Genomic DNA, 48,420 nt, shown 5'->3' on the forward strand with positions numbered 1-48,420 from the left:
CCTTTTTGTGTCTCTGCTGACCATCGCCCTCGTCGGGACGTCCTGATCTTTTTAGACAGCAGGATTGGACCGGCGGGCGCGAGGTCTTGTGAGCTTAGGGGCGCATGCCGGGCTGCTGCACCCCATAAGCCGCTCCCATCCGCCGTTTGTCTTCGCGATCGCGAGTCGGGCAGCAACGGGCTGAATTCAGAAAAATTAATTGCGCGGGTCACAACCTACAGCAACACTGTCCCAATCCGACCCGATCGGCTGTCCTTCGCTGGAGACGAAAAGCCACGAGCGGACGCTACAGGCCCAACTTCTCCCGGAGTGCATCAATGCGTTTAGAAGCTTCCGCCTTGCTGAGGCCATCAGCATAGGCGTCAGGGTCGTCGGCCTGTTCGGCAAGAGTTTTCAAATAGGAGGCTTGTGCGGGAGTCATTGGGTCATCTCCGCTGACCCAATCTTCCGGGTCCTTTTCGATATTTGCCGATGCCTCGATTTTTGGGTTGTGCCGGTCGCCCATGATCAATCTCCCTTGATGATCACCAAAATGAGAAATGATCGTGATTTGTTCCGCCAATTTGGTAGGTGGGGTATTCGGCTTGCGCCCCTTCTTCAACGGTGATGCAAGAAGGTGCTGCGCTTCGAGCTGATGATAAAACGTGGTCTGTCCAAACAGCCACAAGCATCAGGAAGGAAGCGCAGCATGACCAAGGGCTGTTTTCGACGAGGCCCATCCTTTATTCGCGCGACCGGCGTCGCGGCCGTGAATGTCTGAGCACAAGTTGGCCGGCTGGATTGGCCTTCAACTTCCAACCGATCGAAGACGCGGCCCAGCAGCGCCAGGCCGGAGGGACGAAAGACGTCAGCTTGCTCTGCTTTGGGACCAACTGGCATGACACCCTTGATGCAGGACCAGCCGACAGAATCGAAACTAATTGGGCGCTATTACAGGGTTCAAGCTGGAGACAGCCGATGGCCTTAGAGTCTCGTGCTCATGCCGGTTCGATATCCGTTTGGGAGAAGTCTTTGCCGATGAAAAGCAGCGGTTCGTCTGCACGCTTTGCCAAAGCATAGGAGAGGCAATCGGCAAAATTCAGCGCCGCCGGGTGATGGCCCTTGCCGTAGGTCAGCCAACCCTGGGTCGCAAGATCAACCAATTCGGAGTCGACAGGAATGATGTCGGCCTCGACTTTGCGCAGCCAAAGATCGATCTCGGCCAACGCGTGTTCGCCGCGCCTGCTGACCAGCACCATGCGTGCCTCGAGCACGCAGGTTGCCGGGATCAGACGGATTGGGTCGGAGACCAGCGCTCGTTCCAGCCTTGCTGCCTCAGGCTCGCTCCGAAGGATCGCTACAACAGCTGAGGTATCGATCACCATCAGTTAGGGATTCCATGCTCGTCATACCCGATGATCTCCTCGTCGCTGCGACTATCCAGTTCAGGCAATCGTGCCACTCTTTCTCGGATGGCGCGCAATTCTGCCAGCAAACGCTCCTGAGCGGTCTCTCCAAAGCCCAAGCGGTGCAAGCGCTCGCTAAGGGCCTGATGAATGGCTGCTGTCTTACTGATACCCTGGCGGCGTGCGAGTTCATCGGCGAGAGCAACGGTGGCTGGATTTTTGATGTTCAGGGACACGACAAACTCCAAAAATCTACCTTTCTGGCAATTTCTACCACAGTTCTCTAGGCTCTTCAACATACCTGCCAGCCTCGCCTACACCCGCGCCGGATTGACCACGACAATCGCCAGGCCGACGCCTGCCAAGCGGCGACCGCCAGTCTCCCGAAGCTGCCTGTCGACTCCAATCCGACAACGGCCGGCGAGGAACTCTACCGGGCCGCAGTAAAGGGCGTTCCGGCAGCGGTCCATGGAGGGTGAAAGCAGTCCCTTCATCCTGTCAGACGCACCTAACGAGCCGCTGATCCTCCGTCGCGATGCCACCCCTTGAATATAGCCGCCTGCTGGAGCGGCGATGGCCAGTCAGGCACCGGGTTGCTGAGCTATCGCGGTCGCGGCACCGCATTTCGCAAGTCTCTGCACGTCATGCCACGATCGCCGGTTTTGCTTGTTGCAAGGCCGGCGCTCCTGCCTTTTCTAATTGTCCCCGACCGCGGCACGAACCAATTCGCGGTAAGAAACGGGGACCATCGTGGCGATCAACCATAATGGCAGCAAGAGAGCGGTATCGCGCGGCGCGCGTATGCTGCGCACCGCTCTCGGCCCGGCCATCGCAGGCTTTCTTGACGATCCGGCCATCGTCGAGGTGATGCTGAATCCTGATGGTCGCCTGTGGGTTGATCGTCTTAGCGAAGGACTAGTCGCAAGCAATGAAACCCTGATCGCGGCCGACGGCGAGCGGATCGTCAGGCTGGTCGCGCACCATGTCGGCGCGGAGGTGCATTCGGACTCGCCGCGTGTTTCGGCCGAACTGCCCGACACCGGCGAACGGTTCGAGGGTCTGTTGCCGCCTGTCGTTACGGCGCCAACCTTCGCCATCCGCAAGCCGGCAGTCGCGGTGTTTACGCTTCAAGACTATGTCGCTGCCGGCATCATGACCGAAGGCCAGGCTGACGTCCTGCAGCTTGCCGTGGGGACACGCAAGAACGTGCTGGTGGCCGGCGGCACGTCGACCGGCAAGACGACGCTGGTCAACGCGTTGCTGGCGGAGGTGGCCAGGACCGCCGAGCGCGTCGTGCTGATCGAGGATACGCGCGAGCTGCAGTGTGCAGCGCCCAATCTTGTGGCGCTGCGCACAAAGGATGGTGTCGCCTCGCTTTCCGATCTGGTGAAGTCGGCGTTGCGGCTTCGGCCCGACCGCATCCCCATCGGTGAGGTCCGTGGCGCAGAAGCGCTCGATCTGTTGAAGGCTTGGGGCACCGGCCATCCCGGCGGCATCGGCACGATTCACGCCAGTTCGGCCATTGGCGCACTGCGGCGGCTGGAGCAGCTCGTGCAGGAGGCCGTCGTTGCGGTTCCGCGCACGCTGATTGCCGAAACCATCGACCTGATTGCGGTCCTCGCTGGCCGCGGCTCTGCGCGCCGGCTTGTCGAGATCGCCTTGGTCGACGGGCTCGATCCGGCCACCGGCGACTACCGCACCCTCGAAGAATCTCGAGACCACATCGACCGCGAATTTCCACTCTCCCATGGAGCTTCAGAATGACCCCGATCCGCTTCACCTCATCGGCAATCCATAAACTTGCCGTGGAGCTGCCGTTGGCTGCGGCAGCTGCTACGATCATAACGATCACGCCTGCTCATGCTGCCGGCTCTTCCATGCCCTGGGAGGAGCCGCTTCAGCAAATCCTCGAATCGATCGAGGGGCCAGTCGCCAAGATCGTGGCGGTGATCATCATCATCGTCACCGGCCTTTCGCTCGCCTTCGGCGACACGTCGGGCGGATTTCGCCGGCTGATTCAGATCGTGTTCGGGCTGTCGATCGCTTTCGCGGCAAGTTCGTTCTTCCTGTCCTTCTTCTCCTTCGGCGGCGGAGCGCTGATCTGATGGAGGAGGAAGTCCGTGGCTTTTTCGCGCCGGTGCATCGCGCGCTCACCGAACCGATCCTGCTCGGCGGCGCGCCGCGTGCGGTCGCCATCGCCAACGGCACGCTGGCCGGCGCGGTCGGATTGGGACTTCGTTTGTGGATCGCTGGTCTCGTTATCTGGGCGATCGGACATATCGCAGCCGTCTGGGCGGCAAAGCGCGATGCACAGTTCGTCGACGTGGTTCGCCGGCACCTGCGCTATCCCGTGCATTTCGGCTGCTGAGGTTTTTCGCCATGATGAACCTCGCGGAATATCGAAAGAAGAGCGCCAGCCTCGTCGACTATCTGCCTTGGGCCGCCCTGGTGGCGCCGGGCGTGGTGCTCAACAAGGACGGCAGTTTTCAAAGAACGGCGCGTTTTCGCGGGCCGGACCTGGACTCCGCCACGCCGGCGGAGCTGGTCGGAACAACCGCACGGCTCAACGGCGCGCTGCGCCGGCTCGGCTCCGGCTGGGCAATTTTTGTCGAAGCGCAGCGCAATTCCGCCAGCGGCTACCCCGACAGCCGGTTCCCGGATTGCGCATCGGCGCTTCTCGAAATCGAGCGTCGCGAACAGTTCGAAGAGTCCGGCGTGCTGTTTGAAAGCAGCTACTTTCTTACCTTCGTGTGGCTGCCTCCGGCCGAGGAAGTGTCGCGAATGGAGAGCTGGCTCTACGAAGGCCGGGAAAAGACCGGTGTCGATCCGTGGGAGCTCCTGAAGAGTTTTGTCGATCGCACCGACCGCGTGCTCAACCTCATCGAAGGTTTCGTTCCCGAAGCTGACTGGCTCGATGATGGCGAGACGCTGAGTTACCTGCACTCCACCATTTCGACCAAGCGGCATCGCGTTCGTGTCCCAGAAACGCCGATACATCTCGATGGGCTATTGGTCGATCAGCCGTTGGCCGGCGGGTTAGAGCCGAGGCTTGGCGAAGCGCATCTGCGCACGCTCACCATCACCGGGTTCCCGACCATGACCTTCCCGGGGATTCTCGACGACCTCAATCGGCTTGCTTTCCCCTATCGCTGGTCGACGCGGGCGATCATGCTCGACAAGACCGACGCGACGAAGCTGGTGACGAAGATCCGTCGCCAGTGGTTCGCCAAACGCAAATCGATCGCCGCAATCTTGAAGGAGGTGATGACCAACGAGGCGTCAGTCCTCGTTGATACCGACGCGGCCAATAAGGCGGCCGATGCGGACGCGGCCCTGCAGGATCTCGGTTCAGATCAGATCGGCGAGGCTTACATCACCGCCACCACAACGGTTTGGGATGCCGATCCGTCAATCGCCGACGAAAAGCTGCGTCTGGTCGAAAAGGTCATTCTGGGCAGGGACTTCACTTGCATCGCCGAAGGCGTCAACGCCGTCGAGGCTTGGCTCGGCAGCATCCCTGGCCACGTCTACGCCAATGTCCGCCAGCCGCCGATCTCGACTCTGAACCTCGCCCACATGATTCCACTTTCGGCGGTCTGGGCTGGACCGACTGAGGACGAGCATTTTGGCGCACCGCCGCTTTTCTTCGCCAGAACGGAAGGCGCCACACCGTTCCGGTTCAGCCTTCACGTGGGCGATGTCGGCCACACCCTCGTCATCGGCCCGACCGGTGCCGGCAAGTCGGTCCTGTTGGCGATGATCGCCCTTCAGTTCCGGCGTTACGAGCACAGCCAGCTTTTTGCCTTCGACTTCGGCGGCTCAATCCGCGCGGCCATGCTCGCCATGGATGGCGATTGGCATGATCTCGGAAGCAATGCCGGAAGTGGGCAGGGGCCCGACGATCCGTTGCCCTTGCTCACTTTGGCCGATCTGTCGGGCGACGCTCACACCGTTTCGCTACAGCCGCTCGCCCGCATCCATCATACGCCAGAGCGAGCCTGGGCGGCCGACTGGCTTGTCGACATTCTTCTGCGCGAAGGCGTGCCCATCACACCGCTGGTCAAGGATCATCTGTGGTCGGCGCTGACGTCGCTGGCCTCTGCACCCGTCCAGGAGCGGACGCTGACTGGCCTGGCCGTGCTGCTGCAGTCGTCGCCGTTGAAACAGGCGCTCCGTCCTTATTGCATCGGTGGCCCCTATGGCGGGCTGCTCGATGCCGAGCACGAGCGGCTGGGCGAAGCTTCGGTCCAGGCGTTCGAAACCGAAGGCCTGATCGGCACCGGTGCTGCGCCCGCCGTGCTTGCCTATCTGTTCCACCGCATCGAGCAGAGGATGGACGGCCGGCCAACACTGCTGCTCATCGACGAGGGCTGGCTGGCGCTCGACGATGGCGGTTTCGCTGACCAGCTGCGCGAATGGTTGAAGACGCTTAGGAAGAAGAACGCCAGCGTCATCTTCGCCACCCAGTCGCTTTCGGACATCAACGGATCGCCAATCGCACCCGCCATCGTCGAAAGCTGCCCGACGCGGCTGTTCTTGCCGAACGAGCGCGCCATCGAGCTGCAGATCACCGAAATTTACCGACGCTTTGGTCTTAACGATCGCCAGATCGAGATCGTCGCCCGAGCGACACCGAAGCGCGACTATTACTGTCAGAGCCGCCGCGGCAACCGCCTGTTCGAGCTTGGCCTCGGTCCGATCGCGCTCGCGCTCTGCGCCGCGTCATCCAAGTCAGACCAGGCCGCGATCGACCGGATAGTCGCCGAGGCCGGCCGAGACCATTTCCTCGAGGCCTGGCTTACGAACCGCGGTCTCTCCTGGGCGGCAGACCTCATTCCCAATCTCACTGACGTGATCGACCAATCCACAAAGGAGCTTTCCTCATGAATTCCGTTCTTGCAGGTCGCCGTATCCGTCGCATGGCGGCAGCCGGCGCAATCGTCGTCGCGACGGCGCTGTCATCGGCACCAGCATCGGCACTGATCGTGTTCGACCCAAAGAACTACGCCGAGAACCTGCTTTCGGCATCGCGTGCCCTGGAGCAGATCCACAACCAGATCACCTCGCTTCAGAACGAAGCGCAGATGCTGATCAACCAGGCGAAGAATCTCACTTCGCTGCCGACCTCGCTGCTTGGCCAGATTGACGCCAATTTTTCCGAGATGAAGAGCCTGCTCGGCGAGACCGACAAGCTGGCCTACAGCGTCCAGGACATCGAGAGCCAGTTTACCTCCGCTTACGAAAATTTCGGTTCGGATCTGTCGAGCCAGCAGCTTGTCGACGGCGCGCGTCAACGCTGGCAGACCTCGGTGTCGGCCTTCGAGCATTCGCTGAAAACCGGCGCCGTCGCGGTCGACAACATCGCGGGGACACAAGAGCAGACGAGTGCGCTGGTCGGTGCCAGCCAGTCCGCTGTCGGCGTGCTTCAGGCAACGCAGGCCGGCAACCAGCTCCTCGCCGTGCAAGCCAAGCAAGTTGCCGATCTCACTGCGATGCTGGCCGCACAAGGACGAGCCGAAGCCCTTGAGCAGGCGAGGCGGGCGGCCGCGCAGGAGCAGGCACGCGAACAGTTCAGCCGTTTCATGACGGGCAGCAGCTACAGCCCGTCATCCGTAAAAATGTTCCACGACTGAGGCGAGAGTCGCATGGATCTCAAGATCGCCGCCCGGATAACAGCCGTTCTTGCCCTTGGCGCCGCCATGACCGCCGCCTCCATGGCGCTGCGCGGCGACGGCTCGCAGGACGCGTCCTCCCCGCGCTCCGCACATCCGGGCGGCGAGCCGGCTGGGGTCGAGCTTGCGCGATGCCGGGCCATCGGCATGGCGGCCGTTGATGACAAAGCCTGCAGGAAAGCCTGGGCGCAAAGCCGCCGACGCTTCCTGCAACCATCCCGCCCCATCGCGCCAAACGCGGCTCCGTGGATCGAGAAGGACCAGAGCCGAATGCTGCCGCTCCAACCGCCAACTCCGCCTCGCGCGGAAGACCGGCCCCATCCCGAAGCGGTGGCGCCATGAACGACACCGGCGTGATCGATCGCTTCCTGGAGACCTTTACCCGCTATATCGACTCTGGCTTCGGGCTCCTCGGCGGCGAGGTGGCATTCCTCACCTCCACTCTGATCGTCATCGACATCACGATTGCCGGCCTGTTCTGGGCTTGGGGTGCGGATGAGGACGTCCTGCACCGACTGGTGAAAAAGACGCTCTATATCGGCTTCTTTGCCTTCATCATCGGCAACTTCAATCGTCTGGCCGGGGTCGTCTTCGAGAGCTTTTCCGGGCTCGGTCTGAAGGCGGGAGGTTCGGCACTTTCGGGCGCCGCACTGCTGCAGCCGGGCCGCGTCGCGCAGGTCGGCGTCGATGCCGGTAATCCAATCCTCGAAGCCGCCAGCCAGTTGATGGGCTACGTCTCGTTCTTCGAGAATTTTGTTCAGATTGCGGTCCTGATGATCGCCTGGGCGATCGTGCTGATTGCGTTCTTTGTTCTCGCCGTGCAGATCTTCGTCACGCTGGTCGAATTCAAGCTGACGACGCTTGCCGGCTTCGTGCTGATCCCTTTTGCGCTGTTCAACCGGACCGCCTTCCTCGCTGAAAAAGTGCTCGGCAACATCGTTGCCTCCGGCGTGAAAATCCTGGTGCTCGCCGTCATCGTCGGCATCGGCTCGGGCCTCTTCGGCGAGTTCACTCAAGGCTTTGGTGCCGAACAACCGACGATCACCGATGCGCTGTCGCTTGTCCTGGGCGCTCTCTCGCTAATGGGGCTGTCGATCTTCGGTCCCGGCATCGCGACGGGGCTGATTTCTGGTGCTCCGCAACTGGGCGCAGGTGCCGCCGTTGGCACGAGCCTCGCCGTTGGTGGCCTTGGCGTAGCCGGCGCGGTGGGCGCCCGCGCGGCAATAGGCGGCGCAGCAGGCGGGCTCAGTGCAGGCGGGCGCATGTCGGCAGCCGCCGCACGGGGTGGCGCGCATCTGGCCGGCAGCACTTCGGCCGCCTGGGAACTTGCCGCAGCCACATCTGGAAGAGGTGGCGCAGGCTCAATCGCCGCCGGCATGGCGGGTGTCGCAAGGGCTGGTGCCAGCGCTGCCGTTCAACCCGTCAAACAGGCAATGTCGCGCGCCGCGTCAGCCCTGTCCGATAGCTACGAGGCCGGCCGCTTGGCAGCTTGGGCTGCGACGAGTGGAGAGCGCTCGTCGGGAACGGCTTCCTCCGGTGACTGGCCGACCACCGAAACCAGTGCCGACTCCCCGCCCGCATGGGCAAAACGCATGAAGCGCGGCCAGGCTATGAGCCATGGCGCCAGCGTCGCCGCGCACTCGGTCCACTCCAGCGACGATGGCGGCGGCTCAATGAATGTTTCCCTCGACCAGGACGACCGCCAATGACCCCCTTTAGACGCCCTTTCGTTCGTTACGGAAAAACGCTTCACCCCGAGACGCCATATCAGCGTGCAGCCCAGATTTGGGACGAGCGCATCGGCTCGGCTCGCGTCCAGGCGAAAAACTGGCGGCTGATGGCCTTCGGCTCGCTCGTCTTGGCCGGCGGTTTTGCATCCGCATTGGTCTGGCAGTCGACGCGCGGCTCAGTGGTTCCCTGGGTGGTGGAGGTCGACAAGTTCGGCGAAGCGCAGGTTGTCGCTCCGGCCGTTGCCGACTATCGGCCGACCGATCCGCAGATCGCCTGGCATCTGGCCCGCTTCATCGAACAGGTCAGAAGCATTCCGGCCGACCCGGTCATCGTCCGCCAAAACTGGCTGCGCGCCTACGACTACACCACAGATCGCGGCGCCATTTCCCTCAATGATTACGCTCGCTTGAACGACCCTTTTGCCAAAGTGGGCAAACTCCAGATCGCCATTGAGGTTTCCAGCGTCATCCGTGCTTCGCCGGATTCCTTCCGCGTCGCCTGGGTCGAGCGCCGCTACGAGAATGGCAGCCTGGCCGGAACCGAGCGCTGGACCGCAATCCTCACAATCGTGATCCAGCCACCCCGCGACGCCGACCGGCTGAAAGCCAATCCCCTCGGCGTCTATGTCAACGCCATCAACTGGTCGAAGGAGCTTTCATGATGCGTGCGGCACGAACAAGAACATCGGCGAGACCGGCCATGCGCATTTCGCCCAAGGCGCGTATGCTTGCCCTGGCAATGCTGTCAGCAACGGCGCTCGCCGGCTGTGCGTCGAAGAAATACATTCCGCCGGAGATCAATTATGACGATGCGGCGCCTGCCGTGCGGAAGGTCGACCCGGCTGGTCCGGTGAGGGTGGTGGAAGTGCCGAAACTGCTTCCACTGCCTGGTCAGTTGAAACCGGTCGAGGCCACGAAGGTGAAGCCGGAGCCAGCCGATCCGACGCAGCGGATCAGCCAGGCCAATGAGGCCGCACGCATGCAGCCGGTTCGCGACGGTTTCGTCAATGCCATCCAGCTCTATCCCTGGAGTGAGGGCGCGCTCTACCAGATCTACGCCGCACCCGGCCAGGTCACCGACATCGCCTTGCAGCCCGGCGAGCAGCTTGTCGGCTCCGGGCCAGTCGCCGCCGGTGACACAGTGCGCTGGATCATCGGCGATACGCAAAGTGGGACAGGGGAGCGCCAGCAGGTCCACATTCTTGTGAAGCCGACACGGCCAGACCTCCAGACCAACCTCGTCATCAACAGCGACCGCCGCACCTATCATCTCGAGCTCCGCTCGACCGAAAAGACCTACATGGCCTCCGTCTCCTGGCAGTATCCGCAGGACCAGCTGATTGCGCTGCGGCGCCAGAATGCGCAGGCTTCCGCCGCAAAGCCGGTCGCGACCGGCGTCGACCTCCAGAAACTGAATTTCCGCTACCGCATCGAAGGCGATGCCGCCCCCTGGCGGCCGCTTCACGCCTTCGACGACGGTGCAAAGGTCTACATCGAGTTCCCATCGGGCATAGGGCAGGGGGAAATGCCGCCGCTGTTCGTGATCGGCCCTTCGGGTGGTTCGGAACTGGTCAACTACCGCGCTCGCCAGAATTATTACATCGTTGACCGGCTGTTCGCTGCCGCGGAATTGAGGCTCGGCGACAAGACAAGCGAAAAGCGTGTCCGCATCGTGCGGACGGACGCGAAACGACGCCAGCCTGGCGCGGGGCTGTTCCGATGACCGAACCTGCAAATGCACCCAACCAGGACATTCGAGCCGAACTGCGCCTGCGGCCCGAACCGGCTAGGGTCACGCGGTTGTCGCGCAAGGTGCTGATAGGCGTTGGTGGCGTTGCCGGCGCTGCGATCCTCGGCACGTTGATTTGGGCGCTCGACACTAGACGGCGCGGCACCGAACAACCGCCCGAGCTCTTCACCACTGAAAACCGCTCCACCGCCGACGGGCTGCAGACCCTGCCGAAGGATTATGCCGGGATTCCGCAGCTCGGCCCCGCGCTGCCTGGCGACCTCGGCCGGCCGATCTTGCGTGCGCAGGAGCGCGGCCAGCCGACCGGGGCGCCGAACATCAGTGGACCGCGCGCCGATCCGGAAGAACAGCGCCGCCTGGCCGAGATCGAGGCTGCCCGCGTGGCAAAACTGTTCACCAATACCAACGCGCGGTCGCATCCGGTAAGACAGGATGCAAACACGGTCGCGAACACACTGTCCAGCCCGACACCGCCGATCGGGGAGCCACCGATCGATCCAGGCCCCGCTCAAAACATGCAGGACCGCAAGCTCGCTTTCATCAATGCCGGACCGGATCGCCGCACCGTCAGCCCCGATCGGCTCGCCGAGAAGGCCTCGCCCTATGTCGTGCAGGCTGGTAGCGTCATACCGGCAGCCCTCATCACCGGCATCCGTTCCGACCTGCCCGGCGAGATCACCGCTCAAGTCACCGAGAACGTCTACGACAGCCCGACGGGATCATACCTCTTGATCCCGCAGGGCGCGCGGCTGATCGGCCAGTATGACAGCCAGGTGGCCTTCGGTCAGTCGCGCCTGCTGCTGGTCTGGAACCGGCTGATCATGCCCAACGGCACCTCGATCGTGCTGGAGCGGCAGCAGGGCGCGGGCGCTGAAGGCTTTTCCGGGCTGGAGGACGAGGTCGACCATCATTGGGGCCAGATGTTCCGGGCCGCGGCGCTGTCGACGGTGCTCGGCATTGGAGCATCGCTTGGGTCCAACGGCGATGAGAGCGACATTGCCAAAGCCGTCCGCGAAAGCGCGCAGGATTCAGCCTCCAATATCGGCCAGCAGATCGTGCGCAATCAGCTCAACGTGCAGCCGACGCTCACGGTGCGGCCCGGTTTTCCGGTTCGCGTGATCGTCAATCGCGACCTTGTTCTTGTGCCGTACGGTGCTCAGAAGGATCCGTCATGACCAAGCTGAAACTCTCCGCCATTCCCGATGACCGTCCGGTCAAGATCACCGTCGAACTGCCCGGCGCCGTTCATCGCGATCTCGTTGCCTATGCTGAATTGCTCGGCCGTGAGAGCGGCCAGACGATCGCCGATCCAGCAAAGCTGATCGCACCAATGCTGGCACGATTCATGGCTACCGACCGGGCATTCAGCCGAATGCGTTTCGATACGAAGTCAGGGTAATCACAAAGGCAGCGAACCGGCGCGATCAAGGCAGCCTGTGTTAAACCCCGGTCGCCAGTAGCTGGGTAGGCACGCCGAGCACGGGGCCAGCTTCGGCGAGCCGACGGTCGAGCGTATGCACTGTGGCACCGTGTTCCGACGCGGTGGCGAGATGAAGTGCGTCGCCCGCGCGCAGCCCTAGAGCGTACTGATCGACGAACTTAGCCGCTGCCCGGAAATGCCCGCCCGTCACCGACAACACCGTGAAACTCTCCGCGACAAGCTTATTGAACATCGCCAGCGCCTTGGCACGTTGCGCCACCGTGATCTGGCCAGTCCGCAGCTTGATTGCCATGGCGGAGGACAATTCGGTGACGGTCCAGTCGCTTATCAGCAGCTGCGCCGGATCCTGCTCTGACAGCCAGGCCTGAGCTCGCGGGCTCGCGGCCTCGTTCGAAAGCGCCGCGACAATTATCGACGTATCGAGATAAACCATCAGTAACGATCGCCGTCCCGCATCGTCCGCACCAGATCGGCAGCGTCCTGTACCTGGGGCGTCATAGCTGTGCTCAGCGCCTGAAGCATTGCCCTATCGATCGGCTTTCGTGGTTTAGCCACGGTTGTAAGCCGTGCGACCAACTTGCCGCGTCGGGTGATGTCGACTGAATCGCCAGCTTCGACCCGGTCTATGAGTTCACTGAGATGTGCCTTGGCGTCAGCCAGATTGATCGCGTTCATGCCACGCCCCCGATCATGTAAGTCACGCTCCTGACCATGTAGATGGTCATATAGCGCATCGACTTTGGCAAATCCAGCCATCTTTATTCAGCATCTCGAAGGGCGCGAGCCGCGTGGAAGGCCGGCGACATGGTCGTGGTGCGCTCGACGATCTAGGAAACTCAGACAGGTGGATTCCCTTCCAAGAACCCGCCGTTCAAGATAATGGCCATCGACATCCACCAGTTCAGGGACGGCAAGATCGCCAAGACTTGGCATATTGAGGATTGGCTAGGAGTGTCTTTTTCCAAATGGGCGCATTTGACCGTCCGGCCCTCCTTCGCAAGAAGGACAATGACGAAGACAGGTTCCAGCAGGATCTCTGGCCGGCCATTGATATCGATCGTTTCTTCGGACGCGTTGTGAAACGGCGACACTGGGCCGGGTCTCCAGGACTGGTGTCTGCCCCACCGATCCGAGGCTAGGGGCGAGTATTGCGCGTGACTGTTGAGCAAAGTGACGGAGCGAGCTGGCCGCGCCTTGGGGTACATGCGAACAGCACTACCAAGATTTGGCGAGTGACAGCCAGGATCAGTCGTACGCATCATCGTCCAACTCAAAGGGTGAGGAGATGATGCGGTGGTAAAAAGGAACACGCCGAGATCCGGCCACCAGACACACTCGAGCAAGATCAACGACGAGAATGTCGCGGTGCCTCTGTCCGTAGGAGTCGGTCGGGCGCACGCCCATCACGGGGAATTCCTCCAGGGCGTTTTTGAAGGGGAAAATGGACGGCTTTGTCGCGGCCTCGTCACGCTTCCGCTCACGGCGCAAGAGTCGTTAGCGACCTTCTGGCCACATGAACAAGAGGGCATTCGGCCGCGACCTGCAAACCGGACCAAAGCAGCGCGCGCCGCGGCCCTCACGCTCGAGCATATCGGAATAGCTGGGGGAGGGGGAGAATTGACGATCGAAAGCACTATACCGATAGGGCACGGCTACGGTTCCTCGACGGCAGACGTCATTGCGTCGATCCGCGCGGTCGCGGCTGCTGCGGGCCTCGTGCTGCGCCAGTCAACGGTTGCGCGACTGGCGGTTGCCGCGGAAAGCGCGAGCGATGCCATCGCGTACTGTGATCAAGCTCTGCTCTTCGCTCACCGGGAAGGCCGTACAATCGAATACTTCGGGGGCGAGTTCCCGCCCTTTGTGGTGGTGGGTTTCAGGGATGGCAGTGCCCCGCCCATCGATACGCTGGGCATGCAACGGGCACGCTACGATAGTGAGGAAATCGGGGTCTTCCGTGTTCTGCGCGGATTGGCGTACCGCTCAATCCAGCAACAAGATCCCCGTCTGCTGGGACGTGTCGCAACCATCAGCGCCAGTATAAGTCAGAGGCATCTGCCGAAGGCAGCTTTCAACACTGTTCTGGACATAGCCAGGGAGCATGACGCATGCGGCGTGCAAGTGGCCCACAGCGGCACATTGATCGGCATCCTCCTGGATGCTGCCGCACCGCGACCAGCCATGCGCGCCGTCGAACTCGCAAGGCAGTTGAGGGGCGCGGGCTTCAAAGATGTTCATACATTTGCCCTTAACGCCGAAACGAGAGTAATCCAGTGAGCGCAGGTGAAGACTACTTACGCGCCTATGAAACACCGCGATTTGCCCAGCTCGCGCCTAACCTCAACGCCGCCTGCTTTCCCCTCATGAAGCTGATGCCCGCCCGGTTCATGGTCGACCGTGCACAAGCATCAGGACGCCTTAAGCGCGGTGGGCACATCATTGAAACGACGTCGGGCACATTCGGCCTGGCCATCGCCATGCTAGCTGCCGCCCGTGGCTATGGGCTTACGCTCGTCACGGCCTCCAGCCTCATCGACCTGAAACTCAAGAGGCGGCTGGAACACCTCGGTGCCAAAGTGATGGCCATCGATGATCCTCAGGGAGACGGCAATCAGCGTGGTCGCCTTGAGTACCTTCAGAAGACCTTGCAAGATAGCCCGGACACGTATTGGCCACGACAGTACGACAGTCCGCAAAACCGCCTTGCCTACGCGCGCCTGGCGGATCTCGTTGTTCGCTCATTCGGCCGCGTCGATTGCCTCGTCGGCTGCGTCGGCACAGGGGGATCGTTGTGTGGAACCGGAGGTTTCCTTCGTGAGCTCTTTCCAGATCTCAGGATGATTGCTGTCGATACCCACAGAAGCATGCTCTTCGGCCAGCCTGTCGGAAGGCGCATGCTGCGCGGGCTCGGCAACAGTGTTTTGCCGGACAATGTTCGACATGAGATGATCGACGATATTCACTGGGTGGGCGCCTTACCGGCTTACGCCATGGCGCATGGGCTCTTTCGCGATCACGGGCTTTTCATGGGCCCGACCAGCGGCGCCGCTGCCCTGGTCGGCGCATGGTTCGCCAAGCAAAATCCCGAAGCCTCCACCGTCGTGATAATGCCAGATGAAGGGCATCGGCATTCGGATACAGTCTACAACCCGGATTGGCTCGCCGGCTTGAAGGACTGGCCAATTTCAATTCCCCTTGAGCCAACAGTTCTCAAGCAAATTCGCCCGGCCGAGGAAACGGCATGGACGAGGTTTCCTTGGGACCGTAGAACTCTAAACGCCGTTCTCGCACAGTTTGACGGCTCGTCCCCGGCGGAACGACAGGTCTAATTCAGAATTTTGACGCGACAAGGCAGCACCGGCCAAGAGTCAGACGGGGTACATCACCCGGTGAAGAAAATCCTTTGTGCGTTCGTGCTTCGGGTGTCGAAGGAGCTCCTTGGCCGGACCTTGCTCGACGATCCGGCCGCCGTCGAGAAAGAGGACACTATCGGAAACCTCCCGGGCGAACTGAATTTCATGCGTAACGACGAGCATGGTCATGTTCTCGTCTGCGAGCGCGCGCATTACCTGCAGGACCTCGCCGACCATTTCCGGATCAAGTGCGGAGGTCGGCTCGTCGAAAAGGATGGCCTGTGGGCGCATCGCCAGGGCGCGGGCGATGGCCACGCGCTGCTGCTGGCCGCCTGACAAGGACGCGGGATAGGCATTCGTCTTGTCGGCCAAGCCGACGCGGTTGAGCAGTGCCATTGCCCGCTCGCGGACCTGTTTCCTATTTTCCTTCAGCACGTATAGGGGCCCTTCCATGACATTTTCCAGGGCGGTGCGGTGCGGAAACAGGTTGAAGCGTTGGAAGACCATTGAGACGCGGGTGCAGATGGTATGAACCTGGGGCGAGGCGGCATCCACCACGGTGCCATCGATACTGATGCGACCGCGCTGATAGTTTTCAAGCCCGTTCACACAACGCAGAAGCGTCGATTTGCCGGAACCCGACGGCCCAATCAAACACACGACCTGTCCCTTGACGATCTCGGCGTTGATCCCCTTGAGAACCTCGTGGACCCCGAAGGACTTGTGCACGTCGTCGAAGATGATCATCCTGCCGCCCCAAGATAGATTTCCACTTTACGCATAAGCAGATTCAGCGGAACCGTCAGGCACAGATAGAGCAGTGCCACCAGGGTAAATACTGTCATGTTGTCGAATGTGGAGGACGCAAGCATCTTGCCCTGCATGGTCAGCTCTTGAACCGAAATCACCGACACAAGCGAGGAGTCCTTTAGCAGCATGACCATATTGTTGGCGTAAGGTGGCAGGATAATCTTGAATGCCTGCGGCAGCACAACGCGACGCATCATCAACGGGCGCTTCATCCCGATCGATTTTGCCGCTTCGATCTGACCCTTATCGACCGCCTCGATGCCAGCCCGGAAAGTTTCCCCGAGATAGCAGGAGTGAGCCAGCCCCAGCCCGATCGTGCCAGCCTGAAGGGCAGTCAGGTTGATGCCGATATCGGGCGCGACAAAGTAAATATAGAAGAGAACGACGAGGAGCGGTATGCCGCGCACGAAGTCGACAAGGAGCCGTGTCGGCACTGCGAGAGAGCGAATCCCAGACGTTCTGAACAACGCCCAGACAAGACCGAGCGCGGTCGCAAGGCACAGCGCAAAAAGGGTTATCATGACGGTCAGCCAAACGCCGTTAAGAAGAAGCGGCAGATATTCCGTTGCGTGCGCGATGAATTTGGTCATGGCCGGCTGTTATTCCTCTTGGCACGTACCCTGGCCGACAAAGCCGGTCATTCCGACGCGATCCTATGGTCCTGCCAGCCGGCGCGCGTTTCGCGGTCCATGCGCGATGGCCTTCAGAGACCATATTTGGCAAATATTCTCCTGAGTTCGCCACTTTCTTTCAACTTCGCGATGGAAGCGTTCACCTTTTCGAGAAGCAGTGGGTTTTCCTTGGCAACCGCCAACGCGACCTCGCCTTTTTTCATCGGCTGATAGCCGTCGACGAGGCGAACACCCAGTTCGGGATTCTTTGACAGCTGGTACGCGACGATTGGGGCGTCACCAAAGCCGGCCTTGATGCGACCCAGGACCACATCACGCATCATATCAGCGATCGAGTCGTAGAGTTTGACTTGGCCGAATACGCCAAGACCTTCCAGAGCGTCAGCGTAGGTTGAGCCGATCTGCGCGCCGACAGTTTCACCCCTGAGCTCTTCGAGTGTGTAGTTTTTGCTGTCACCGGCAGCAACAAACATTGCCTCGCCGTAGGCGTAAACCGGCGTGCTGAAATCAATGACCTGCTTGCGCTTGTCCGTTATGAACATACTGGCGGAGATCAGATTGATTTTGTCGGTCGTCAATGCCGGGATAAGGGCGGGAAAGGCGTTTATTTGAAAATCGGCGGTCGTACCAAGGCTCGCGGCAATCGCACTTGCCAGATCGACCATCGCGCCTGTCGGCTTTTGGGTTGCGGTGTCGACAAACGTGAACGGCACCCCGGTTGGAGTAACGCCGACTCTGAGCGTTTCCTCGGCCATTGTCTGCGTTGCCATTCCGATACCGATAGCTGCAAGCCAGCCGATGAGCGTTTTGTGAAGCATGAACATTCCCCTTACATCATGTTTGAATCGAGGTTCCGCTCGCTAAGCGGGTTGAATTTTTTTGCCTCTCCTGGATAGCTTTTAGGAAGTCGCAATACCGTCCAATGGTGGACGAGATCATCAATCGATCAGAAATCGCATCCGTTCATGATCGTCTCTATCTTCTCTTCAGGACATCTTGGTCGCGCGTCTTTCATGAGAGGGCGTGAAATAGTCACGGCCCTCGGCAAGGTATTCCCACGCTTCGGCAACTGACTGAAATGATGGTTGTGCTTTGTCCGGACCGGTCGAACGGTCCAAGTCCTTGAGGCCACTCGCTGTCACGATGGCGACGACGCTGTCCGACCGCGCGATGGTGCCTTCTCGTCTCAAGGATTCGATAGCTGCAAATGGCGTCACGGAGGCAAGCTCGGCAAAAACGCCCTCGGTGGCCGCAAGCTGCTGCTGCATCGCTACCAGGCCGAAATTGCCGACCGGCATTGCCATGCCGCCAGATTCACGCAGGGCGTTGAGCGCCTGAAACGTGCTTCGTGTGGTGCCGATCGAGATGGCAAGCGTGTCGAAGCTTGCGGGAACTTCGGCAACCAGATCTCCCTTGCCGGCAAGCGCTCTGGCCAAAGATCCATGCACTTCCGCCGCCACGAGTCTCGGCAACCGATCGATCTTGCCTTGGCTAAGAAGATCCTTAAATCCAGCCCACAGCCCGGCAAGCGCGTCCCCATAGCAAACAGGCAAGGCGCACCAGTCCGGCACGGCACCGTGCATCTGGTCGACGATTTCGTAAGCCAGGGTCTTGTAGCCCTCGATCCCGACAGGATGACTGCCGACCACGGGGCTGTGAAACGGCGACGTTGCAAACCATCCGAGGCGCTCGGTACCAGCGGCAAGCAATGGCCAACGATGCGACTTGTCGGCCAGAGGCACGACCTTCGCGCCGTATTTGCGGATTTGTGCCAGCATGGCGCCGGCAGTGCCGGAGAATGTGACAACGACGCATTTCAAGCCCGCCCGTGCAGCGTAAGCGGCAAGTGAGGCCCCGGCGTTCCCGGACGAGGCCGTCGCCACGACATGTGCGCCGCTCAAACGTGCCATCGACACCGCTACGGTCGAGAAGCGGTCCTTGTGGGACCACGTAGGATTTCCGCCCTCATCCTTGATAAGAAGGTTGGGGACGCCGAGTTGCTTTCCCAGCGTCTCGGCACTTAACAGCGGCGTCAGCCCCTCGCCCAAAGAGATTGCATCGCTGAGCGCACAAGGAAGCATGTCGGCATAGCGCCAGAGCGAGGGCAGCGCGGCACCCGTTGCGGAAGAGGCCGATGTATCTCCTGATGGATCATAGACAACCTTAAGATTGGCGGGCGCCTCCGCACTACATTTCGGGCAGCCGCGTGAGTCGATCTTCATATCGATCCGGAACAAGGCGCCGCATCGAATGCAGGAAAGTCCAACCGCGCTCATGACGGCACCCGGGTGATTGGGCCTTGCGTCTCCGTCAGCCGCTCCACTCCGTCATGGCGAACAACCACCATGTCCTCCACTTGGAGTCCCCAGCGGCCGATTTCGTAGTAGGGCGTCTCCACGCACAGCACCATTCCTTCTTCAAGGACGTCTGTACTGCGCGGCGAGAGCGTTGGCGCGTCATAACCGTCAAGGCCGATGCCATGACCGACGTGATCGCGCTTGTAGTGAGCAATTCCTTCGCGCTGAACGACACCCACCACCGCCTCGAAGAGCTGTGCCGCTGCCATGCCCGGCCGGATAATGTCGCAGGCATGCTGAACTCCGCGCAGTAGCGCTTGCTGAAGCCGATGCGCCTGCGGCGGCGGATCGCCCAGCGTGGCGATGCGGGCAATGTCGGCGCGGTAGTGCCGAAACCGGCCCCCGACGTCGAAGCGGATGATTTCTCCAGCACGCAACTTGCGGTCAGAAGGCTGGACGTTCATGAGCGCGCTACGCTCGCCAAAGCCGATGCATCCCAATACGGGCAGGGCGCCTTCCTCAACCGTTTTGACATGAAAAGCGCGCGCCACGTCTGCTTCGGTAGCACCTTCTTGAGCAACCGCGAGCGCTGCTTCAATGGAGCGTTCGGCAATTTTGGCAACTTGGCCAAGCCGTTCGATTTCATCTGTCGTCTTTACTGCACGAACCTCGCGAAGCAACGCCGTGGCTGGTACCCACGACGCATTGGGAAAATGGGCTTTGAGAGCTTCGTGATATCCTGGCGCGAGTCCCGCCTCGTCAATGCCGATCCGCCCACGGGCGAGCTGGGCTTCGTCCAATGCGGCAACCAAAGCCGCGATTGCATCGCTATGTCTCGGCAGCGCCCGAAGCTGGAGGTGTTGTCTATTCGCGCGATCCGCGGCGGTCGTCGGACCGACATCGGCATAAAAGTCGCCATAGCGCCGCACCTTGCTTACCCAGAGTTCCTGATCAGCAACGAGGTCGAGGGTACTAGTGTTGGCGATGATTTCAGGCGTGCCTTTGTCAGGAGCCGGCCACACCACATAGGCCTGCGGACCACGACGGATCCATTGCGGCAGAGCCCAGAAGCCGCTCATATAGGTCACGTTTTCCGGCGCCGTCGCTATAACTGCATCAAGCCCGGCTGCCGTCATGCATCGTTTCAGGCGCGCTTCGTTAAGCAGCATGATGGGAATCCCGAGCCTGTTTTGCTTCCACAAAGCCGAGGCCGGCGGAAATGCGCGCCGCAGCCGCCATTACTGCCTCTCCAATCTCAGCGATCTCCACATGCGGTCCCACTGACCGGGGGTAGGCCACACTTATCGCGGCGATGATTGTGCCTGATGCATCGCGAAGCGGTGCGCCGACCGCAATCAGCCCGGTAAAGTTCTCGTCCAGGGATGTTGTGTAACCGATGGGCTCGGATGCTCTGATTTGAGCAACGAGCTTGTGCGGATCCGTGACGGTGCGTACGGCAACCTGCTCCAGTGGACCTCGTCCAAGAATCCCAATGACCGCCTCGCCGCTCAGCTCCATCAGGAGTGCCTTGCCCAACGCGGTGGAGTGCAAGGGGAAGGTCTCGCCAGGTGAAGAACGAATGACGACCGGACTCTTGCTTTGCACTGTCAGGAGATAAATTCCGCAGCTGCCCCGCCTGATACCGAGGAATGCGTTGAAGCAACCTTCGGCAGCCAGCGCCTGCAGTTCTATTTCAGCCAAACCAACCAGGCGGTCTCTACCCAAGACCTTCCGCGCGAGCGCCAGAACAGAGTGTCCAAGGCGGTAGCGCCGCGAGTCTGGCGACTGCTCGACATAGCCCTGCTCTGCCAGAGTGTTCAGAATTCGCTGCACGGCGGGAGCACTTTGCTCAAGCCTGCGCGCGAGTTCGCGCACCCCGACCGCCTCGTCCGCTTCCTTGAGGAGATTGAGAACCGCAAGGCCACGTTCCAATGAAAGATTTCCTGTCACCGGCGTTCCTTATTTCGGAATGGTGTTCCTTAATATGATCAGAAAAGCAGCAATGGCCGTGCCTGTCAACAACGAATGTGCACTATAGTGTGTCGTCCTAAAGTGTGCCCAGCGACGACCATGCCGTCATGGACCTACGGGTGGTTGTCGGCCTCAACGTACAGAGGATTCGGCGCGCACAGGCCCTCTCTCAAGAGGAACTGTCGTTCCGTTCAGGATTCACGCGCGCCTATCTGAGTGGTCTCGAGGCCGGCCGTCGCAATCCCACACTCCTGTCGCTCGCAAAGCTTGCCACCGCATTGAGCGTCGACATCGAGGAGCTGACGAAACGGCCCGGCAAAAACGCCCGAGCCCCAGCTGGAGATTGTACTGTGGCGCCGCGTGGGCGGCGCAAGGGAAAATCCTGATACTCTCGGCGGCCTGCTAGCCGGTGCATTATGGCGAGTTTCGACGGATGAGCTGCTCCACGTCAACTTGCAATGCCAACGCCAGTACCTCCAGCGTATCGACGGTCGGTGAGTTTTCCTCCCGCTCGAGCTTGCCGACATAGTTGCGATCAAGGCCGGCAAGGTCCGCGAGCTGCTCCTGCGACAGGCCGGTGCCCTGGCGAAGCAACCTCAGATTGCGAGCAAAAACTGACCTCAGCCTCATGCGGCGAGGCAGTCAGAACGCGCCCTTTAGTGCCACCTACTATAGTAGTCAAACGTCATGCCGCAGGTTGCGGTCGAACCTAAGTTATTTATTGTTTTCTTTGTCTCAGTACATTGAAAGGACGTACAATGGCGGCGGTTCACGGGAGCGTCTTACAGGATCAGCTAATACAAATCTTTGAAGCAACCGCGCAGATTGACCGTGCAACCAGCGCCGCCGAGATCATTCGGCAACTGCGCAAGAGCATCGAACGTCACGGCTACGCAGCCTGTCTCGTCACCGAATTGCCACGCCAGGACACCGGATCGCTGGATGGACACATCCTTGTCAACGGTTGGCCGCAGGAATGGTACGACCGCTACATGGCTGCCGGACACTATCGCCATGATCCTTGCGTTGCTTTGTGCCGAGGTGGGATCGGGCCGTTTCTTTGGAGGGATGCCCATCACGGCTTGACGAACAGCAATGCCAGGAAGGTGATGGGTGAGGCGAGAGAGTTTGGGCTTTGCGACGGGATCTGCATCCCAATCCAGGATGCGTTTGGCGATCCCGCCTGTGTAACGGTTGCTGGAAGCGAAATTGATTTGGCGCCGGCGGTGCGCTGCACCATCCATGCCCTTGCGCGCCATGCCTACTCAGCTGCCGAACGACTCGTTGGCAGCTCGCGCAGGCGGCCGAGACAAAAGCTTTCCCAACGAGAACGTGAAATCCTGCAGTGGGTCGCGGGAGGAAAGACCGCGTGGGAGGTTTCGCGAATACTTGGCACTCGGAAAACACCGTGACTACCCACCTGCGCAACATCAAGCAGAAGCTCAGCAGCGCCAACGTCGTGCACGCGATCGTCGAGGCTTTCCGCAGGCACGAAATCGAGTTTTGATCCATCCTCAGATCTGGGTATTTCACGGGCAATCGTCGCGTGGTCGGATGGGGTTCCATCGCGAGGAACCGCAATGATTCAGGTCCATGTCGTCGACGCGTCAAACAGCTTTGCCTATCAAGAGGAGCTCGACAGTTATTTTCGCCTGCGACATGAAATCTATGTCGATGAACGTGGGTGGCACGAACTGAGGCGCCCCGACCGGCGCGAGATCGACTCGTTTGACACTTCGGACGCGGTTCATTTGCTCGGCATCCAGCCAGGGAGAGGTGTCGTTGCCGGATCGCGTTTGGTGCCGAGCCTCCGCCCACATCTGATGAGCGAAATCTTTCCGCAACTCGCCGATGATGGCGTTCCGCGGCGACCGAATGTCTTTGAATGGACCAGGTTCTTCGTGGCGCGTGATCTTCGTGAGCCGGGCCGACCTTGCCACGCAGCCGGCGTGATCTACTGCGGAATTTTGGAATTCTGTATTCAGCGACATATCAGCAATCTGACAATCGTGTGTGAGGACTACTGGTTCGACCGCCTCGCATCGATTGGCTGGAGTCCAAAGCAGCTTGGGCCTTCGCTCAAACGCGATGATATGACAATGATTGGCCTGATGGTTGATGTCGGCCCCTCAGCCTTGATGGCGACGCGACAATTCTACCGGATAACGGAGCCAGTGCTTTGGACCGAAAGTGCAATCAAGCAGCTGGCCTCGCCGGACACCATCCGCGGGGGCGCAGCCATCTCTATCGGCCAAAACTTTGATCAAGGTTCCACAGCGCCACTCGCGACCGGCTGAAATCATGCTCTCCCAGAACGTGCGGCGACCATGGAATTGTAGTGAATGACCTGCGCACGCGCAAACGTCATGGTTCGACCGGCAGCCGGTTCGATCGCTTGATCTGCGCAAGCGCGAAGCTGGATTCGATGGAGGCTACGCCGTCCAGCCGGGTCAGCTTTTCCTTCAGGAAGCGCTCATAGGCGTGCAGGTCGCGCACTACCACACGCAGCAGATAGTCGCGCTGGCCAGTCATCAGATAGCAATCGACCACCTCCGGCCAGCGCGCGATTGCCGCGTTGAACCGCTTCAGCTCGTTCTCGCGCTGGCGCTCCAGCTTGATTGAGGCAAACACCGAGATCGGCAAATCGACCATGTCCTGATCGATCAGGGCGGCATAGCCGGTGATCACGCCCATATCCTCCATCAGGCGGACCCGGCGGGCGCAGGGCGAGGCCGAAAGGCCGACTTGCTCGGCAAGCTGCTGCGCCGTCATCCTGCCGTCGGCCTGCAGCGCAGCAATGATCTTTCGGTCGATATCGTCCAGTCGGCTTTTTGGCACGAAACGTCACTCCTGTCGTCGATGTTGGCGAAAGCAGCTAATGTAGCTGCCAAGTTCATGCAAGTTTAGCGACAATCAGCTTTTGGTCAGCTCTATGATTGCGGCGATCGAAATCGGGAGTCTTGCGGCATGGACAAACAAGAGCTGGAGGCACTTTCGACGCTGGAGAAAAAGGTGCTCTGGCTGTCGGCATGGATGATCCACAACGCCAATCATCTGCGCGAAAGCACCGACGGCCTGAAGGTCGGCGGGCACCAGGCATCCTCGGCCTCGCTGGTGACGATCATGACCGCGCTCTATTTCTCGGTGCTGAGGCCACACGACCGCGTTGCGGTGAAGCCGCATGCCTCGCCGGTATTCCACGCCATCCAGTATCTCCTTGGGAACCAGACGAGGGAGAAGCTCGAACAGTTTCGCGCCCTCGGTGGCGCGCAAAGCTATCCGTCGCGGACCAAGGACGTCGACGACGTCGATTTCTCGACCGGCTCCGTAGGGCTCGGCGTCGCGCAGACGCTGTTTGCCTCGCTTGTGCAGGATTATCTCAGCGCCCGCGACGAAAGCATGCCCGAGGGCCGGATGGTGGCGCTGATCGGCGACGCCGAGATGGACGAAGGCAACATCTTCGAGGCGCTTTTGGAAGGGTGGAAACACGGCCTGCGCAACTGCTGGTGGATCGTCGACTACAACCGACAGAGCCTCGATGCCGTGGTTCGCGAAGGCCTTTGGGAACGCTTCGAAAACATTTTCCGGAATTTCGGCTGGGACGTCGTGATCCTGAAATACGGCTCGCTGCTCGAAGCCTCCTTCACCGAACCGGGCGGCGAGGCGCTAAAGGCCTGGATCGACGCCTGCCCGAACCAGCTCTATTCGGCGCTGACCTATCAGGGCGCCTCCGCTTGGCGCAAGCGCCTGATCGCCGACATCGGTGACAAGCCGGGCCTGCAATCGCTTCTCGACCGGCGCTCCGATGCCGAGCTCGCCGCGCTGATGACCAATCTCGGCGGCCACGACCTACCATGCCTGATCGAGAGCTTCGAGACGGCACGCGGCAACGATCGGCCGACGTGCTTCATCGCATACACGATCAAGGGCTTCGGCCTGCCGCTCGCCGGCCATAAGGACAACCACGCCGGCCTGATGACCAAGGATCAGATGGCGGCCCTTCGCGCCTCGATGTCGGTCGGCGACGGGCGGGAGTGGAACGCCTTCGAGGGATTGGCTGTTGGCGATTTGGAGCTGCAACGATTCCTCGATGCCGTTCCGTTCGCGGCAAAGGGCCAGCGGCGCCGGCACGCCCAGCGCATCGTGATCCCTGATCGTCTCGTCGCGGAGGCCAAAGGCAGCGTCTCCACCCAGGTCGGCTTCGGCAGAATTCTGGACGAGATTGCGCGGGCCGGCGGGCCGCTTGCCGATGTCATCGTCACGACATCGCCCGATGTCACGGTTTCGACCAATCTCGGCCCCTGGGTCAACCGGCGCGGCCTGTTCGCGCGTCAGTCACTCGCGGACACTTTCCGCAGCGAACGCATCGCCTCGGCGCAGAAATGGGAATTCGGCACCTCCGGCCAGCACATCGAACTGGGCATCGCCGAGAACAATCTGTTCATCCTGCTGTCGGCGCTCGGGCTGTCGCATTCGATCTTCGGCAAACGGCTGCTGCCGATCGGCACGCTCTACGATCCGTTCATCCAGCGCGGCCTCGATGCGCTCAACTATGCCTGCTACCAGGATGCGCGCTTCCTCCTTGTCGCCACGCCGTCCGGGGTCACACTGGCACCGGAAGGCGGCGCGCATCAGTCGATCGCCACCCAGCTGATCGGCATGGCGCAGGACGGACTTGCCGCCTACGAGCCGGCCTTCGTCGACGAGTTGAGCGTCATCATGCGCTTTGCGCTGGATTATATGCAGCGCGACGGCGACGCCGTGCAGTCGGAGCGCACCTGGCTGGGCGACGAGACCGGCGGCTCGGTCTATCTGCGACTCTCGACGCGCCCGGTCGAGCAAATCATTCGTCCCATGACGCCACAGCTCGAGCAGGACATTGTCGATGGCGGCTATTGGCTGCGGCGTCCGGGTCCGAATGCCGAAGTGATCGTTGCCTACACCGGCACCGTCGCGCCGGAAGCCATCGAGGCGGTCGGCATGATGGCGGAGGACCGTCGCGACGTCGGTCTTCTGGCCGTGACTTCGGCCGACCGATTGAACGCAGGCTGGACAGCGGCAAGTCGCGCGCGCGAACGCGGCCTCGTCCATGCAAGGAGCCATATTGAAAGGCTGTTTGCCGATCTCCCAGCGCATTGCGCGATCGTCTCCGTCACCGACGGTCATCCGGCGGCGCTCGGCTGGCTGGGCTCGGTGTACGGCCACCGCACGCGCAGTCTCGGTGTCGAGCACTTTGGCCAGTCGGGGACGATCGGTGACCTTTACCGCCACTTCGGCATCGACGCCAATTCCATCGCCACAGCCGCCGACCGCATTGCTGATGGCCGCCCCATCCGCTACCTACACGCGCTGGATTGATGCTGTGAGTCGCCGTCCGGGATCGTCGGCGTAGCCAGCCCATCCCGTCCGCGGCGAAGCGAGGGTAACTCGCCATCTTGAAAGTCTACGCGGAGTCTGAACTGCGCCCACTCTCGAAGCGCACGGCAATGCCCGTGCGTGATGTACTTGGGGTCGACCGTTGAGAGCGGGCCGACCGATCTCCTTTTTTTGCTTAGCCAGGCGTCAGTACACCGTAGCCGGCGCTTGGAGTAATCCGGCGTCAAATAATCGTTGTTTGCAATTGCGCAAGCCGAATTTTCCAAATAGGAACGCCGGAGGTCAACAAGGGAATGATTTTGATGGACGAAGCAATTGGGCAAAGAAATGCTGATCTGCTAGCGATGACAGCAGATATCGTCGCCGCCTATGTCCAAAGCAACGCAACGCCCGTGGCGGATCTGCCGAATTTGATCGCGAGCGTTAATTCTGCGTTGTCTGGCCTGGCCAAGCTGGTCGCTGCGCCATCGCCAATACTTACGCCCGCGGTAAATCCTAAGAAGTCGATCTTTCCCGAATACATTATAAGCCTTGAGAACGGGCGCAAGTTCAAGTCGATGAAGCGCCACCTGGGCTTGCTTGGCATGACACCTGATGAGTACAGAGCCAAGTGGGGTTTGGCGTGGGACTATCCTATGGTAGCGCCCAGCTATGCGGCTCAGCGGTCTGCGCTTGCCAAAGCTGCCGGTCTCGGCCGCAAGGCGGTTGCCAAAACGCCGCCAAAGAAAGCACCAGCAAAGCGCAAGGCCAAAGCCTGACAGTGCACGACGTCCGGGCCATGCCATCAGGTCTGGATGGCTAGATGGCCTGGCTGGGAATGAGTTGCCTGGCTTCGCGGTTCAGTAAGCGCCGCTCTCGCCACAACACAAGCTTCAGCACGGCTTGCGTCTTCACGTCCTCGCATCCTGGCGGGGGCAGGAGAGGTCGATCAATGTGCGATCGACAAGTCGAGCGGATATATCGTCGCCCTCGACAGACAATCAAATCATATCGATAAAATCGCACCACATCGATACATCACGCTCTGCTCGAAGCCACAAAGCAACTGAATCCAGCAGCGCTCCGTGCTTCAAGGGCATGGGCATACGGGTGCTGGGTAAGCTAAATTTCTTCCCCGAGCAATATCCTGGCCTCCTTGGCAGCAGCGATGAACGCCTGGCGCGCTATCCTTGGTGGTTTTTCTCCACGGATTACGGCAAGGCATGCTTCGATTGCGGCGAGCCGCGACTTGCCCTCCGGCCTCGGCCAATCCCTCAGCAGAACTTCGGCCGCGTCGGATACCGACGTAACAACTCTGTCGCGATCGATCCGGCCGGGTTGAACGACGACGGGCTTTCTGAAACGTCTCGTACGCACGACAGCCTCCAAGAACAAAACATCTTAGCTTCTGCTGATCCTTTGCGCCACATCAAACGTCCGCAAGTAACAGAAGGCATCCGCTTAGCCCAGAAGCTGCCGCCGCGATGGACGCTGGCCAGTGCTTCAGCATGTCGGGCTTGGCCCGACTTTCGAAGAGCGCATCGCCAAGAGCGGCTTTACCCAATAAATGGTCCACAAATACCCAGAAGGGGTCAAAGGTAGCCTTTGGCCGAGGTCGGTTCTGAATCGAAGCCGGCTTACACCTATCACGAAGTGAACGGCAGTTTTTGCGCTTCAATGTCGGCCGCAGAGGCGGTCTTGCCTCCGCCCGAAGCAGACATTGCAGCTGACCATGCTGAAGGTCGCGCTCGCGCCACCAGCCGACCTCAGCACCTCTAGGCGCGAACGTCTGGTGTAATGCCCGAAGCGCGCGTTCGTAGGGCATCTCGCTGTTACATCGCGGTGACAAAAGCACCGTCACGGTGGCGTCAACCGGTTACACAGGGCAAGAAATATCTCCGGCCTTCTGGGGAGTGGCGTGTCAGCGTCCCCAGAGGCTGCGTGGGCGTGTCGTCGGTTGGCTGTTAGGGCGGCGACTGGAACGCTCCACGCCTCGCAAGCGGGATGGCGAAATCTCGTGAAGGCAAGGTCAAGCTGCGTTCTCCGTTCTGTATCGGCGACGGGCGGCGACTGGGAGAGATGGATACCATGCACATGGGGCGTCTGGAAGTTGGCAGGAAATGGACGCGGGGCGGCCCGCGTGCAGGCGCTTGGCTGAGCGGTGCAATGACCACCCAGCGCCACCTCGCAGCGATCCTGGCTTGCGACGTGGTCGGCTATTCGCGCCTGACGGAGCGCGACGAGCACAGCACGCTTCAGCGGCTGAAGATCTACCGCAAGGACCTCCTCGAACCGCTGGTCTCCGAGCACCAGGGTCGGATCGTCAAGCTCGCCGGCGACGGCATGCTGTGCGAGTTCGCGAGCGTCGTCAACGCGGTGACCTCAGCGATGGCGATCCAGCAGGCTTTGACAGAACACGAGGCGGAGACGCCCGAGGAAGAGCGGATTCGCTTCCGCATCGGCGTCAATCTCGGCGACGTGGTCTGCGAGGAGGACGGCGACCTCTACGGCGACGGGGTCAACATCGCCGCCCGCCTCGAAAGCATCGCCGATCCCGGCACCGTGGTCGTCTCGGGCACCGCCTACGACCACCTTCAGGGCAAGCTCGACTGCGGCTTCACGCCGCTCGGCAACCTGCGCCTCAAGAACATCGAGCGGCCTGTGCGCGCCTACCGCGTCGAGATCGACGCCAGCGCCTTGGTGGCTGCACCGCCTCCCCTGCCCGAGAAACCCTCGATCGCGGTTCTGCCTTTCACCAACATGAGCGGCGACCCCGACCAGGAATACTTCGCTGACGGGCTGGTGGAGGACATCATCACGGGATTGAGCCGGGTGAACTCCTTCTTCGTGATCGCCCGCAACTCGTCCTTCACCTACAAGGGCCGGGCGGTAGACCTGCGCCAGGTCGGGCGCGAGCTGGGCGTCCGCTACGTGCTAGAAGGCAGCATCCGCAGAGCAGGATCGCGGGTGCGCATCAGTGGGCAGTTGGTGGACGCGATCAGCGGACACCATGTCTGGGCCGACCGCTTCGAGGGCGACGTGAGCGACATCTTCGACCTGCAGGACAAAGTGACCGAGAGCGTCGTCGGCGCTGTCGAACCGAGCATCCGGCTGCAGGAGATCAAGCAGGCGCGCATGAAGCCGACCGAGTACATCAGTGCCTACGACCTCTACCTTCGCGCGCTGCCGCGCTTCTACAGCATGACGCGGGAAGGCTTTGCCGACGTGCGCCGGCTCACCAACGAGGCGCTCAGCATCGACCCTGGCTTCACCTTGGCGAAGGCACTCGGCGCCTATATCCGCAGCCTATCCGTGAGCCAGTGCTGGCACGAGCCCGACGATATCCGAGTCGCCGCGCGCATGGCGCGCGAGGTACTGGCGGAAGCGCGCGACGACCCCACGAGCCTACGCTTCGCCGCGCAGGTGCTCGCCTACAGCGCGAGGGACTACGAGATGGCGCTGGGCACGATCGAACGATCCCTGCTGCTCAACCCCAATTCGGCGCAGGGCCATACGGGCAGCGGCTGGGTGAACGCACATTCCAGCCGCCCGCTCGTTGCGATCGAGCACTTTCACAGGGCAATGCGGCTGAGCCCGGTCGACCCCGAGAAGGGCATCGCGCTCTCCGGCATCGGGATGAGCTACCTGATGCTCGAGCGCTACGAGGAAGCGCTGGCATGGGGAGAACGCGCGCTGCACGAGATGCCGAACTACGGCTCCTCGCACCGAGTGGTGATCATGGCGCTGGTCAAACTCAACCGGCTGGACAAGGCGCAGGCGGCGACGCGGCGGCTGATGAAGGCGTTCCCGACCTACACGCTCACCCTGCAGAGACAGATCAACCCGTGGCTGGACAAGGTATTCGCCGAGCGTTACGTCGAGGCGCTTGGCATCTCCGGCGTGCCGGAGTGATCGTCGCGGTTGGGCCAGATCGCCCTTTGCAATCTGGCCCGGGAGATCCAGGCCACCAGGTTTCGAGGCGACTCCTGATCCTTCCGGCACTCAACGCACCCGCAGTCGCGGCAGGTCGGCGCGTGTCGCCACTCGACGAGGGCAATCTCAATCGGCTGTTCCCAGGCGATGCGACCGGATCGCCGACCGAAATGATCGCCCACTATGCGTGCGACATCTTGCTTCCGATGGCAGATCTTGTCGTCGATCTGCACTCCGGCGGCCGCTCGCTTCACTACGTGGCCAGCGCACTGGTGCGTCCTGGGCGGACCTGCGAGGAGCATGAAAGATTGCTGAGGCTCCTGCGGCTGTTCGGAGCGCCAATAAGCTTCGTCAGCGACGGAACGGGTGGCGGCGGCCTCACAACGCCGGCAGCGGCGGCGCAGGAATGTGGTGCGCTTGCGCTCACGACTGAACTTGGCGGTGGCGCAACCCTGTCCCTGGACGGGCTGTCGCTGGCCGAAACCGGGCTGAAGCGGGTGCTGAAAGACCAAGGAATTTTGCGCAATGCCGCCGTCGAGCCCGCTTCCCCAACCCGCCTCATGACAGTCGAGGGCCATAGCGCTTTCGTCTATGCACGCGACCGAGGCGTTTTCGAACCGGCCGCGGACGTGGGGCAAGAGGTCGTGAGCGGCCAGCTGGCAGGGCGTATCCATTTTCCGGACTTGCCGACACGCGAACCTGAAACGCTACACTTTGAATCATCCGGTCTGGTTGCCTGCCGCAGGGTTCCCTCACTCGCCGATCGCGGAGACTGCCTGTTCAAGCTGATGACCGATCTCGACGTCGGCGCAGATCGCGCTTTGCATGCCTAGATCGGTTTCGAGGCTCAACCCACGTGTGAGGGGCCTGCGCTGCATTCGTTGCCGAGCGCTCCTTCCGATCGGAGACTATTTCGAAGGTTGCCCGACCTGCCTCAGCCAAGATATGCCAGCGAGCCTCGCCGTCGAATACGAGGAATTCCCCAGATCCTTGGACCGTGCCGGCGACTGGCAGGTTTATCCCGAGCACCCGACCCTCGGCGAGGGCAACACCCCCGTTGTGAGGCTGGAAGGCCTGGCGACAGAGATCGGCATCCGCGCGCTTTCTCTCAAGAATGAGGGCGCCAACCCGACTGGATCACACAAGGACCGCATGAGCCGGTTCGTCGTGCAACGCGCTTTGGAGATTGGCGCTTCGACTGTTGCCCGGCCTCAAGCGGCAATGCAGGCGTTTCGCTGGCCGCCTATGCGGCTCATGTCGGGCTCGCCTGCGTGATCGTGACCACGCCTGACATGAACCCGAATTGGCGGCGTGCGATCGAGATGCACGGGGCGACCCTGCTTGCCACAAAAACGCCCGAACGCCGCTGGCAGGTGCTCGCGGACCGTGTCCGGGCCGGGGACTGGTATCCCGCCACGAATTACGTCGTTCCGCCGGTGGGCAGCAATCCTTTCGGAGTGGATGGCTACAGGTCGCTTGCCATCGAACTGTTTCAACTGCCGGGCACCAGGGAATGTGCCGATATCGTGGTTCCGACATCGAGAGCTGATCTGCTGTGGGGAATCGCTCGCGGCTTTTGCGATTTGCATACGGCAGGGCTGATCGAAGAGCGACCCCGCATTCATGCCGTCGAGCCGTTCGGCCGAATATCGGAAGTGCTTGCCGGAGCGGATTATCGCGCCAGTTTCGCAGGTCGCTCGGCCATGACCTCAATCGGCGACCGTCACCTACCAGGCACTAGATGCGATCTCATCGTGCAAGGGATCGGTGGTGGTCGTCGACGACGCTGCAGCACGCTATGATCAGAGCCGGCTGGCGCGCTGCGGGTTTTATCTCGAACTGTCGAGTGCGGCGGCTTTGACTGGGCTGCGAAAACTGGTCTCAGAAAGTGTGATTGTCCCGGATGCAGCCGTGGTGCTTGTCGGCACCTCCAGCGGCTTTTCCGAATTCCAGAGCTTCTCGCATCTTCGTGCTGGAATTGCGTAGCGTCGCTGCCTGTCTTGGAGGCCTCTCCGGTGCCTCTGGACCCAATCTGATCCTGAGCGGCATCGCGCCGTCGTTGCGGGTGTGCCCGCGCCTTCGGCCCAATGCTTCGCGCACCCACTTATTGTGACACCAATTAGTCAGGAGACGCCGAGCGGACGTGTCTTTGAACATTGGCGACGCATCTTGTCCTGGCAATGCACGAGTTTGTTGCCTGCTCGCACAAAGTGCTCGAAACCGGCAAGGTCCTGGGTTAGAAGAGCTGGCAGGATGCCCCTTATGAAAAACCCGACGATGGACGATACCGACGATGGGCGCCCGAATGGCGGACGCAGCGCTCTGTTCACGCCCCCCGGCGATGCGTCCGGCGCGGAGCGGATTTCGCGCCGGCGCAAGGCGCTGCTGTCGTCCTCGATGGTCGGCTCGACCAATCGCGGCCGTGTGCTGCAGGCCCTGTTCGATCTTGGGCCGACGAGCAGGGCTGAACTGGCCCGCCTGGCCGGGGTCAACCGCACCACCATTTCCGGAATCGTGCAGCCGCTGATCGACGATCAGGTGCTGGTCGAGAGCGACCCGGTTCCTCCCAGTCCGGGCGGCGGCAAGCCGGCCCGGCCGCTGTGGTTCTCGCCCAATGCCCGTCCGATCTGCGGTGTGCTGCTGATGCCGGATGCCGTGCATGCCTGCGTGGCGACGCTCGACGGCAAGATCGAATCGGAACGCAAGATGGCCCTGCCGGACGGCAGGGGGCCGGTCCGGCCAATCATCGAGGCGATCGCCGAATGCGTCGGCGACACTCTCTCCAGGGCGCGGCGCATGCCTCTCGGGATCGGTGTTGGCGTCGGCGGCATGGTTGACACCGATCGCGGGTCGATCGTCGCTGTCAATCTCGCGCCGGCGCTCGACCGCTACCCGCTCGCCGACGATCTCGGGCGACGCTTCGGCCTGCCGGTCAAGCTCGACCATCATCCGCGCGCCTTGCTGGTCGGCGACCGCTGGTTCGGCGCCGGGCGCGGCGTCAGGCAATTCGCGGTCGTCTACACGGGCGAGGTGCTGGGCGGCGCACTCTATTTCGACGGGCACCTCTATCGTGGCACGGCAGGCGCAGGCGGCGAACTCGGACACACTTTCGTGCAGCTCGACGGCGAGCCCTGCCGCTGTGGCAGGCGCGGCTGCTGGGACACCATTGCCACCTTGAGCTGGCTCCGGCGCGAGGCCGCCCGCGCGGCTCTGCCCGAGCCAGACCTGATCGACTCGGCCCGCCTCGTCGACATGGCGGCGCGGCGGCTGCCGGGGGCGGCTGAGCTGCTCGACCGCTATGCCCGCAACGTCGCCGTCGGCATCGCCAATCTGCAGCAGACGGTGGCGCCCAACATTTTCATCATGCATGGCGATGTCGTGCTCGGCGGCGATTGCCTGCTCGGCGCAATCGCGGAGCATGTCCGCGCCATGGTTCCGTCACGACCCGGCGGCGCGATCGAATTCATTGCCGGTGATGCAGGTGACCGGGCCGCCCTCCTAGGCGCAGCCGGTCTGGTGATTTCCGAGCTGCTGCAGCTTCCGATCTAGGTATTCCGACACCCAACTATCCAGCGAGCCCCGGATAGCTTTGGAACCAGGGCTGCATACGTTCGAACTGAGCCGCCATCGCCAGAACGGTTTCGTCGGCGTGCCGCCGCCCGATGATCTGCAGGCCGATCGGCAGGCCCTGCGCCGTCAGGCCGGCCGGAACCGAAATCGCCGGATGGCCGGTATAGTTGATCGGATAGGTCATGCACCAGCCGATCAGCGGATCGACCGCCTCGCCATTGATCGATGTCGGCCCGATGGTGTTGCCGTCGGGGGCATTCTTGACGGGCGGAACGGCCAGCGTCGGCGAGACGATCAGGTCATGGGTTTCGAATACATCCTCGAGGCCGTCATGGACGCCGGTGCGCAAAAGATCGTCGAGCGCATGGTCGACGGCGGACACCTTGTAGGCGCCCTCCAGCATGGCGAGGAACTGCGGGGTGAGCACCTCGGCGTGCTTGCCCATCAGGTCGATGCCCTCCTGTTTCCAGTACACGGCGATGGCAGCATAGTGGATCGAGATCGTGCGCACCCAAAGCGCCGCCAGTTCCTTGTGATCGGCCCTGAAATCGAGCTCGACCTCATCAACCTCAATGCCATGTGCTCGCATGACATCGACGGCCCGGGCAACGACGGCGGCGACCCCGGCTTCGACCGGAAAATTGCCTAGTCGCGGGCTGTAGGCGACGCGCAGTTTCGGCGTCCGCCCGGCAACGGCGCCGACATAGTCAACGCCGTCATCCGGCAGGCAGAACGGGTCGCGGTTGTGAGGCCCGGCCATGATCTTGGTCATCAGCGCGGCGTCCGCAACGGTGCGGGTCAGCGGTCCGATATGGACCAGAGGATGTCCCCACAAGAAGGCGTCGGGGCGAGTCACCGAAGGAATGCGGCCGAAAGAGGGCTTGAAGCCGACGGTGCCGCTGAACGAGGCGGGGATGCGGACCGAACCGCCGCCGTCCGTGCCTTGCGCCAGGGCCGCCATGCCGTCGCCGACCGCTGCCGCACTGCCGCCGGACGAGCCGCCGGAATTGTAGCCGATCGCGAAGGGCGTGCTGGTCGGCCCGAAGCGCAGATTGTCGGTGATGCCTTTATGGCCGAACTCCGGCGTGTTGGTCTTGCCGAGCATGATGGCGCCTGCGTCGAGCAGGCGCTCGACCGCCACAGCACTTGTTTTGGGCACCCGGTCGTGCACCGCCCACGACCCCATCGAGGTCGGCACGCCGGCCATATCGTCGAGGTCCTTGATGCCGACGGGGACGCCATGTAGCGGTCCAAGCGGACCGCCTGCCATCACGGCCTTTTCGGCGGCCCGCGCAGCTTCCATCGCCTGGTCGCCGAGAACCAGCGTATAGGCGTTGACCACCGGGTTGCGCGCCTCGATGCGGCGCAGATAGGCCTCGGTCACTTCAACCGGCGACAGGTCGCGGCGCCGGATGCGCTGGGCCAGTTCCGTGGCCGGCAGGAAACAGATCTGGTGGTCTGCAGAAGTCATAAGCCGTTCCACCTTGTTGGGTGCTATTTGATGAACACTGGATTTGCCGCGCCGCCGGTGCCCTTGCTCACTTTGACCGGACTGGCGCAGTAGAAGCCTTCGTAGCGGCGGTCTGAGGCACAGTCGGCGGCCAGCAGGTCGAGCGATGCCATTTCGGTGAACGCCACGCCCAGATTGCGCATCAGCGCGGCGTGCAGCACCAGCATCAACCCGGTCTCGGGCTCGTAGGTTGTCTCGTTGGCCAGCGTGTCGGTAACCAGACAGGGGATCTGCATCTCGTCGAACCAGCGCACGAGGTCGAGGCTGAAGGTCAGTCCGGGTTCCCAATATCCATCGCCGACGCCCTGGCTTCCCGCCGCCAGTGCGCCGACCCAGCCGGTGCGAACGAGAAGGATGCTGCGCGGCAGGATATCGACCCCTTGGGCCCGGGCGCATTCCATGAGGTCGCGATGCGTGAACGTTTCAGCGCGCTCCAGGACCGGTTTGCCGCGGAACCGGGCGATGTCGAGCAGCACGCCGCGTCCGACGATCCCGCGCTCCGCGATCGGCATGATGCTGGCCTTGGTCATGCCGCCATTGGTACTGCTTGCCGCGAAGCCGTTCCAAAGCGTGTCGTCGAACCACATGTGTCCGAGCGCGTCGCAATGCGTGCCGGCCTGTGCGAAGCCGGTGACATAGTCGTCTGCGAATTCGAGGCCGCCGGCAAGCGGTTGCCAGTGGCCGTTCTCGAAGCCGGCCTTGTCGGCGACCATGAAATGCTTCGCCGGCCAGCGGCCGGGAAAGACGGCATCGCCCTCAGAGGTCCCGACCGGCACGCCGAGGGTGAAGGTGCGGCCGTCCCGCACCGACGCCAGGCCGCGCTTGACCTCGTCAGCGGTCAGATAGTTGAGCGCTCCGATCTCGTCGTCGGCACCCCAATGCCCCCAGCGGCTCGGCGCATTGCCCAGCAGCCGGCGCAGCGTCATCGTTTCAGTCGCGCTCATGCTTCCGCCTGCGCGGTCGCCGGCTGCCTGGCGCCGGTGATATAGGCGACGACGTCCTCCATGTTGGTGCCGGAACTTGCGAGATCGGCGACCTTGCGGCCCCTGCGCATCACTACCACGCGGTTGCACACCTGCCAGAGATGATCGAGATTGTGGGTGACCATGACGATCGTCAGCCCCTGGGCGCCGAGTCGTTTGATGAGGTCGAGCACCTCACGGGATTCGCGTACGCCGAGCGCCGCGGTGGGCTCGTCGAGCAGCAGCAGCTTGTGGCCCCAAAAGGCACCGCGCGCGATCGCCACCAATTGGCGCTGGCCGCCGGACATGCGATCCACCGGTTTGCTGCGCACCCCGGGAATATCGATGTGCAGTTCCTCGAGGCCGCGCATCGCGATGTCGCCCATCGATTTGCGGCGGATCCAGCGCAGCAGCGCCGGGCCGCGGCCAAGCGCAATCTCGCGGCCGAGAAAGAAGTTTTCGGCGGCAGTGAACGTGCCGATCAGCGACAGGTCCTGATAGACCGTCTCGATGCCGAGGCGTTGCGCTTCGGACGGCGGCGACAACTTTTGCGGCCGCCCTTCGAGGACCACGTCGCCGGAAGTCGGGTCATGCGCGCCGGCCAGGATTTTGATCAGCGTCGACTTGCCGGCACCATTGTCGCCAACGAGGCCGAGTATGTCGCCCCTGGCGATGTCCAGCGAAACGTCATCGAGTGCCTGGATGCCGCCGAAGCTGCGGCAGATCCGGCGCAGGCTGAGCAGCATCTTCTGCGCCATGGCCTATCCCCTCGCATAGCGGCGGCCAATACCGCCGAGCGCTACGGCGACGACGAGAAGGCAGCCGGTGAACAGGAACTGCGTGAAGATCGGCGCGCCGATCATGGCCAGCCCATTGTTGCCGACGGCGACCGTCAGCACGCCGATCAAGGTGCCGAGGATATGGAACTGACCCTCTCGCAGCGCCGCCGAGCCGAGGAAGGCGGCCGAGAACGACGTCAGCATGAAGCTGTCACCCGCCGTCACCTGGCCGGAGCCGAGATTGGAGGCCATCAGCACGCCACCGATAGCAGCACAGGTGCTGGCAATGGCGAAGGCAACGATGCGGCTGCGATCGACGGCGACGCCGGCGCGGCGCGCTGATTCCGGGCTGACGCCGATGGCCTTGATGTGTTGGCCCTGCACTGTGCGGTTGAGGATCACCCACAGCAGCGCAAGCACGACGGCCATGATGATGACGAGGTGCGGCACTCCGGCAATCCGGCCGATCGCGATATTCGTGAATTCGCGCGATTGGGTGAGCTGCAGCGGAATTCCGCCCGAATAGGCGTAGTTCAGCCCGACGACGATGGTGCCCGTGCCAAGCGTGGCAATGAAGGCGTTCACCCCGATCTTCGAAACGACAATGCCGTTGACAATGCCGATGACCGTTCCGAGGCCGACGACAAGGAAGATGGCGGGTAGGATCGGCAAGCCACTGCTGCTCAACAGCCCGACCACGAGCAGCCCGCAGAAACTCGCGACATAGCCGATACTGAGGTCGAAATCACCGGCGACGAGTGGCACGGTGAGGCCGGCCGCGACAATGGTGCCGATCGCCATGTCGTTTACGATATTGCGAAAATTGCCGATGGTTGCGAAGGTCCCCGGCTCCAGCACCGAGAAGATCCCCAGCATCGACGCCAGCACGATGATGGTGCCGTAGGTCCCAAGCAGGCGCATGAGCAACGCGCGCCGCTGTCGGGCATTGGGCGAGGCATAGCCGGTCTGCGTTGACGGCAGGACGCGGGGCGCCTCTGCCGGAGCGTGGGTTTCGGGCAGGGAATGATCAGCGGACATGGCGGCTCTCATGACAGCACTCCGGCCCGGCCAGGCAAGTCCGGCCCAGACCCACAATCAGGAGAGCTTACTGCGGATTGTCCTTGATGAACTTGTCGACGTTCTCTTTGGTGACGAGCGTATAGCCTGGCACGAAGGATTTGGGCTTCCACTGGTCGCCGGCTGCCAGGATGTCGGGAATCTGATCGACTAGCATTTTGCCTGCCGAAGTCAGATCGACACCGAGCGTGGCGGTCATCGTCCCGTCCTTGACAGCCTGGACAGCGGGTGCCGTGGCGTTGAACGAATAGACCTTCACGTCGCTGCGGCCGTTCTGCTTCAGGGCCGCGATCGCGCCCATAGCGTTGTCGTCATAGCAGTTAAAGATGGCGAACGGTCCCTTGGCGTTGGCATTGGCTGCAAGCCAGGCGCTGGTCGCGGCCTGCGAGGATTCGGCAGCACCCGGGATGCTGATCTCGTGCGAGGTCGCCTTGAGCCCCGGATTTGCCTTGACCGCCGCATCGAAGGCGTCGGCTCGTTCGCGGCACGGAATGCCGGGATGGTAGGTGAGGTCGAGTACAGTTCCGGACTTGCCGATGTCCTTCAGCATCAAGTCGATCAGCGGTTGCGCAGCACCGGTACTTGCAGATAGCGCGATCCCGTCTGCCATGCCGCCGCCGGCCGAAAGCACGGGGATCTTTGCGTCCGCCGCCGCCTGGAGCCCGGCCGCCAGGCCCGTCGAATCGAAGACCGTGACGATGATGGCGTCTACCTTCTTGGTTGCCAGCTGCTTGATGCTGGTGATCGCTTGCGAAGGATCGCCATTGGCATTGAGCGTTTCCACCGACCAGCCCTTGGACTTGGCTTCCTGGCTCATCGTGTCGACCATCTGGTTTGTGTCGACGTCGGATGTCGAGAAGGTGACGATGCCGATCGTCAGCTTGTCATTCGCGGCGAGGGCGGCCGACGTGAAGGATGCTGCGACGAGCGCTGCGGTCGAGAGTTTCTGAAAGCGGTTCACTGTGCGTATCCCCTGTTGACCGAGTGTTCCGGCTCACCTCCAGACCGCGCAGCAGCCCAGCTTGGGCGCCATCTACAGGTCGTCACAGTCAGTCTGTTTGTTCGTGCGAGCCACGTACTAACTATAGGCACAAGCTCTTATGCCGCGCAACGGCTAATCTCAACCGGCTTTGGTGACTCGAGGTTCAATCGCTGTGGGGCTCTTGGGGCAAGCGCGCAGCTAGGCCGCCTTCTTGATCTCTGCGACCTGAACGCCCAGTCGAAACGCCTGACCGTCTGCAAACGAACGCGCGTAGCTCTCAGATGTAAAAGGGACCGTGGTGATGGTGCCGTTGACCCTCACGCGAACCGACCACTCTTTGTCCCTAATGATTTCAACGGCATGTTGCTCATGCGCAGCCATGCATTCCTCCCAGAATCTTCCGTTGAGGATGGGAGGATAGCGTCGTAAAACTGGTTTGCATGCAAATAATCCGACACCGCGACGTCGAAATGTCGAACACGCACAGGCTTAAGTCGATGGCCTCGCCTTGAGCTGTTCGAGGTGTTCCTTGGCGAGGTTGAAAAGTGCGGTGGCAGTCTCTTCAGCCGTCCAGCCTTGCTCGATGCAAGAGGACACCAGAGCGGCGTATGCGCCTTCGAGGGCGACTGCGCAGTTCACGCTCCTGTCCGGGCTGTCCTGGGAGAGAAGGGGCGGTTCGATGTGTGCTGTTTGGGATATGCAGAATAATTGGTGGAGTGCCAGAAAGTTCCTCCGCACTCGCGCTTCGCACCACGGTGCCGCCCACAGCGTCTTGCCTAAGGGACTTTGCGGCGTAATTCGCTCGCGTTCGAATTGAGAGCGACCTCGGATTGAACGCGCGGATTACCAGGCGGACAAAAAAGCCCCGGCGCTGGGTCGTTGCGCCGGGGCTTTGGGCACGTACAAGCTACACCAACATGTCCGTTTATGAACGTGCGCTAATAAAGTGAAGAAACGGTGAACCACGCATAGGCCGAAGGGCGCACGCTCAAAGCTGGGGTGAAGCGCGGGTGAAGCGGCAATCAGTGATGACAAGTTGCGCACGCTGATTATTCCACCTAGCTTTCGACCGAACGAGGGGACGAGGATGCGCGCCGCCGACGATGATCTGTCCGTTCACTTCCGATTTGAGCGATATTACCACGTCGTCGACCTCGCCTTTCGCCAACCGGGCATTCGGGCCGACTCCCGGAGCGGCGTCGAGAACGCGATCTTCGGCGTCTCTCGCCTGCGTGCGCGAAATCCCGTTCGACCTCCGCGGCGCCAATCGCCCGGTCCGGGCTGTCCCAAGCGCATCACCTCGTACATACGGCGTCTACTCAGTGGGATCGGCACAGTGGTTCACTACCTGCCGTCCAGGCAGGGACTGACGAGCCGCTTCGCTGCGGGTGAATCAAGTAACCGATACAATCCGCTGATTGATTAAATTCGTTGTCACGACGAGGCCAAGCGTTGCCTTCGATATCCGCTCTCCGTCCAACACGGAAGCAAGCGAACCTCAAATGCAGTCTGTCTCACAACACTGCGCTGGCTACATCCAAGTTCAATTCATCAGTCTCGTTGCAGAATTCGTTGTCAATAAGTCACTTGCGCCAGCAAGATAAATTGAGCCATTGCCGTTCATCTCGATCCGGTTGACCACAAAGATGCGAGGCTTATTGTCGGTCGACAATGCACCGCCACCTGTAAGAAAAAGCTTTTGTGACGGCAGATAGACTATACCGCCTAGATCTGTATCGCCACCGCCAATGAGCGTGGAGGTTCTCTCCACGCCTTGGGGTTTTTGAGCTAGCGCGATCCCCATCCACGGGCCGCTGGTCGGCGCCGTCAGGCGTAGCTTGGCGCCGGCCTGCATTGTGATGGTGGCCTGATCGTCGAGTAGAACGATGGTGGTACCTTCAGCTGCATCGAGAACCGCGCCGGAGGAGAGCGAAAGCCCTCCCGTCCTGATAACATACGTTCCCGCGGCAAGATTGACCACCGCTCCGACCGATAGAGTGAGCCCTCCGCAAAAAGTGCCGGGAATGAGATTTGCGGTGGTGTTTTTGATCACCAGGTTATTGTAGGTGCAGACATTGTCTGTTGGCCAGACCAGTCGGGAGATAATAGGATCTGCCAGCTCTTTCTGATTGAAAAGCGGTTGAGGGTTGAAGCCGGCAGACGGCCCGGAGGGGCCGACGACTGACGTCACCAATGTCCTGATGGACGATGAGCCATTCGTGGCTAGCGCAGACCCCGATCTTGAATTCACCTGCGCAACGCATTTCTGGCCATTTATCGATGAAGACCCCGAATTCGACCATGCGTTCGAGGCGGACCGATCTAACACGAGAAGACAGACTGGGTATCGCGGATAGGCAATCGCGGTTGCGCTTCGGCTAATTTCAAGTTTATCGACGCCAAGGATTGCCGAGAAGGCCAATTCCTGCGGTTGGTGCAATACAACCGTCACGATTGTGGGATTGGTTGATCCAACCGTCTGGTGGGCGTCACCACTATAGGGACTTCGCGTGGCCACAAAGGTGGGGCTGGCGAAAGTATCAACGTTCTCCTGACGCTGCTCCGACGTCATATCGCTGCTGTTCGCGCTTGCCACGGTGAACTGAAGGGCCGTGGCGTCGGCTCCCTCCTGCAACTGTTGGGCAGTTCGGCTCACGCGCGCAAAGTCTATCGCCACTCCGACGCCCAAAAGCACGACCGGCAAGACCAACGCAAACACCACGGCGAGGTTGCCGCGTTCTGAACGCCAAAATCGTTCGGTCACACGCATGGAAGCCCCCTTCATTTAGCTGGGACTAACCTAGAGGCAGCATATTGAGGGTCCGTTTCGCGAGCCGGCAAAGTTGTCTCGGTCGCAAATCAGCTTGCGGGGAGCAGCTGATTCACCTCTTCAAATTCACCACGATGACGCCGCCCAACGCCAGCGCCCCGCCGTCTGGCGCCGGTCTGGCGATCGTCAAGGCCGGCCAGCACGCATCATCGCGCGCGCGATGGCGAGCTGCGCCTCGACCTTGGCGTTTTCCTTTTGCGTCATGTTGTCGGCGGCGATCAGCCGCCTCAGCGCCCGCACGATCTCTCCGCGCGCCCAGCCGGCCTCGATCATGCAATCGACGATCGCCTGGAAACCGGGCTCCATAGCCTCCTGGCAATCGATCTCGCGGTCGGCATACTCGCCATGTCGTCTTGGCGGACTGATCATTTTCGAATTGCTCCTCAGAGATATGCTTCGCCGTCGGCGCGGTGTTCAAAACAGAAGCAATGCGAAGGCTGCTTCGGCTTGGCGAAGCCCCATCCTGCATCCTTGCCGCAGTCGGGATGCTCGCACCTATGATGCTGAACGCCCGGACGCGTGACGGGCTCTAGTGCGCCGGGAAGGCGGATCAGTTCGTCGCTCATCGGGATGCTTTCAAAGCAGCGAGCCTTGTGCAGGCGCCTGCAGCGGAACTTTGATCTGTGTGGCCGGCTTCTCGACGATGACGAGAGCGTCGTCGGGCGCCGTCCACTGCAGCCGTTTTGCGTCCGACCATGGCGCTGCCAGCCAGGTCTCGGCTTCCTCTCGCCTGGTCAGGATCACTGGCATCGCCTTCTCGTGGATTGGCGCGATTAACGCGTTCGGCTTCGTGGTCATGAAGGCATAGAGCTCGTGATCCCCAGGGCCTTCCTTGACCTTGCGCACCCCTTGCCAGCGCGTCCACAGGCCCGCGAAGAAGAACAGCGGCCGGTCCTCGTTGAGGGCGAACCAGAAGTTCCGCTGAATGCCCGTCTCGGAGTCCTTGTCACCGGGCGTGGGGCTGGGCTCGGCAAAGCTCGTCACCGGGACGACGCAGCGATGCTCGATGCCGACATATTGCTGCCAGTGGCCATATTGAGGGTTGCGGATATTTGTCGTGCCGGAATCGGCATTGCCTTTGACGCGCTCCAGCGGCGTCGGCATTCCCCAGCGCAGCTTGGCAAGCTCGCGCGTCCCGTCCTGAGCATTGCGGACGACCGGGCCGAACTGGTTGGGATAGATGTCGATCGACGGCTCAAGGTTGCCCAGGAGATCGCGCAAGGCTCCGGTCCATTGGCGGATCGCCTCTTGACTGGTGGTGACGTTGTAGAGGTTGCACATGTCGTTGCCTTGGTTGCGCAGTGTCTGAGGAACGCTCAGCGGCCCGAGATCGAGAATTCTCTTGTATTCCCCTGTCCGGCGCCAGACCCCGTTTGGGTGGCCGTTTTCTCGATCGCGCTTGGGATCGAACATCATGCCTCCGAATGCTCAAGGAACATCTGTGCGGACGCCTGGTCGGCGAAGCGGTAGAGTCGCCAGTTCTCATGTTTATGATCCGGCCATATCGCCTGCACCTGCCTTACCATTCGGGCCAGCCCGCGCTCTCCGCAGAATTCGCGGATCAGCGCAAAGCTGTGTCCGGTACATAGGTCGTCGGGCAGCGCGATCTGATAAGGCCACTCCCGGTCGATCCTAGCCGGCGAGGGCCCTCGGCTGGGCGTGCATCAGTGCGGTGCTGCGGGCTTCTTTTTGCTTTCCCTCAGATAGATATCGGTCTGTTCGCGCATCGCGTCTGAAAGCGATAATGCCAACTCCAAGCTTTCCGGGTAGATCGCTAGAATCCAAGTGGCCGTAAGTTCAGCGATCGCCTGTTTCTGACTGACATCAGATAGGCCGCGCATTTGCTTTGCCATTTTGATGACGGAGCGATGTATGGCAGGCCGTTCACGCCTCACCGTTGCGTAGATTTCGGGCTGCTCGGCCGCAGTGACAATGATCGATTTCATGGCATGTCTCCATTTTGCCCTTAGTGAACAAAAAGAGAACGAGAGAGTCAAGGACCTCTTGACCCGAGAGGAATATGTTCCTCATCTCTAGGGATGCCAGAACAACCCGAAAAATGGCCGAGAGGCGCGCCATGGACGTTGATGCATGCCCACAACGCGGGGCAGGTTGCCCGCCTTAGCTGTGGCCTCTGCAACATCAAGCGTTTCTATAAGCAGCTGGAATTGCGGGAGGTGATTGGCAACGTCACCATCGACCAAGTGCGGGCAAAGGTCCGTTGCGAAAAATGCGGCCGCAAGCAATCGATGCGAGCGGAGCTGTTCCACCCGTCGGGCAGGAATCCGTTTCCGACGCCTGGTCGAGATCAGATGGGAGCGGTGCGACTGAAAGCCCTACTCTCGGCCGGGCACGAACCTAACAAAGAGCATCGTCGGCTCTGCAGCGAGGCGGCGGTCATAGAACTGGCAAGCGAGGACCATTGGCTTGTCCGACTATCGTTGTGCCTTCAGCAGACGCTCGAGCGTTGAAAAGGCACTCATGTCGCGGTCAGGGCGTCAGGTCAAGATCCTTGGGGATCTTCTTGAGCTTCTCTTCGGAGATCGGTTTTTCGTTCTTTTTGTTGACGGCCTGGTAAGCGGACCACCCAACACCCGCCGCCTTCACGGCATCGCGTTCGGCTCGAAGGGCGATTTGATGCGCGTGCAGATAATGAAGCCCGAGTTCGTCTAGGAGCGCCTTTTCAACGATCTCGTGCGTTAGCAGAAATGGGGCAAGCCGGACCTTGGCCGATTTCCAATCCATAGTGCGAGGCATATGGCGATCGATATAAATCGTCCTGCCATCTTTGCTGTAGCCAGCAATGTAGGGGATATCGAAATCATGAACGATCTTCACCCGACGATGCAGCGCCCGCACAGCGTCACTCAGTACATCATCGTCCAAGTCTTCGGAAACGTGGCGGACTTCATCTTCAAGCTTCATTTTTTCCACACTGACACCAGCGGCGCTTTGCTCCCATAGACCGGATCCTTCCGTGGACGGCCAACTTGGGAATCGTTCGTAATGCCCGCTCATGTTCCTGGGCTGTCGTGCATTCGTCATAAGCGCCGGATGCGGGATAAGCGCCGACCACTAGGAAACCAGCAGGCTCGGAGAGACATTGGTGACCGGTGCCGGCCGGAAGAAGTGCCACGTCGCCGGCCTTCAAGGACAATGTACGGCCCCTGTTGCCCCCGAACCGAACCTTGCCGGTTCCGCGCGCAACCCCAAGCACTTCATTTTTGCGGGAATAAGAACGTAGTGGTAGATGCCGTCCCGCCAGCCGCTACTCCAGCCATTGGCCTCGAAAAGCTCTTCCAGCACGGCTGCGGAATCAAATTGTTCCACCGACCTTACGGCGCCACGATAGACGACAAACGGCCAGAAGGGGTGGTTCGGCACGAGGCCGTTATCCTTGAACCGAAATTCGAGTGGCTTCTTCACCTTCACAAATTCGGCGAGTTCTTGCTTTCTCGGTCGCGCGATACCCGTCGCCTGCTCGGTAGCTTTCTTCAGGCTCTCAAGAATGCCCACGGCGAATCCTTGCGCTGGATGAGACGTCAGACAGAGCAGGGAAAGCCTCCGCTCTGGTCTCAACAAATCTCAACCAGCGACACCGCACTTTGTTCCTTTTGCCGGCTGCGTGCGCCAGAAGGCATTCGCGTCCTCCCCGTTCTTGGATTCTAGGACCCGGGCGATACCTTCGACCAATTTCCGCCGCCGATGCAGCGGAAACGCGCTTATGTTTGAATCATCGATCACCTCACCCGGATCGCCCAGGCGCAAAGTACGGATGCGATAGTGACATTCCGCAGCCAGAACGGCCTTGTGCAGCTCTCGGAGCTGAAGAAGGTCGATGCTTAAGGCGTGGCCCTAGTATGCCTCGCGGTGATGCTCCCGCCCGGCGCCAGATAGTTGTGCATGTCAGTTGCAGCGACCGCTGCGTGGCCGAATGCTACGGCAAGCTGATTGATTTCGTTGACGACATCTCCGGCTGCATAAAGGCCGGTGACTGCGGTGCGCTGGCGCGAGTCCACGACGAGATTGCCCGCTTTGTCACAGCATGCACCAAGCTCGACCGCGAGCCCCGAGCGGATGGTCGAGCCCATCGCAGCGTAGATGGTGTCGAATCAGAGCGTTCCGCCGTCGATGAGCTTCACGACCGCCTCCCGGCCCGTAGCGCAAACGGCATTGGGTCTGCATACGCCGATCTCGATTCCGGCCCTCTTGAGCTTGGTAAGCTTGTCCCGAGAGAGCTCGGATGGATCGGTAATCAGCAAAGTGAGATCCTGTGTGAAGGTGCGCATGAACAACGCCTTTTTCATTGCGTGTTCGACCGGTCCGATGACGGCCACCCGTTTGTCGATGGCTTCATAGCCGTCGCAGATAGGGCACAATCGCAAGACGCCAGCTTGGATCATGTCGGCAGCGCCAGGAAGATCCGGCAGGATGTCAACAGCGTCGGTTGCAATGAGCACCGAGCGGGCACGAATGGGGGATGAAGCGCCCGCCAAAAACCCAGCCTTCGTTTTGCGAATGGATAGGATCCTGTCGCGGACCAAGCTTGCGCCGTATCGAGCAGCCTGCAGTTCGAGGCGGTCAAGTAGGTCAGCGCCGGTGATGCTGTCTGGGAAGCATGGGCAGTTGCGCGTCAAGGAAATCCGCCTTGCACGGCTTTCATCTGCGTCGACAACAATTACTCGCCTTCGAAATCTTCCAAGGTAAGTCGCAGCCGCTAGGCCCGCTGGCCCGCCACCTACAATCATGCAGTCGAAGCTTCCTTCATGCCGGCTCGTGTCCCGGTCGATCATTCAGAAATCCTGAAATCACACGGCTTCATCGCGAGCGCACAGTCGAACGCCGTTGAAGGAAACGCTGAGCAGGCCATTTGGTTACATGGCATTGGTGAGGCCAAAGCCGCCAAGCTGGAAACTTGTCTCAGTTAAGGACGACCGCCGCTACTAGGATCGTAGGTAGTAGTGACAGCGGAACGGCTAGAAGACACCACATCTCCAAAATGTTGTTTTGCCGCGGGTCCATCGTCAGCTCACTTTTGTTTTTGTCATTGGGACACTAACCGTTGGTCGGAGGTAGCGTTTCCAGCGAGAACGCATCGAGCGCTGCCTGTGCTGGATATTGCCAACAACTTGGCAGATCGACATCGCAGACGAGGTAGCAAATTACAGCCGCAGTCCGGCGTAGGTTACAGAAGACCGCGTAAGCGTCTCGATCCCAAGCTACGATTTCCCGGATCTCGGACCGGGCTCGGCCGCCCGGCGATGCGGCCCCAAGCCGTTGGGCTGCCCATCTGCCCACCCGGCGCCTCTGCCACTCAGGGCGGCGGTGTGGGCCGAGTGCGCGTGCCTTTTGAAGAGCGAAATCCGAATCTCTCGGCCGCATCCATCGCACGTGTAATGGGAACGACCTGAAACCAGCTGCCTTTCCTGACAAGGGCGAACTGGCACTTCCGGCATATAGGCAAGTTTCAAAGCCCGATCGCTCTATTATCTCGTGGTCTGGCCAACAAAAGGAGACTCGCCCGGCCGGTGTGGTTGATGGGGTGTAGCGAGACACCAAGCTGCACCATTGGGCTGCTCAAGTGCGCTTGCATCTCTCTACGCCGACAAGTGCAGCCTTTGTATCGCCGTAGTCTCAACCCGCTGAAGCTCGGCGGTGCTTTCTCAGCCGAGTGATCGCAGACTTGTCGACCGTGATCACCCCGCCGCAGTCAATCCGCACAGAGAGTTTGTTCGCTGCGCGATCGATGCGGGTGACGTCCCCAACAAGAACCACTCGGTCTCCGGCCCGGGCTTTGGGTGGCGGATCGATCGTATAAGGATGGTCGTAGGTTGGAATGCTCACTCTGGCGCGGCCGCTAGGGAGAATCGTGATGACGGTACATGCTATCGCCACCTCGTCGCCGACCTCAAATTCGCCAGGCGTGTTAACGTGCAGCATGGTCTTCCTCCCGATGCTTTCCTATTTGGTGCTTTGCTAAATTAATGCCTGGCCAACCGGGTTGGTTGCTTGCAATCCGCTTCGTATGGTTCCGCACAATTCCAAGCTGGAATATCGACTAGGCAGCCCTGTGTTAACGGAACGGCGGGCATCGCGGGCCGTTGCGGGCCGAGCTGTGGTCTTTAGTGTGCTTGCTGGGATCTGGAGGCTTGAGGCATCCGAGCACCCGGTAAGCGGACTGGTGCCCTTGCTATGCGGATGTCGTGTGCCTACGGCAGGTCAAGTTCGGTTTCATGCGTCCCGATCTTCAAGGCCAGCGACGCCATCATCCGGCAATGTTCAGCCAGCTCATATGGTGTTCGCAATTGCTGCACATGGAAGGTTCCGATCGGTTGACATTTCAACACCAGAGCAACCGGACAGACGCTGGAAGCGGTCCAAGCC

General features: G+C 61.2%; 57 protein-coding genes. 25 read left to right on the forward strand and 32 right to left on the reverse strand.

The window, feature by feature from the left end:
• Nucleotides 1-286 precede the first annotated feature (286 nt).
• The 3 genes from NKJ94_RS37640 to NKJ94_RS27700 form a co-directional block, all read right to left on the reverse strand.
• On the reverse strand, nucleotides 287-667 hold the full coding sequence (locus tag NKJ94_RS37640) for a DUF3072 domain-containing protein (protein WP_502904218.1): 381 nt from the start codon (nucleotides 665-667) through the stop codon (nucleotides 287-289).
• Nucleotides 668-977: 310 nt separating this feature from the next.
• Complete coding sequence (locus NKJ94_RS27695) at nucleotides 978-1,364, reverse strand: type II toxin-antitoxin system VapC family toxin (protein ID WP_352529619.1); 387 nt, start codon at nucleotides 1,362-1,364, stop codon at nucleotides 978-980.
• Nucleotides 1,364-1,621, reverse strand: a complete 258-nt coding sequence (locus NKJ94_RS27700; protein WP_031195575.1) for a type II toxin-antitoxin system VapB family antitoxin — start codon at nucleotides 1,619-1,621, stop codon at nucleotides 1,364-1,366. Before NKJ94_RS27700 ends, NKJ94_RS27695 begins: the two co-directional genes overlap by 1 nt.
• 565 nt (nucleotides 1,622-2,186) lie before the next feature.
• On the opposite strand from NKJ94_RS27700, the gene trbB reads away from it, so the two are divergent.
• The 11 genes from trbB to NKJ94_RS27755 are packed head-to-tail and all read left to right on the forward strand — an operon-like array spanning nucleotide 2,187 to nucleotide 11,936.
• Nucleotides 2,187-3,149, forward strand: coding sequence for a P-type conjugative transfer ATPase TrbB (gene trbB, locus NKJ94_RS27705; RefSeq protein WP_352529715.1), 963 nt, complete (start codon nucleotides 2,187-2,189; stop codon nucleotides 3,147-3,149).
• Nucleotides 3,146-3,490, forward strand: a complete 345-nt coding sequence (locus NKJ94_RS27710; protein ID WP_352529621.1) for a TrbC/VirB2 family type IV secretion system protein — start codon at nucleotides 3,146-3,148, stop codon at nucleotides 3,488-3,490. The genes trbB and NKJ94_RS27710 overlap by 4 nt, the downstream gene beginning before the upstream one ends.
• Nucleotides 3,490-3,753, forward strand: coding sequence for a VirB3 family type IV secretion system protein (locus tag NKJ94_RS27715; RefSeq protein WP_352529623.1), 264 nt, complete (start codon nucleotides 3,490-3,492; stop codon nucleotides 3,751-3,753). The genes NKJ94_RS27710 and NKJ94_RS27715 overlap by 1 nt, the downstream gene beginning before the upstream one ends.
• Before the next feature lie 11 nt (nucleotides 3,754-3,764).
• On the forward strand, nucleotides 3,765-6,272 hold the full coding sequence (gene trbE / locus NKJ94_RS27720) for a conjugal transfer protein TrbE (RefSeq protein WP_352529625.1): 2,508 nt from the start codon (nucleotides 3,765-3,767) through the stop codon (nucleotides 6,270-6,272).
• Nucleotides 6,269-7,018 (forward strand): P-type conjugative transfer protein TrbJ, encoded by a 750-nt coding sequence (gene trbJ / locus NKJ94_RS27725; RefSeq protein ID WP_502904219.1) that lies wholly within the window; start codon nucleotides 6,269-6,271, stop codon nucleotides 7,016-7,018. Before trbE ends, trbJ begins: the two co-directional genes overlap by 4 nt.
• A gap of 12 nt (nucleotides 7,019-7,030) precedes the next feature.
• Nucleotides 7,031-7,399, forward strand: coding sequence for a putative entry exclusion protein TrbK-alt (gene trbK-alt / locus NKJ94_RS27730; protein WP_352529627.1), 369 nt, complete (start codon nucleotides 7,031-7,033; stop codon nucleotides 7,397-7,399).
• On the forward strand, nucleotides 7,396-8,766 hold the full coding sequence (gene trbL / locus NKJ94_RS27735) for a P-type conjugative transfer protein TrbL (protein WP_352529629.1): 1,371 nt from the start codon (nucleotides 7,396-7,398) through the stop codon (nucleotides 8,764-8,766). The genes trbK-alt and trbL overlap by 4 nt, the downstream gene beginning before the upstream one ends.
• The gene (gene trbF, locus NKJ94_RS27740) at nucleotides 8,763-9,449 is read left to right on the forward strand and encodes a conjugal transfer protein TrbF (RefSeq protein WP_352529631.1); all 687 of its coding nucleotides are present in this window, start codon (nucleotides 8,763-8,765) and stop codon (nucleotides 9,447-9,449) included. Before trbL ends, trbF begins: the two co-directional genes overlap by 4 nt.
• Before the next feature lie 38 nt (nucleotides 9,450-9,487).
• On the forward strand, nucleotides 9,488-10,510 hold the full coding sequence (trbG, locus tag NKJ94_RS27745; RefSeq protein WP_352529633.1) for a P-type conjugative transfer protein TrbG: 1,023 nt from the start codon (nucleotides 9,488-9,490) through the stop codon (nucleotides 10,508-10,510).
• Entirely contained in the window at nucleotides 10,507-11,712 is a 1,206-nt protein-coding gene (locus NKJ94_RS27750) for a TraB/TrbI/VirB10 family type IV secretion system protein (protein ID WP_352529635.1), read from the forward strand. Before trbG ends, NKJ94_RS27750 begins: the two co-directional genes overlap by 4 nt.
• A complete protein-coding gene (locus tag NKJ94_RS27755; protein WP_352529637.1) occupies nucleotides 11,709-11,936 on the forward strand; it encodes a DUF2274 domain-containing protein in 228 nt (75 codons plus the stop codon). The genes NKJ94_RS27750 and NKJ94_RS27755 overlap by 4 nt, the downstream gene beginning before the upstream one ends.
• Before the next feature lie 40 nt (nucleotides 11,937-11,976).
• Here NKJ94_RS27755 and NKJ94_RS27760 read toward each other — a convergent pair whose 3' ends face one another.
• From NKJ94_RS27760 to NKJ94_RS27770, 3 genes are all read right to left on the reverse strand, one after another.
• The gene (locus NKJ94_RS27760) at nucleotides 11,977-12,411 is read right to left on the reverse strand and encodes a type II toxin-antitoxin system VapC family toxin (protein WP_352529639.1); all 435 of its coding nucleotides are present in this window, start codon (nucleotides 12,409-12,411) and stop codon (nucleotides 11,977-11,979) included.
• The gene (locus NKJ94_RS27765) at nucleotides 12,411-12,653 is read right to left on the reverse strand and encodes a type II toxin-antitoxin system Phd/YefM family antitoxin (protein ID WP_352529641.1); all 243 of its coding nucleotides are present in this window, start codon (nucleotides 12,651-12,653) and stop codon (nucleotides 12,411-12,413) included. Before NKJ94_RS27765 ends, NKJ94_RS27760 begins: the two co-directional genes overlap by 1 nt.
• A 161-nt stretch (nucleotides 12,654-12,814) precedes the next feature.
• Nucleotides 12,815-13,069, reverse strand: coding sequence for a hypothetical protein (locus tag NKJ94_RS27770; RefSeq protein ID WP_352529643.1), 255 nt, complete (start codon nucleotides 13,067-13,069; stop codon nucleotides 12,815-12,817).
• 274 nt (nucleotides 13,070-13,343) lie between these two features.
• Between NKJ94_RS27770 and NKJ94_RS27775 the strand changes: the two genes are divergently transcribed.
• Together NKJ94_RS27775 and NKJ94_RS27780 are read left to right on the forward strand one after the other, a co-directional pair.
• Nucleotides 13,344-14,252: a GHMP family kinase ATP-binding protein gene (locus tag NKJ94_RS27775; RefSeq protein ID WP_502896194.1), complete on the forward strand. Its 909-nt coding sequence runs from the start codon at nucleotides 13,344-13,346 to the stop codon at nucleotides 14,250-14,252.
• Nucleotides 14,249-15,304 carry a cysteine synthase family protein gene (locus NKJ94_RS27780; RefSeq protein ID WP_352529647.1) on the forward strand — a complete coding sequence of 352 codons (1,056 nt, stop codon included), beginning with the start codon at nucleotides 14,249-14,251 and terminating at the stop codon, nucleotides 15,302-15,304. The genes NKJ94_RS27775 and NKJ94_RS27780 overlap by 4 nt, the downstream gene beginning before the upstream one ends.
• A 39-nt stretch (nucleotides 15,305-15,343) precedes the next feature.
• On the opposite strand, the gene NKJ94_RS27785 is transcribed toward NKJ94_RS27780, so the two are convergent.
• The 6 genes from NKJ94_RS27785 to NKJ94_RS27810 all read right to left on the reverse strand — a co-directional run bounded on the left by NKJ94_RS27785 (nucleotide 15,344) and on the right by NKJ94_RS27810 (nucleotide 20,999).
• Entirely contained in the window at nucleotides 15,344-16,075 is a 732-nt protein-coding gene (locus NKJ94_RS27785; protein WP_352529649.1) for an amino acid ABC transporter ATP-binding protein, read from the reverse strand.
• Complete coding sequence (locus NKJ94_RS27790; protein WP_352529651.1) at nucleotides 16,072-16,728, reverse strand: amino acid ABC transporter permease; 657 nt, start codon at nucleotides 16,726-16,728, stop codon at nucleotides 16,072-16,074. The genes NKJ94_RS27785 and NKJ94_RS27790 overlap by 4 nt, the downstream gene beginning before the upstream one ends.
• A 113-nt stretch (nucleotides 16,729-16,841) precedes the next feature.
• Nucleotides 16,842-17,588, reverse strand: coding sequence for a substrate-binding periplasmic protein (locus NKJ94_RS27795; protein WP_352529653.1), 747 nt, complete (start codon nucleotides 17,586-17,588; stop codon nucleotides 16,842-16,844).
• Nucleotides 17,589-17,756: 168 nt separating this feature from the next.
• Entirely contained in the window at nucleotides 17,757-19,007 is a 1,251-nt protein-coding gene (locus tag NKJ94_RS27800; protein ID WP_352529655.1) for a threonine synthase, read from the reverse strand.
• Nucleotides 19,008-19,042: 35 nt separating this feature from the next.
• Nucleotides 19,043-20,236, reverse strand: a complete 1,194-nt coding sequence (locus NKJ94_RS27805) for a M24 family metallopeptidase (RefSeq protein WP_352529657.1) — start codon at nucleotides 20,234-20,236, stop codon at nucleotides 19,043-19,045.
• A complete protein-coding gene (locus NKJ94_RS27810) occupies nucleotides 20,226-20,999 on the reverse strand; it encodes an IclR family transcriptional regulator (protein ID WP_352529659.1) in 774 nt (257 codons plus the stop codon). Before NKJ94_RS27810 ends, NKJ94_RS27805 begins: the two co-directional genes overlap by 11 nt.
• Nucleotides 21,000-21,145: 146 nt before the next feature.
• On the opposite strand from NKJ94_RS27810, the gene NKJ94_RS27815 reads away from it, so the two are divergent.
• The gene (locus tag NKJ94_RS27815; RefSeq protein ID WP_352529661.1) at nucleotides 21,146-21,424 is read left to right on the forward strand and encodes a helix-turn-helix domain-containing protein; all 279 of its coding nucleotides are present in this window, start codon (nucleotides 21,146-21,148) and stop codon (nucleotides 21,422-21,424) included.
• A gap of 28 nt (nucleotides 21,425-21,452) precedes the next feature.
• Here the strand turns inward: NKJ94_RS27815 and NKJ94_RS27820 are convergent, their stop codons facing one another.
• Nucleotides 21,453-21,668: a helix-turn-helix domain-containing protein gene (locus tag NKJ94_RS27820; RefSeq protein ID WP_023679380.1), complete on the reverse strand. Its 216-nt coding sequence runs from the start codon at nucleotides 21,666-21,668 to the stop codon at nucleotides 21,453-21,455.
• Nucleotides 21,669-21,796: 128 nt separating this feature from the next.
• Here NKJ94_RS27820 and NKJ94_RS27825 point away from each other — a divergent pair, with 128 nt between their 5' ends.
• Both NKJ94_RS27825 and NKJ94_RS27830 read left to right on the forward strand, forming a co-directional pair.
• Entirely contained in the window at nucleotides 21,797-22,450 is a 654-nt protein-coding gene (locus NKJ94_RS27825) for a helix-turn-helix transcriptional regulator (protein ID WP_352529663.1), read from the forward strand.
• 168 nt (nucleotides 22,451-22,618) lie between these two features.
• Nucleotides 22,619-23,335: an acyl-homoserine-lactone synthase gene (locus NKJ94_RS27830; RefSeq protein ID WP_352529665.1), complete on the forward strand. Its 717-nt coding sequence runs from the start codon at nucleotides 22,619-22,621 to the stop codon at nucleotides 23,333-23,335.
• A 67-nt stretch (nucleotides 23,336-23,402) separates the two neighbouring features.
• Here NKJ94_RS27830 and NKJ94_RS27835 read toward each other — a convergent pair whose 3' ends face one another.
• Nucleotides 23,403-23,876 (reverse strand): Lrp/AsnC family transcriptional regulator, encoded by a 474-nt coding sequence (locus tag NKJ94_RS27835; RefSeq protein WP_352529667.1) that lies wholly within the window; start codon nucleotides 23,874-23,876, stop codon nucleotides 23,403-23,405.
• 129 nt (nucleotides 23,877-24,005) lie between these two features.
• On the opposite strand from NKJ94_RS27835, the gene NKJ94_RS27840 reads away from it, so the two are divergent.
• Nucleotides 24,006-26,396 carry a thiamine pyrophosphate-binding protein gene (locus NKJ94_RS27840; RefSeq protein ID WP_352529669.1) on the forward strand — a complete coding sequence of 797 codons (2,391 nt, stop codon included), beginning with the start codon at nucleotides 24,006-24,008 and terminating at the stop codon, nucleotides 26,394-26,396.
• A 320-nt stretch (nucleotides 26,397-26,716) separates the two neighbouring features.
• The gene (locus NKJ94_RS27845) at nucleotides 26,717-27,172 is read left to right on the forward strand and encodes a Ros/MucR family transcriptional regulator (protein ID WP_352529671.1); all 456 of its coding nucleotides are present in this window, start codon (nucleotides 26,717-26,719) and stop codon (nucleotides 27,170-27,172) included.
• A 343-nt stretch (nucleotides 27,173-27,515) separates the two neighbouring features.
• Here the strand turns inward: NKJ94_RS27845 and NKJ94_RS27850 are convergent, their stop codons facing one another.
• Nucleotides 27,516-27,770 (reverse strand): DUF982 domain-containing protein, encoded by a 255-nt coding sequence (locus tag NKJ94_RS27850; RefSeq protein WP_352529719.1) that lies wholly within the window; start codon nucleotides 27,768-27,770, stop codon nucleotides 27,516-27,518.
• Between the two features lie 789 nt (nucleotides 27,771-28,559).
• On the opposite strand from NKJ94_RS27850, the gene NKJ94_RS27855 reads away from it, so the two are divergent.
• The 6 genes from NKJ94_RS27855 to NKJ94_RS27880 all read left to right on the forward strand — a co-directional run bounded on the left by NKJ94_RS27855 (nucleotide 28,560) and on the right by NKJ94_RS27880 (nucleotide 33,875).
• Complete coding sequence (locus tag NKJ94_RS27855; RefSeq protein WP_352529673.1) at nucleotides 28,560-30,305, forward strand: adenylate/guanylate cyclase domain-containing protein; 1,746 nt, start codon at nucleotides 28,560-28,562, stop codon at nucleotides 30,303-30,305.
• Complete coding sequence (locus NKJ94_RS27860) at nucleotides 30,302-31,159, forward strand: M14 family metallopeptidase (protein WP_352529675.1); 858 nt, start codon at nucleotides 30,302-30,304, stop codon at nucleotides 31,157-31,159. Before NKJ94_RS27855 ends, NKJ94_RS27860 begins: the two co-directional genes overlap by 4 nt.
• A 157-nt stretch (nucleotides 31,160-31,316) precedes the next feature.
• Complete coding sequence (locus NKJ94_RS27865) at nucleotides 31,317-31,601, forward strand: pyridoxal-phosphate dependent enzyme (protein ID WP_352529677.1); 285 nt, start codon at nucleotides 31,317-31,319, stop codon at nucleotides 31,599-31,601.
• Nucleotides 31,562-32,128 (forward strand): pyridoxal-phosphate dependent enzyme, encoded by a 567-nt coding sequence (locus NKJ94_RS27870; RefSeq protein WP_352529721.1) that lies wholly within the window; start codon nucleotides 31,562-31,564, stop codon nucleotides 32,126-32,128. Before NKJ94_RS27865 ends, NKJ94_RS27870 begins: the two co-directional genes overlap by 40 nt.
• Complete coding sequence (locus NKJ94_RS27875) at nucleotides 32,097-32,312, forward strand: hypothetical protein (protein ID WP_352529679.1); 216 nt, start codon at nucleotides 32,097-32,099, stop codon at nucleotides 32,310-32,312. Before NKJ94_RS27870 ends, NKJ94_RS27875 begins: the two co-directional genes overlap by 32 nt.
• Before the next feature lie 276 nt (nucleotides 32,313-32,588).
• Complete coding sequence (locus NKJ94_RS27880) at nucleotides 32,589-33,875, forward strand: ROK family protein (RefSeq protein ID WP_352529681.1); 1,287 nt, start codon at nucleotides 32,589-32,591, stop codon at nucleotides 33,873-33,875.
• Between the two features lie 16 nt (nucleotides 33,876-33,891).
• Here the strand turns inward: NKJ94_RS27880 and NKJ94_RS27885 are convergent, their stop codons facing one another.
• The 11 genes from NKJ94_RS27885 to NKJ94_RS27935 all read right to left on the reverse strand — a co-directional run bounded on the left by NKJ94_RS27885 (nucleotide 33,892) and on the right by NKJ94_RS27935 (nucleotide 43,982).
• Nucleotides 33,892-35,367: an amidase gene (locus tag NKJ94_RS27885; RefSeq protein WP_352529683.1), complete on the reverse strand. Its 1,476-nt coding sequence runs from the start codon at nucleotides 35,365-35,367 to the stop codon at nucleotides 33,892-33,894.
• 23 nt (nucleotides 35,368-35,390) lie between these two features.
• Complete coding sequence (locus tag NKJ94_RS27890; protein ID WP_352529685.1) at nucleotides 35,391-36,350, reverse strand: cyclase family protein; 960 nt, start codon at nucleotides 36,348-36,350, stop codon at nucleotides 35,391-35,393.
• On the reverse strand, nucleotides 36,347-37,126 hold the full coding sequence (locus tag NKJ94_RS27895) for an ATP-binding cassette domain-containing protein (RefSeq protein ID WP_352529687.1): 780 nt from the start codon (nucleotides 37,124-37,126) through the stop codon (nucleotides 36,347-36,349). The genes NKJ94_RS27890 and NKJ94_RS27895 overlap by 4 nt, the downstream gene beginning before the upstream one ends.
• Nucleotides 37,127-37,129: 3 nt before the next feature.
• Nucleotides 37,130-38,185: an ABC transporter permease gene (locus tag NKJ94_RS27900; protein ID WP_352450301.1), complete on the reverse strand. Its 1,056-nt coding sequence runs from the start codon at nucleotides 38,183-38,185 to the stop codon at nucleotides 37,130-37,132.
• 67 nt (nucleotides 38,186-38,252) lie between these two features.
• Nucleotides 38,253-39,185 (reverse strand): sugar ABC transporter substrate-binding protein, encoded by a 933-nt coding sequence (locus NKJ94_RS27905; protein WP_352529689.1) that lies wholly within the window; start codon nucleotides 39,183-39,185, stop codon nucleotides 38,253-38,255.
• A gap of 219 nt (nucleotides 39,186-39,404) precedes the next feature.
• The gene (locus NKJ94_RS27910; RefSeq protein WP_352529691.1) at nucleotides 39,405-39,587 is read right to left on the reverse strand and encodes a hypothetical protein; all 183 of its coding nucleotides are present in this window, start codon (nucleotides 39,585-39,587) and stop codon (nucleotides 39,405-39,407) included.
• A gap of 1,162 nt (nucleotides 39,588-40,749) precedes the next feature.
• Complete coding sequence (locus NKJ94_RS27915; RefSeq protein WP_352529693.1) at nucleotides 40,750-41,976, reverse strand: pilus assembly protein TadG-related protein; 1,227 nt, start codon at nucleotides 41,974-41,976, stop codon at nucleotides 40,750-40,752.
• 186 nt (nucleotides 41,977-42,162) lie between these two features.
• Complete coding sequence (locus tag NKJ94_RS27920) at nucleotides 42,163-42,405, reverse strand: hypothetical protein (protein WP_352529695.1); 243 nt, start codon at nucleotides 42,403-42,405, stop codon at nucleotides 42,163-42,165.
• A 14-nt stretch (nucleotides 42,406-42,419) separates the two neighbouring features.
• A complete protein-coding gene (locus NKJ94_RS27925) occupies nucleotides 42,420-42,602 on the reverse strand; it encodes a hypothetical protein (RefSeq protein WP_352529697.1) in 183 nt (60 codons plus the stop codon).
• 10 nt (nucleotides 42,603-42,612) lie between these two features.
• On the reverse strand, nucleotides 42,613-43,317 hold the full coding sequence (locus NKJ94_RS27930) for an SOS response-associated peptidase (RefSeq protein WP_352529723.1): 705 nt from the start codon (nucleotides 43,315-43,317) through the stop codon (nucleotides 42,613-42,615).
• Between the two features lie 383 nt (nucleotides 43,318-43,700).
• Complete coding sequence (locus NKJ94_RS27935; protein ID WP_352529699.1) at nucleotides 43,701-43,982, reverse strand: hypothetical protein; 282 nt, start codon at nucleotides 43,980-43,982, stop codon at nucleotides 43,701-43,703.
• A 141-nt stretch (nucleotides 43,983-44,123) separates the two neighbouring features.
• Between NKJ94_RS27935 and NKJ94_RS27940 the strand changes: the two genes are divergently transcribed.
• Nucleotides 44,124-44,507 (forward strand): hypothetical protein, encoded by a 384-nt coding sequence (locus NKJ94_RS27940; protein ID WP_352529701.1) that lies wholly within the window; start codon nucleotides 44,124-44,126, stop codon nucleotides 44,505-44,507.
• Nucleotides 44,508-44,526: 19 nt separating this feature from the next.
• Here the strand turns inward: NKJ94_RS27940 and NKJ94_RS27945 are convergent, their stop codons facing one another.
• From NKJ94_RS27945 to NKJ94_RS27970, 6 genes are all read right to left on the reverse strand, one after another.
• On the reverse strand, nucleotides 44,527-45,054 hold the full coding sequence (locus NKJ94_RS27945) for a hypothetical protein (protein WP_352529703.1): 528 nt from the start codon (nucleotides 45,052-45,054) through the stop codon (nucleotides 44,527-44,529).
• A 129-nt stretch (nucleotides 45,055-45,183) separates the two neighbouring features.
• Nucleotides 45,184-45,552, reverse strand: coding sequence for a hypothetical protein (locus tag NKJ94_RS27950; RefSeq protein WP_352529705.1), 369 nt, complete (start codon nucleotides 45,550-45,552; stop codon nucleotides 45,184-45,186).
• A 69-nt stretch (nucleotides 45,553-45,621) separates the two neighbouring features.
• Entirely contained in the window at nucleotides 45,622-45,780 is a 159-nt protein-coding gene (locus NKJ94_RS27955) for a DUF6074 family protein (RefSeq protein ID WP_352529707.1), read from the reverse strand.
• Between the two features lie 98 nt (nucleotides 45,781-45,878).
• Nucleotides 45,879-46,139, reverse strand: a complete 261-nt coding sequence (locus NKJ94_RS27960; protein WP_352529725.1) for an FAD-dependent oxidoreductase — start codon at nucleotides 46,137-46,139, stop codon at nucleotides 45,879-45,881.
• Between the two features lie 9 nt (nucleotides 46,140-46,148).
• Nucleotides 46,149-46,829 carry an NAD(P)/FAD-dependent oxidoreductase gene (locus NKJ94_RS27965; protein ID WP_352529709.1) on the reverse strand — a complete coding sequence of 227 codons (681 nt, stop codon included), beginning with the start codon at nucleotides 46,827-46,829 and terminating at the stop codon, nucleotides 46,149-46,151.
• An 841-nt stretch (nucleotides 46,830-47,670) separates the two neighbouring features.
• Nucleotides 47,671-47,976, reverse strand: coding sequence for a hypothetical protein (locus NKJ94_RS27970; RefSeq protein ID WP_352529711.1), 306 nt, complete (start codon nucleotides 47,974-47,976; stop codon nucleotides 47,671-47,673).
• Nucleotides 47,977-48,420 lie beyond the last annotated feature (444 nt).

It is taken from the genome of Mesorhizobium sp. M0060, from assembly GCF_040323155.1.
Taxonomy (GTDB): domain Bacteria; phylum Pseudomonadota; class Alphaproteobacteria; order Rhizobiales; family Rhizobiaceae; genus Mesorhizobium.

What these genes read in the sequence shown, in the direction of transcription:
- NKJ94_RS27900 (WP_352450301.1), bottom strand. Translation starts at nt 38,185, where the DNA reads ATGTCCGCTGATCATTCCCTGCCCGAAACCCACGCTCCGGCAGAGGCG.
- NKJ94_RS27820 (WP_023679380.1), bottom strand. Translation starts at nt 21,668, where the DNA reads ATGAGGCTGAGGTCAGTTTTTGCTCGCAATCTGAGGTTGCTTCGCCAG.
- NKJ94_RS27795 (WP_352529653.1), bottom strand. Translation starts at nt 17,588, where the DNA reads ATGCTTCACAAAACGCTCATCGGCTGGCTTGCAGCTATCGGTATCGGA.
- trbK-alt (WP_352529627.1), top strand. Translation starts at nt 7,031, where the DNA reads ATGGATCTCAAGATCGCCGCCCGGATAACAGCCGTTCTTGCCCTTGGC.
- NKJ94_RS27930 (WP_352529723.1), bottom strand. Translation starts at nt 43,317, where the DNA reads ATGTGCAACCTCTACAACGTCACCACCAGTCAAGAGGCGATCCGCCAA.
- NKJ94_RS27830 (WP_352529665.1), top strand. Translation starts at nt 22,619, where the DNA reads ATGATTCAGGTCCATGTCGTCGACGCGTCAAACAGCTTTGCCTATCAA.
- NKJ94_RS27750 (WP_352529635.1), top strand. Translation starts at nt 10,507, where the DNA reads ATGACCGAACCTGCAAATGCACCCAACCAGGACATTCGAGCCGAACTG.
- NKJ94_RS27880 (WP_352529681.1), top strand. Translation starts at nt 32,589, where the DNA reads ATGAAAAACCCGACGATGGACGATACCGACGATGGGCGCCCGAATGGC.
- NKJ94_RS27915 (WP_352529693.1), bottom strand. Translation starts at nt 41,976, where the DNA reads ATGCGTGTGACCGAACGATTTTGGCGTTCAGAACGCGGCAACCTCGCC.
- NKJ94_RS27790 (WP_352529651.1), bottom strand. Translation starts at nt 16,728, where the DNA reads ATGACCAAATTCATCGCGCACGCAACGGAATATCTGCCGCTTCTTCTT.
- NKJ94_RS27885 (WP_352529683.1), bottom strand. Translation starts at nt 35,367, where the DNA reads ATGACTTCTGCAGACCACCAGATCTGTTTCCTGCCGGCCACGGAACTG.
- NKJ94_RS27855 (WP_352529673.1), top strand. Translation starts at nt 28,560, where the DNA reads ATGACCACCCAGCGCCACCTCGCAGCGATCCTGGCTTGCGACGTGGTC.
- NKJ94_RS27760 (WP_352529639.1), bottom strand. Translation starts at nt 12,411, where the DNA reads ATGGTTTATCTCGATACGTCGATAATTGTCGCGGCGCTTTCGAACGAG.
- NKJ94_RS27970 (WP_352529711.1), bottom strand. Translation starts at nt 47,976, where the DNA reads ATGCTGCACGTTAACACGCCTGGCGAATTTGAGGTCGGCGACGAGGTG.
- NKJ94_RS27815 (WP_352529661.1), top strand. Translation starts at nt 21,146, where the DNA reads ATGGACCTACGGGTGGTTGTCGGCCTCAACGTACAGAGGATTCGGCGC.
- NKJ94_RS27715 (WP_352529623.1), top strand. Translation starts at nt 3,490, where the DNA reads ATGGAGGAGGAAGTCCGTGGCTTTTTCGCGCCGGTGCATCGCGCGCTC.
- trbE (WP_352529625.1), top strand. Translation starts at nt 3,765, where the DNA reads ATGATGAACCTCGCGGAATATCGAAAGAAGAGCGCCAGCCTCGTCGAC.
- NKJ94_RS27805 (WP_352529657.1), bottom strand. Translation starts at nt 20,236, where the DNA reads ATGCTGCTTAACGAAGCGCGCCTGAAACGATGCATGACGGCAGCCGGG.
- NKJ94_RS27935 (WP_352529699.1), bottom strand. Translation starts at nt 43,982, where the DNA reads ATGAAATCGATCATTGTCACTGCGGCCGAGCAGCCCGAAATCTACGCA.
- NKJ94_RS27920 (WP_352529695.1), bottom strand. Translation starts at nt 42,405, where the DNA reads ATGATCAGTCCGCCAAGACGACATGGCGAGTATGCCGACCGCGAGATC.
- NKJ94_RS27895 (WP_352529687.1), bottom strand. Translation starts at nt 37,126, where the DNA reads ATGGCGCAGAAGATGCTGCTCAGCCTGCGCCGGATCTGCCGCAGCTTC.
- NKJ94_RS27710 (WP_352529621.1), top strand. Translation starts at nt 3,146, where the DNA reads ATGACCCCGATCCGCTTCACCTCATCGGCAATCCATAAACTTGCCGTG.
- trbJ (WP_502904219.1), top strand. Translation starts at nt 6,269, where the DNA reads ATGAATTCCGTTCTTGCAGGTCGCCGTATCCGTCGCATGGCGGCAGCC.
- NKJ94_RS27825 (WP_352529663.1), top strand. Translation starts at nt 21,797, where the DNA reads ATGGCGGCGGTTCACGGGAGCGTCTTACAGGATCAGCTAATACAAATC.
- NKJ94_RS27845 (WP_352529671.1), top strand. Translation starts at nt 26,717, where the DNA reads ATGGACGAAGCAATTGGGCAAAGAAATGCTGATCTGCTAGCGATGACA.
- trbG (WP_352529633.1), top strand. Translation starts at nt 9,488, where the DNA reads ATGCGCATTTCGCCCAAGGCGCGTATGCTTGCCCTGGCAATGCTGTCA.
- NKJ94_RS27945 (WP_352529703.1), bottom strand. Translation starts at nt 45,054, where the DNA reads ATGAGCGGGCATTACGAACGATTCCCAAGTTGGCCGTCCACGGAAGGA.
- NKJ94_RS27695 (WP_352529619.1), bottom strand. Translation starts at nt 1,364, where the DNA reads ATGGTGATCGATACCTCAGCTGTTGTAGCGATCCTTCGGAGCGAGCCT.
- NKJ94_RS27785 (WP_352529649.1), bottom strand. Translation starts at nt 16,075, where the DNA reads ATGATCATCTTCGACGACGTGCACAAGTCCTTCGGGGTCCACGAGGTT.
- NKJ94_RS27765 (WP_352529641.1), bottom strand. Translation starts at nt 12,653, where the DNA reads ATGAACGCGATCAATCTGGCTGACGCCAAGGCACATCTCAGTGAACTC.
- trbF (WP_352529631.1), top strand. Translation starts at nt 8,763, where the DNA reads ATGACCCCCTTTAGACGCCCTTTCGTTCGTTACGGAAAAACGCTTCAC.
- NKJ94_RS27910 (WP_352529691.1), bottom strand. Translation starts at nt 39,587, where the DNA reads ATGGCTGCGCATGAGCAACATGCCGTTGAAATCATTAGGGACAAAGAG.
- NKJ94_RS27840 (WP_352529669.1), top strand. Translation starts at nt 24,006, where the DNA reads ATGGACAAACAAGAGCTGGAGGCACTTTCGACGCTGGAGAAAAAGGTG.
- NKJ94_RS27890 (WP_352529685.1), bottom strand. Translation starts at nt 36,350, where the DNA reads ATGAGCGCGACTGAAACGATGACGCTGCGCCGGCTGCTGGGCAATGCG.
- NKJ94_RS27940 (WP_352529701.1), top strand. Translation starts at nt 44,124, where the DNA reads ATGCATGCCCACAACGCGGGGCAGGTTGCCCGCCTTAGCTGTGGCCTC.
- NKJ94_RS27755 (WP_352529637.1), top strand. Translation starts at nt 11,709, where the DNA reads ATGACCAAGCTGAAACTCTCCGCCATTCCCGATGACCGTCCGGTCAAG.
- NKJ94_RS27965 (WP_352529709.1), bottom strand. Translation starts at nt 46,829, where the DNA reads ATGATCGACCGGGACACGAGCCGGCATGAAGGAAGCTTCGACTGCATG.
- trbL (WP_352529629.1), top strand. Translation starts at nt 7,396, where the DNA reads ATGAACGACACCGGCGTGATCGATCGCTTCCTGGAGACCTTTACCCGC.
- trbB (WP_352529715.1), top strand. Translation starts at nt 2,187, where the DNA reads ATGCTGCGCACCGCTCTCGGCCCGGCCATCGCAGGCTTTCTTGACGAT.
- NKJ94_RS27925 (WP_352529697.1), bottom strand. Translation starts at nt 42,602, where the DNA reads ATGAGCGACGAACTGATCCGCCTTCCCGGCGCACTAGAGCCCGTCACG.